This window comes from Gordonia alkanivorans (genome assembly GCF_004011905.1).
Taxonomy (GTDB): domain Bacteria; phylum Actinomycetota; class Actinomycetes; order Mycobacteriales; family Mycobacteriaceae; genus Gordonia; species Gordonia alkanivorans.
On sequence record NZ_CP027114.1, the window covers coordinates 171,654 to 228,752 of the forward strand.

Here is a 57,099-nt window from a genome sequence, read left to right on the forward strand (position 1 = left end):
GGGTCTGTTCCAGCACCCCCTTGCGGGCGTCGATGAGGATCATGGCCAGATCCGCGGTCGACGCCCCGGTCACCATGTTGCGGGTGTACTGCACGTGGCCAGGGGTGTCGGCGATGATGAATTTCCGCCTGGGAGTGGCGAAATAACGGTACGCCACGTCTATCGTGATGCCCTGTTCGCGCTCGGCCCGCAGACCGTCGGTCAGGAGCGCGAGGTTGGCGTACTCGTCGCCCCGCTCCGCGCTGGTCCGCTCGATCGACTCCAGCTGATCGGTGAAGATCGCCTTGGAGTCGTACAGCAACCGGCCGATCAGTGTCGACTTGCCGTCGTCGACGGAACCAGCGGTGGCGAGCCGCAACATCTCGGTGGCACCCCCGGCAGCATTGACCCCGCTCATCAGAAGTACCCCTCCTTCTTGCGATCCTCCATGCCCGACTCGGAGATCCGGTCGTCGGCGCGCGTGGCCCCGCGTTCGGTCACCCGGGTCACCTCGATCTCCTCGATCACCTTGCGGACGTCGTCGGCCGCCGACAGGACGCACCCGGTGCAGGTGGCGTCGCCCACGGTCCGGAAGCGCACCGTCTCCGTTCGGATCTCCTCCCCCGGGAGTTCCTGGAGGAAACGGGTTTTCGCGAGCAGCATGCCGTCGCGGGGGATCACCTCCCGCTGGTGCGCGTAGTAGATCGACGGCAGGTCGATGCTCTCCTCGGCGATGTATTGCCAGATGTCGAGTTCGGTCCAGTTCGACAGGGGGAAGACCCGGATGTGCTCCCCTTTCGCATGGCGCCCGTTGTAGAGCCGCCACAGTTCGGGCCGCTGGTCCCGCGGGTTCCACGCGCCGAACTCGTCCCGGAAGCTGAAGACGCGTTCCTTCGCGCGCGCCTTCTCCTCGTCGCGACGCGCACCGCCGAACACGGCGTCGAAGCGGTTCTCGGTGATACCCCGCAGCAGAGCCGTGGTCTGGAGGCGGTTGCGGCTCGCTCCGGGACCCGTCTGCTCGACGACGCGTCCGGCGTCGATGTCGTCCTGGACCGAGCTCACGATCAGTCGGACGCCGGTCTCGGCGACCACCCGGTCGCGGTAGGCGATCACCTCGTCGAAGTTGTGTCCGGTGTCGACGTGCATCAGCGGGAACGGGATCGGCGCGGGCCAGAACGCCTTGCGCGCCAGGTGGAACATGACGACCGAGTCCTTGCCGCCCGAGAACAGCAGCACCGGACGTTCGAAGGTCGCCGCGACCTCGCGGAAGATGTGCACGGACTCCGCTTCGAGAGCCGCGAGATGCGACAACTCGTACCCGTGCCGGCCCGGTCGGTGTGCCTGCCGGTCGCCGGCGCTGCCGCCGTTCGCTTCGGTCATGCTCGTCACCGTGCGCAACCCCCCTTGACATGTCGAATATTCGACACTAAGTGTTGACAATGTGACACCGACCGTAGGCGACCTCTCCGATGCGCGTCAACCGTCGCGCGCGGCGTCGCCACCCACCTCGCGGGTCGTCCACATCGTCCAACTGCTGGCCGGTGCCAATCAACCGGCACTGACCCTCGCCGAGATTGTCCGGCAGACCTCGCTCTCGCGTGCGACGGCACACGCTATCGTCGCCGAACTGACCGAACACGGCTGGTTGAGCCGCGATCCCGCCACCGGGAAATACGGGATCGGCCCGGAATTCCGAGCCCTCGCACGGGCAGCCGCGGACGCCGATCACCTCGACCGATGGGCGGCGGTAGCCGCGCACGACCTCTGTGGACGCTTCTCGATCCCCTTCTTCGTGGCCCGCCGATCCTCGACCGACGTCGTCACGCTCGCGGCGCACGCCTTCCCACCGCATCTCGCGGCCGACTCCGAACCGCATCCGTGGCTTCGCAACGGAAGCCGCATCCGGATCCGCCCGCCGATCTGCCGCGAATTCGTCGCCTGGGACCCGGCGGAGGCACGTGATGCCTGGATCGCTCAGGCCGCCGAGCCCACCCGCACCCGGTTGCGCATGATCCTCGACGTGATCGCCGAACGCGGCTACTCGATCGAGCGGATGACCGACGACCACGTAGCGATCATCGACGCCCTGAACTCCCTGGACACCATGTCGGAGAACCTGCGCAGCCGGGTCGGAGACCTGCTGACCGAACTGTCGGTGATCGACTACCTGCCGGACGAGCTCGACGCCGGCGCCCGCGAGGGCGTTACGGTGGTGACCATCGGTGCGCCGATCTTCGACCACACGGGGCGGGTCGTCGCCGCGATGGTCGCGTGCCCGAACTCCACACTGGACGTCGCGGATCTGCACTCGATCGCCGACGCCACCCGCGCAGCGGCCGAAGAGATCTCCGCACATCTTTGTTGACACCGGACGTTCAGTTTCACAAGCAGCCCACTAACTAGCACTCTCCCTTGAGCGAACAGCTCGTCCGTTGCACTCATCGAAATCACCACGGCTCTCACGCACCGATCAGCGCGGGATCGTTCCAGCTTGGGGGCTACGCGTTCCCATCCATCACGGGCCGCTGCACCAAGCAGAAGCACGATCTCGAGGTTCGGCAGCAGGCTCACCACCTCAAGTGTCCATCGCGTCGCGAGCGCGTTCGGCCGCAGTGGATCCGGGTGAGTTTGCCTGAAGGAAGCTTGGGTCTGCGTTGCGTCCGTTGTCCGCCATGGTCAGTCCTGCCCGCTGCGAACCCGGACTACGACGCAATCGCCGGGAAGACTATGACCGACCCGTCCTTCTCGTGGAGCATCTCGATCGTGACGTCTGACGGTCGAGCACTGAGCTGAACCGTTTGGCCGAGGTCGCGCAGTCGGCGGGTGGTGTCGAGGAGCCTGTCGACCTCGCTGGAGGCGAACACCACGTCGCGGATACCGTGAGAACGGTCCAGCTGCAACGTAGACAGGCGGAGTAACACCGAGTTCAGCTGCTGTTCGAGAGCGTCGATGTCACGCGTCTCGGACTGCAGGGTGGTCACGAACCGTTCGAACGAGTTGCCTTCGGACAGTTGTGCGTGTTCGACGGCTTGCAAGATCAACACTCGCTGCTTCATCGCGATGGCCAGTTGCGCGAGTTCGACGTGAACGAAGAATTCACTGTCTGCCCTCTCGACACCCGGGATGGCTTTCACGAGGTGGTTGAGTTCGACCTTGTCGCCGCTCAGGTTGCTGAGTTCCTTCTCCCACTTGGCGATCCGCGACTTTGCCCGAGACAATGCAGTCTCGATCGCGAAGACCGTCGAATCGAGTCCGAGGCCGGGGCCGATCCGACCCTTGTCCAGCAACACCGCGGTTGCCTTGACGATGGCGCCGCGGCAGGCCTCGAGGCTGTGCTGTTCCGATTCGAGTTTGTCTGCGACGAGCTTCTCGAGAAGTTCGGTGATCCGCTCCATCGTCTTCTGCCGTTGCTGGTCGGCGTACGCGCTGACGCCCACCGCGACCGCCATCAGCACCAGGGGGGCGGCAACAGTCAACGCACCCGCACCTACGGCGCCCCGGGTTGCGGCTGACTTGCCTGCGCTGACGGGCACGAACGACGCTTGGGCGGCGATCTTCGAGCCGTCCTTCAAGGCACTGTGAATGCCATTGGCAACCGACGATGACGCCATCGGTTTGACCATCCCGGCGGCGACCTGCGACGCGACTGACGGGGGTACGACCATCCGGAACAGGGTTTCGCTGCCATCGGTGACCACATTCGGTGTGTTCTTCACCAGCCGGGAGAGTTCCTTCGCCAGTGGGCTGACGCCGTGAAGGTGGATACCCTTCGATCGGTCGATCGACTTTGGAACGTTGTGTGCCTCGATAGTCGTGATCGGGACATCGCTCAGTGCGGCCAGCGCGCTTCGAAGTTTCTCGAGTCGCTCAGGAGTGAGCGCGTTCTCGCCGATCACCGCGGGTACGTCGGCCTCATCCGTGGCCAATGTCCACACCGGCACCGTTATAACGTTATTCGACAAGGCCCTACCTCCGAGTTCCGCACAGAATTAACAGAATGTAGCGGACACGACCGACACCCGCTCCGTTCATCCGAACGGAGGACACCCTTCTGGTTCGCAAATATTCAGGCCTGGATAGCTAACGCTCAGGGGTGCCGGCCGGGGTTCGGACAGGGTTCGCCTACGCGCAGGTCGGCGTTGCCTGTTACTCGTCCCGGACCGCAGGCGCGGGAGAAACGCGTTACCCGAGTGTGGGGTTATCGCGGATGTTGTCCAAGCGAGGTCTCGACGGCACGAATCGTGTTTGACGCCTGCGATACTCGCGATCGAATGACCGTCGTGTGAACAGTAGTTTGACCGACGTGGCGTCTACGCTGGTCGCAGCACCGCCACCAGGAACTCAGAATCCGACGTGAACTGCCGAACATTCCACGCCGACAACAGAACATCTGGCTCAAATGCTGCCGTTGCCGCATCGTCGAGGAACTCGTCGAACGGATAGTCCCGGCCGGCCCCGAATCCGATGACCGCCCGACCGTCGTCGCGCAAGTGCGCCCGCAACCTACTAAGCACGGTGACACGCGTGCTCGGAGCCAGGAAGGTCATGACGTTCCCCGCGGACACGACGATGTCGAACGGGTCGGGGATAGCGACCGCGGGAAGGTCCAGCTCCGCAAGGTCCTGGACCACCCAGCGCGGTCCGGGATGATCTTCTTCAGCTGCGGCGATGAGAACCGGATCGACATCCACGCCGACGACGCGGTGCCCGACGGTGTGTAGGTAGCCACCGGTTCGTCCAGGCCCGCATCCGGCATCGAGGATGTGCGACCCGCGTGCGGCCATTGCGTCGATGAGTCGAGCCTCGCCCACTACGTCGTTGCCTTCACGCTCCAGTTTGCGGAAGCGCTCGACGTACCAGTGGGAATGGTCAGGATCCTTGGCGACCTGCTGCATCCAGAGGCTTTGTTCGATCATGTTCGCATTGTTGCAAACCTGACTGTGCGCATCACGGGGCGTCAAAGCGTGGCACGAAGGCGTGCAGCAGTGGCCAACGAAGTCGGTCGTCGTTGAGCGTGTCGACGACGACCGACCTACACCTGAACAGCTACGACTTCTCTGCCAGTTCCTGCTGGTACTTGCGCGTCATGTGGTCTACAGCTTCGAGCTGCTTCGCGGCATGGGCCTCCCGCACGGCTCGAGCATGCTCAGCGGCGTCGAGCGTCGCCTGCGCCTGACCTTGGAAGTGTGGGAACACCTCCTGTGCGAAGAGTTCCGCGGAACGCATGGTGTCCTGCGGGTTTGCCCAGTCGTGACCCATCTGCAGCAAACATCCGAAGCCGCCCGACTGATCCCACAGCCGCTGGACCTGCGCTCGCGCTTGTTCAGCAGTGCCGATGACACCGATGCCGGCCTCGTTGATGAAGTCGATCATCTCCGTGAGCTTGCTTCCGGAGACGGCCATTTGGGGGAACGCCGCGACGTGCTGGAAGTAGTCGAACCACTGCTCGATGCCGTACTCGACCTGGCGATACGCCTCGGCTTCGGTCTCGGCGATGTGGAACGGCCCTGCGAGGGTCCACTTGCTGCGGTCGACGGTGACGTTGTTGGCCGCAGCCCGCTCCTCCATGACGTTCCAGTGGTGGCCGAGGGCGTCGAACCCGTCGGCGGAGAGTGTCGCGCCGATCGACAGCAGGCCGAGTCCGTGAGTGCCGGCGAGCCGTGGCCCGGTAGGCGACGCCACTGCCGCGACCACCACGTCGATGCCGTCGGCCGAGTACGGCGCCAGCTGGAGCTTGGCGTCGTACAGCTCGTGGGTGCGGGTCTTCGCGGACACCGTTTCGCCACGCAGCAGTCGCACGACGATGTCGAGGTTCTCCTGCAGCAGCTCCCGGGTGTCGGTGGGGTTCAGACCGATCATCGCGGAGTCGGTGGGGAGTGAGCCGGGTCCGACGCCGAAGATGGTGCGGCTGAGGGGGACCCATTCGATGGTCCAGTCGCTATGCGGCTTGGGGTTGGTGGGTCGTGGTCCACTGTAGGGCGAACTCGGCGGGGGTGAGTCCGTGGTGGGCCGAATGGGGTCGGTTGGCGTTGTAGTCGATCCTCCAGTCTTCGATGATGACCCGGGCTTCGCGCAGGGAGTCAAAGCGCCAGGAGTTGAGCAGCTCGTCGCGCAGGCGGCCGTTGAACGATTCGATCCAGGCGTTCTGCCACGGGGAGCCGGGGTCGATGAATAGTGATCCGGTGCCGTTGAATCGGCACCAGTCGTTGACGGCGTGAGCGACGAATTCCGGTCCGTTGTCGAACCGCACGTAGCACGGTGGACCATGTATCAGGGCCAGGCGGTCGAGAACGTCAACCACGCCATCGGCGTTGATGACGCGGTCGACGTGGATCGCCAGGGCTTCGCGGGTGAACTCGTCGATCACGTTGAGCATTTTGATGGTTCGGCCGTCGGCGGTGGTGTCGAATTGGAAGTCCATCGCCCAGATCACGTTCGGCCGGATTGGGCACATCGCCCCAACCGCGGTCCCGATTCCGGTGAGCCGTTTCTTCCTGCGGCGCTGGGGAACTCGCAGCCCCTCCTCGCGCCACAGGCGGCGGATGCGTTTGTTGTTGACCGTGAAGCCCGCTTTGCGCGCGGCGATCGCGGCGCGTCGCCAGCCCCAGCGGGGCCGGTCGGTGGAAAACCCACGTAGCCAGGACCGCAGCTCGGCTTCCTCCGCGGTGATCGGCGCTGGGTGCAGTCGCATCGTGGAGCGGTGGATGCCCACCACAGCACATGCTCGCCGCTCAGATACCCCGAACCGCTCACGCAGCATCGTCACGGCGCTGCGCTTGCGGTTCGGGGTCAGAAGTTTCCCGACGAAACCTCCTTGAGCATGTCGATATCGAGGGCCTGGTTGGCGACCAAGTAGTGCCCCATAGAGTGGTGTAACTCGGTGGCCGAGTTCGTTATCGACGTCGTGTCGTTAACGGATGCAGAGCGGCCACCGCGTGTCCTTCGAGTCAACCTTCCACAGAATCCTCGAGGAGTCATCGCGATGACCGCACCCCATATTGTCGACCCTGCAGGCCTTCTTGGCCAAGCCCTCGCAGACGCGTCACCAGATCTGATGCGTGAGCTGCTGCAAACCATGATCAACGCGCTGCTGTCGGCCGATGCCGACGCGGTCTGCGGAGCCGAATGGAACCAACGCACATCAGAGCGCACCAACCGCCGCAACGGCTACCGCCACCGGCCACTGGATACCCGCGTCGGCACCGTCGACGTCGCCATTCCGAAGCTACGTTCGGGCAGCTACTTTCCCGAGTGGCTCCTCGAACGCCGCAAGCGGGCCGAGTCAGCACTGATCACCGTCGTGGCCGACTGCTACCTGGCCGGAGTCTCGACCCGCCGGATGGACAAACTGGTCAAGACACTCGGCATCGACTCACTGTCGAAGTCACAGGTCTCACGCATGGCCACCGACCTCGACGAACAGGTCACAGCATTCCGCCATCGTCGCCTCGACGAGGTCGGGCCGTTCACCTTCGTCACCGCAGATGCCCTGACGATCAAAGTCCGCGAGAACAAGCAGGTCGTCAAAGCCGTTGTCCTGCTGGCCACCGGTGTCAACGGCGATGGCCACCGCGAGGTGTTGGGCATGCAAGTAGCGACCAGCGAAACCAAAGCCTCCTGGAACACCTTCTTCGCCGATCTGGTCGCCCGCGGGCTGGGCGGGGTGCGTCTGGTGACCTCTGATGCCCATGCCGGACTGGTCGAGGCGATCGCGGCGAACCTGCCCGGCGCCGTGTGGCAACGGTGCCGTACCCACTACGCGGCCAACCTGATGGCGGTGTGCCCCAAGTCCATGTGGCCGGCGGTCAAAGCGATGCTGCACAGCGTGTATGACCAGCCCACCGCCACCGCGGTGCACGAGCAGTTCGACCGACTCCTGGAATACACCGAAGGCAGACTCCCCAAGGTTGCTGACCATCTCGGTGACGCTCGAGAGGACCTGTTGGCCTTCACAGGGTTCCCCGATGACGTGTGGCGACAGATCTGGTCTAACAACCCCACCGAACGACTCAACCGCGAGATCCGCCGCCGCACTGACGTTGTGGGTATCTTCCCCAACCGTGACGCCATCATCCGACTCATCGGCGCGGTCCTGGCCGAGCAGACCGACGAGTGGGCCGAAGGCCGCCGATACCTCGGCCTCGAGGTCCTCACCCGATGTCGACTGACCCTGACCACCGACACCACCACAACACCGGAGGCCACTACCGACCCGCTGATCGAACTGCCTGCCTGAAAGCCCGACGAAGGATCAGAAACGAGTTACACCACTACCTGGGACTTGACCTGGCGACCAACTTCTTGAGCCGAGCGTTCTCAGCTTCGAGTTCTTTGAGGCGTTTGACGTCATTGGCCTTCATGCCCCCGTACTGGGCCACCCAGCGATGCCAGGTCGACTCTGTGACCTCCAGATGCCGGCACACCTCAGCCAACTCCTGCCCGGTCCCGAGGAGCTTGTTGCCCTCGGCCAGCTTGCGGATGATCTGATCCGGCGTATGCCGCCGGCGCTTGCTACCTGCCATGTCGTCGTCGATTCTTCCTGCCCAAACACTCGGGCAACAGAGTCGCACAACAACTGGACCACTACGAAGGGCCCACCTCACTCAAACGTAGGCAAGTTCGCGCGGATCTGTGCGAGCAGCCTTGCTCGCGACTCTCGAAGCAAGGGAGGAGCAGCGTTGATTAAGACTCTCTCGAAGCGCAAACGTAAGTGCTCGAACATATCCCAGCCCAGCCTGTGCTCCGCCTCGCTCATTGACACAGCCCCATACCGTTCCTCCACAAACTCTCGCAGCGGCACCGGCAGCGGCTGGCGGCCATTGCCCGCAAATGGATGGATGTTGCGCCAACGCTTTAAGAGCGTAAACACATCGACCCCGCGCGCGGCCAGCCCCTCGAGCACAAGTAGGTCGCGGAATGTTAGCACTGCAGGGACATGCACCCTATAGAAGTTCGGGTTGTCGTTGTAGCTCAACACCATTGGCAGACTCTCGTTGAACATGGCATTCTCCATCATTAATTCACTGGGGATGCCCGAGTCAGGAACAACAACGACAGGAACAAACCGTGTTCGACTAGATAACGGGACCTTGGCGTCATCCCATCCCAGCTCCATGAACTGATCGATTGTGCTTAACAACTGCTGAAACTTGGTCGTGGTGAATCGCTCTCGAATCTCCTTCTCCAAAGACTCCACAGTTGCAGACCCTTCCGCGAACGACTGCGGGAGGCTTCGCATATTCGCATCAACCAACACGCAGCCATGGTCGCGAAACACCGCAAAGTCGCAAACTTTGCGTGGATCAGACTTCCCCGCCTGCCAAGCCTTCTTCATCTCGGACTCTTCGACAACCACGGTCCCGCCGGAATCGTCATCCTAGAAATACGTCTAAGGACATCCCCGACCCGCTCTTCGAAGATGTCTCGCATTGCATCTTTGTAGTGCTCGGCCGACTTTGGACTCTTGGTGCCCAAGACGTACGCCGACTCCAAGAACAAGTGGTCACCGAAGATCCGCTGTATCACGAACTGGAACCGGATGGGGATCAGCGTCCCGTCATCGAGTCGGATGAATGGACGCTGCTGCATTTGGTAGCGAGTCCACAACGAATCGTTATTGTCCCGCTGCTTCTGGAGGGACGTCCGTAGTTCGGATAACGATATGCTGCAGTTCTTGATTAGGAAGTCGAGCGCTTTACCCTGCAATTCGTGTCGCACGAAGAAGTCCGGATCGAATCTTGACAGCCCGTCATGCTTCCACAGGTTGTAGAACAACCACCCTAAGGTTAGAAATTCGTCGAGTTCTACACCCATGGTCTCCCCCCACTGTTCGGAGGGTCCAGCTGCGAGATCACTCAGGCTCGTAGTCGACGTTATCCTCGACCATCCCCTGTGCCAGGTTGCATGGCAGATCCCCGCGACAAGCTCAAGCGGGTCGTCGTGAAGTAGTGATGCTTGCGTAACCCTACCAAGTGTCAGTTCTCCAATAGTTTGCTCAAACTGAGCTGGATCGCTTGGCATTGCCGCCTCGTTCCCTTCGGCCGAGAGGCTTAACAACGCCGCCAGGAGATCTTCGCTAGTCGGCACCGCCTCCCCAGCCATGTCGCCGTAGAGAACGACTTCTTTGATAGCAAGGAATAGCGGCAACCCGTGAATCACGGCATGCCCTTGAGTCAGCTTCTCAGCTACTTGCGAACGTACCGGCTCTGTGACGTCAGCTAGAAACTTGGAAACGACGTTGTCGTCTGTATTGGTAACTCGAGATAAGTCAAGATCAGCGAAGATGCGCGACAGCCATTCGAAAGTTGGAACTACCCCGACTTGCTTCCAAAGACGTCGGCGACGCCTCGCATCGAAGTAGGGCAAGGCAGGTATGTCGTCGGAGCCAACAACCCGTGGACTTCCGTTATCCATACGAAGCAGCTGAGCTAGGTTCATCCCAACATCATTGCGCGACGGACTGACAGGTCGACACGTTCACGATCCGACCCCTGCACTGTCGGACATCGCCAGCAACCAAGCCGAAGCTCTGGCGAGGATCACGCGACAGTCCGACACCTGAATGTGGGTCTTGCCGCAAGGTTGGCTCGTCGATAGCCACGAGCGATGGCGGCTGTCCGCGCTCCGGGCATCTGGAGCACGAACGTCCCCGTCCACGACCGGCCCGGTTTCACCCGCTCCGGCCTCGAACCCTAACGCGTAGCCCATTGAATCCCGGGTGGCTTCTACATCAACGCTGGGACACCTGGTGGACGGCGACGCAGGGCCGCAATATCGATGCACCCTCTTGACCTGTACCAAGTCCCCAGTAGCTACCAGTGATCGATAGCGAGTCAGCTCAAGGACAATCGAGCCCGCCGACCAAAGCTAGAGAGATTCGCTGGCCTGTCGACACAAGTGCGGCAACCCCCAGCAGGTCCCGAAACCAGCAACCTTCACCCTGCAGGATGATGCTTCCGGCAAGCCACCGATGAGTTCGGCACCCCTTTGCGGTCTGCACCTCTGACGGCCGGACCTGAACGGCCGCCAAACCCACCCGACGAGACCACCATGGCGGCGACGTACACCTTCGACGTCTTCACCAGCCTCGACGGTTGCGGCGCCTACGAGGAGCCGGGCGACTGGGGCGGATACTGGGGCAAACAGGGCCCGGAACTCCTGGAACACCGCGCCCGGCACTTCGCCGACGGACACCGAATGGTGTTCGGCGCGAGGACTTTCTGCGAGTTCGTCACAATTCCCACGAACGCCGCCGAGAACCCCGAGTTGATCGACCCGTAGGTGACGGCGATGCGGAACGTGCGGACGACGTGGTGTCGTCCAGGATCACCGACACCAGCGGATGGCCGGATGCGACGGTCGCGAGCGGTGACAGCGTCGAGACCGTCCGGCGGCTCAAGGAGGAGTCCGATGTCCCGCTCCGATCGCACGGCAGCCTGTCGCTGAACCGCGCCCTGCTGGCGGCCGGGCTCGTCGATCGCGTCGTGGTCTCGGTGTTCCCCGTGCTCACCGGCAGATACGGCAGCGCCCCGGTCTTAGGCGGCGTCGAGTAGATCGACCTCGACCTGCTGGACAGCACCGTGCTCGACGGCCGGACACCGGAGTTGGCCTACCACCCGGAGATCCACCATCTAACCGACACGAGTTCCTCTACTCGCTGACAAACACCCGCCGTGTTCGCGACAATCGCCGGAAGTCGGCCGCGGGCCGATCGTTCCCACGACACGAGGAGTTCGAGCATGGTCCGGACGAAGACGTTCACCAGGTTGGCCGCGGCGACCCTGTCGGTCGCAGCCGCAGCAGGACTCGGCCTCGCCGGCACGGGACAAGCCGAGGCGGCGCGCGAGTTCCCGGTCTCGAACTGCATCGGCCCGAGCCCGAACATCGTCGACCTCCCGTTCATGGTGAGACGCGCCATCGTCAGCACCTACGGTGGCGATGCCTACATCGCCGCGGACTTCCCCAGCTACTTCCCCGGCGGCTACCAGTCGTCGTTGCGGATGGACTGGCACAACCTGTCCACCGGCAAACGTGGCTTCAAGGTCAGCAACACCAAGGTGAACCCGCCTTACCAGGGTGTCCACTACTTCGTCATCCCGGTGAAGACGATCGGCAAGGGCCGGGTGGCTGTGACCTTCGGCGCGACGAACCGCAACGCGCTGTGGAGCGTGCCGTCGACGAGCTGCAGCGGGACGATCGTCGTTCCCTGACGCCGGGCTACCAACCAAGCACTTGCTAGGTTAGGCTCGTGGGCATGAGTGATGCCGCCATCCCGCCCGCACTCGGCCCCGACGATCTCGGCCCGGACACCTCTCCGGTCGCCTACGAGGTCGGCGGGCCCGAAGGTGCCGTCGCGTACGTGACACTGAACCGTCCCGAGTACCGCAATGCACAGAACTCGGTCATGACGTATTCGCTCGACGCCGCCTTCCGCAAGGCCGTCGAGGACACGACCGTGAAGGTCATCGTCCTGCGCGCGAACGGCAAGCACTTCTCGGCCGGACACGACATCGGCACCCCGGAGCGCGACTTCGACACCTACTACGAGAACGCCGCCGTCCTGCACTGGGATCACACCGACAAGACCGGTGCCGATCAGCGTCTCGCCCGCGAGATGGAGGTGTACATGGGGATGTGCCGCCGTTGGCGCGACATCCCCAAGCCGCTCATCGCCCAGGTCCACGGCGCCTGCATCGCCGGCGGCCTGATGCTGGCCTGGATCTGCGACTTCATCGTCGCCTCCGACGATGCGTTCTTCTCCGACCCGGTGGCACGCATGGGCATCCCGGGCGTCGAGTACTTCGCGCACGCATATGCCCTCGGCACCCGCCGCGCGAAGGAGATCCTGTTCACCGGCGAGCGTTTCACCGCCACGCAGGCAGCCGACTGGGGCATGGTCAACCACGTCGTGCCGCGCGACGGGCTCGAGACCAAGGTGAACGAGATCGTTGAGAAGGCGGTCTCGATGCCGATGCAGGGGTTGTTCCTCAGCAAGAAGGCCGTCAACATCTGCGAGGACCAGATGGGACTCCGCAACTCGATGGACTCGGTCTTCGGCTGGCACCACTTCGCCCACTCGGCCAATGCCGAGGCGTCGGGCGGCGATTCGCTCGGCGGCATGGACGCCAAGTCGATGAAGGCCTCGGCAGGATCGGGTAGCTGACATGGACCTGCTCTTCGACGACGCGGCCGAGCAGTTCCGGGCCGAGGTCCGCTCCTGGCTGGCCGAACACGTTCCGCGCGAACCCCTCCCGTCCATGGACACCGCGGAGGGCTTCGAGGCCCACCGCGAGTGGGAGCGCACGATGGCCGCCGACCGCATGTCGGTCGTCAGCTGGCCCGAGGAGTACGGCGGCCGCGACGCTCCCCTCCTCCACTGGGTGATCTTCGAGGAGGAGTACTACCGCTCGGGCGCACCGGGCCGGGTGAGCCAGAACGGCATCTTCCTGCTCGCCCCGACCCTCTTCGAGCACGCGAATCCCGCTCAGCTGGAACGCATCATGCCGCGGATGGCCCGGGCCGACGACATCTGGGGCCAGGCGTGGAGCGAGCCGGAGGCGGGCAGCGACCTCGCCTCGCTCCGTTCGACCGCGGTCCGCACCGACGGCGGCTGGCTGCTGAACGGGCAGAAGACGTGGAGTTCGCGGTCGAGTTTCGCCGACCGGGCCTTCGGCCTCTTCCGCACCGACAAGGAGGCCCAGCGACACAGGGGCCTCACCTACTTCATGTTCGACCTACGTGCCGAGGGCGTCACCGTCCGTCCCATCGCGCAGCTCGACGGCGAGGCGGGTTTCGCAGAGCTGTTCCTGGAGAACGTCTTCGTGCCCGACGACCCCGCGAACCCCGGCGAGTCCGGGGTCATCGGCGAGGTGGACAACGGCTGGCGGGTGGCGATGAGCACGGCCGCCAACGAGCGCGGACTCTCGCTGCGAGCACCGGGCCGCTTCCTCGCCACCACCGACCGCCTCGTCGACCTGTGGCGGTCGAAGCGCGACGAGGTGCCCTCGACGGCCAACGCCGATGCGCGGGTCGCCGACGCCTGGATCGGGGCGCGCGCCTACGAGTTGTCGACCTGGCACACCGTGAGCCGGCTCTCCGCAGGCGGACAGCTCGGCATGGAGTCCTCGATCAACAAGGTCTTCTGGTCGCAGTGGGACATCGCCGCCCACGAGACCGCCCTCGATCTACAGGGACCGGACGCCGAACTCGACGACGCCTGGATGGACGGCTACCTGTTCTCCCTGTCCGGCCCGATCTACGCCGGCACCAACGAGATCCAACGCAATGTCATCGCCGAGCGACTCCTCGGCCTTCCTCGCGGAGATCGCTGATACCACATGGACTTCCAACTCTCCGACATCCACACGGACCTCGCCGCCACCGTCGACGCCATGCTCGGCAAGGCCGACATGCCCGCCGCGGCGAGAGCATGGGCGGCCGGTGACCGGACCGCGGTCACCAAGGTCTACTCCCAGCTCGCCGACGCCGGGATCAGCGGCCTCCTCATCGACGAATCCCACGGCGGCAGCAGCGCCGGCGCCGTCGAGATGATCGTCGCCGTCGAACAGCTCGGACGCCACTGCGCTCCCGGACCGATCGTGGAAAGCGTTGCCGTCCTGCCGATCCTGTTGCGAGACGCGGACGTGAACGGCCCCCTCCAGGATCTCGCCGAGGGGCGGCTGGCGACCTGTGCCATCGCCCCGCTGCAGCCGCTCGCGCCCGATGTCGATTCCGCCGACGTGTACGTCGTGGAGGACGGCGTCCTGTCGACGGCCACCGTGCTCAGCACCGAACCCTCGGTGGACACCACCCGCACACTGTCACGGGTGGCTCCGGACAAGACGCTGGCCACCGGCATCGACCCGTCCGACGCCGTCGACGCCGGGGCACTCACCACCGCAGCCGAGCTCCTCGGACTCGGTCAGGCGATGCTCGCCCTCGCCAGCGAATATGCACAGACCCGCAAGCAGTTCGGCCGGCCCATCGGGTCCTTCCAGGCCGTGAAGCACCACCTCGCCGATGTGGCCATCGCACTCGAGATGGCCCGTCCCCTGGTCCATGCCGCAGCACTCGGCATCGACGGCCAGGTGCCCGAGGACACCAACGTGTCGCGCGACGTGTCGGCGGCCAAGGTCGCGGCGGCCGACGCCGCGCACCTTTCGGCCCGCCGCTCGCTGCAGGTGCTCGGGGCGATCGGTTACACCGCCGAACACGACATCTCGCTGTACATCACCAAGACCCGCGCGCTCCTGTCCGCCTGGGGCTCGCCCGCAGTCCATCGTCGACGCATCCTGGAGACACTGTGACCACCGAGACGCTCGCGATCTCCGCCGAGGAACGTGAGGCACTGGCCGAGGCGGTGCGTGATCTGCTGCGACGCCGGGGAGACACCGCCTCGGTGCGCACGGCCATGGCGTCGACCGGACGCGTCGACCGCGGCCTGTGGGAGACCCTGTGCACCGAGATCGGGGTGGCGGCACTTCCCATCCCGGAGGACGCCGGCGGTGCGGGGGCGTCGTGGGCCGAGTTGGCCGCTGTCCTCGAAGAACTCGGTGCGACCCTGAGTCCGGTGCCCGCCTTCGGGTCTTCGGTGCTGGCGACCGGCGCGATCCTGCTGGCGCAGGACGACGACACCGCGTCGCAGCTGCTTCCCGCGCTGGCCGCCGGTGAGCAGACGGCCGCCCTGTGCTGGGCCGGCGAACGCGGCTGGGACACCCCCGGCGTGCACGCCGACGCCGGATTGCTCTCCGGCACCGCACACTTCGTCGTCGATGCCGAGTCCGCGGACACCTTCCTGGTATTGGCATCGGGGCCCGGTGAGCACGTGACGATGCACTCGGTCGCCGCTGATGCGGCCGGTGTGACGGTGTCGCCGTTGCCTCTTCTCGATCCGACGCGTGCGTTGTCCTCGGTGCGGTTCGACGAGGTCGTGTCCACCGCGATCCCCGCACCGGCCGACCTCGCCGCACGCCTGCGGACGCTCGGGTGGGCGATGCTCTCCGCCGAGCAGGTCGGCGGCGCCCAGCGCGCCCTCGACCTCACCGTCGAGTACACCAAGTCGCGCAAGCAGTTCGGCCGCACCATCGGCTCGTTCCAGGCGCTGAAGCACCGCATGGCCGACATGTACGTTCTCGTCGAGACCGCTCGTTCGATCTCGCGTGCGGCGGTCGCCGCGGTCGCCGGCGACGACCCCGAAGCGTCCGAACTGGCCCTCGCCGCCCACGTGTACTGCTCGGATGCCTTCCGGCGAATCACCGGCGAGGCCATCCAGTTGCACGGCGGCATCGGCATCACCTGGGAACACGACATCCAGCTGTACTTCAAGCGCGCACAGGCGTCGTCGCAGTTGCTGGGCGCCCCGCATCTCGCGGTCGCCGAAGCTGCTGCGCGCCTGCGATAGTCGGCTCTCAGTCGCGGTTGCGGAGGCGGTCCAGCGTCCGCTCGATCGGATCGGTGAAGAGCAGCAGCAGAAGCGGCCAGTTCCCGCTTTTCGGGTAGACCAGCGCGATGACCAGCGCCACCGCCAGGGCCAGGAGGGTGCCCCACCCACCCGACGACCTGGCCCAGCGGTCGGTGGCCTCGTCGTCGACGAGCAGCTCCCGGTGCCGATGCCCCCACTGAGCGATCCCGACGAGCGACGCCACCGAGATGGCGAGCACGCCGATGTAGAGCACGTTCGCCCACTCAACCCGGCTGTCGTCGACCATCGCGGTCGCGAACGGCAGCACCACGATGGTCAGCAGCCACACGAAGGTGAGATTGATCAAAACCGAGTCGTAGGAACGGAAGTACTCCATCGCCCGATGGTGTTGCCGCCAGAGCACCCAGATCACCACGAAGCTGACGAAGAAGCTGGTCAGCTCGAGCGCATGGTCGGACACCACCTCGGCGACCGAGGTCTCCTCACGCAGGTCGTTGGCGATGTCGACCAGCGGGAGCACCAGCAGCGTGAGCGCGATCGCCACCACCGCGTCCGCGAACGCGATCAGCCGACTCAGACCCTCTTCCGACTTCCGATTCTCCGGTGCGGCCATTGGTTGAATGTAGAACCGTGGCGGTCGGCGCGCGCGACAATCGACCCGATGGTCCCGGATCGCGCGCCCGTTCCCGGCTACTCCCCGAACGCCGCCTCGACCATCGCCTCGTCGAGTCCGTAGTCGGCGAGCTGGTAGCGGTGCTGCGGCTTCCGCGCACCGGACCTGCTCTCCTCGTCGAGCGTGGTCACCGCCGCGCGGGCCGCCTCGGACATGGGGGTGTCGAGCGCCGCGTAGACGCGTTCGACGGTGCCCATCGGGTCCGAGCGGAGGTCGGCGAAGTCGATGTCGAGGAACTGGGCGGGGTCGTACTTCTCGCGGGCGCGAGAGAACTCACGCAATCCACGCGACCACAGTTCCAGCTGGTCCTGTCCGATCTGATCACCGGTGAAGGTCGTCGACCAGCCGGGAGTGGCGTGCTCGGCGAGGCTGCACATCGACGCGATGATGGTCGACGGCGCGCGATGGGTCTGGATGACCAGCGCGTCCGGGTAGGCGGCCATCAGCGCGTCGAGTGCGAACAGATGGCTCGGGTTCTTGAGCACCCACCGCTTGCCCGGATCGTTGAGGCCTATCAGCTGCAGGTTCTTGCGATGCCGCAGGTATGCCGGCGTCCAGTCCTGCTCGGCGAGCCAGCGCGAGTAGGTCGGGATATGGGCGAGCGACTCGTAGGAGATCGAGGTGACGCTCTGCCGCAACAACTGCCAGCATTCCTCGACCTCGCCCGCATCCATGTAGTGCAGCCCCATGAACTCCGGGTTCTCGACGTGGTGCTGCTCGAAGCCGGCCTGGATCTGCTGGTACACCGGGTTGTCGGCCCAGGTGTCGCGGGGCGGCCGCGGCTGCGGGAACTCGGCGAGCCACATCTCCAACCCCTGGTGCGCCGGGTCGGCGGCCAGGAGCCGGTGCAGCGCAGTGGTTCCCGTGCGCGGCAGACCGGTCACGAAGATGGGCCGGGTGATCTCGACCTCGGCGTGTTCCGGGTTCGCCTTCCACGACGCCTCACTCAGCAGTCGGGCGACGAGTGCTCCCTTGAGGAAGAACCGGAACATCTTGCTGCCGAGTTCGGTGAGTCCGGCCTCGGAGCGGTAGGAGTCGAGCAGGATGCCCAACGGCTCCAGGTAGTCGGTGTCACCGAAGTCCTCGAGGCCCGTCGCCCGGGTGGCCGAGGCGTGCAGGTCCGCGATGGTCCCGACGTCGGTCCGCGCCGTACTAGTCATGGTATTCACCGCAATTCACGTCCAGGGTGTGCCCGGAGATCGCCCGCGCCATCGGCGAGGCGAGGAACATCACGGCGTCGGCGATCTCGTCCGGCTCGGGCAGGCGTTTGAGATCGGACTTCGACGCGGTCTGTTCGTACACCTGCTCGGGAGTGATGCCGTACTTCTCGGCGACCTCGCCGAAGTACCACTTCAGCTGATCGTCCCAGATGTAACCCGGCGCCACCGAGTTGATGCGGATACCGCGATCCCCCAGCTCCGACGCCAGCGTCTGCGACATCGCGAGCAGCGCCGACTTGGCGATCTTGTAACTGCCGTATCGCGGTTCGGAGTGCCGGATGACCATCGAGTTGATGTTGACGATCGACCCGTTCGCCTCGGCGAGCGCATCGGTGAACGACTTGATCACCCGCAGGGTCCCGACGACGGTGACCTCGATGCTGCTGGTGATCTGCTCGAAGTCGGTGCGGCCCAGCGGTTTCATCGACGGCAGGGCAAAGGCGTTGTTGACCAGGACATCTGCCCGGCCGAACTCGGCGAGCGTGGTGGCGACCAGATTGTCGACGGCGGCGTCGTCGGTGATGTCGGTCGGCACGACGAGACTCGTCCCTCCGGCCGAATCGACCTCCGCGGCCACCTCTTTGAGACGCGACTCGGTGCGCGCAGCGAGGACGACACGAGCTCCCTCGGCGGCGGCGCGCAGGCAGATCGAGCGACCCAGCCCGGGTCCCACGCCGGATACGACGACCACCTTGTCGTCGAGGAGACCCGCTCCAGAACTCATCCCAGCATCCTCTCGGCGAACGCGCGTTGCCGTGCCGCGATCCGGTCGGACCAGCCGGCGGCGTCGATCTTGTTGTGTTCGAAGTGCGGCAGGTGCGCGGCCACGTCGTCGAGGCCCACGACCGTCGCCGTCGGCCCGAGCTCGGGACCGATCGGCGAATCGCTGCGCTGCCAGCGGAACTGCAGGATGCCCTTCTCCCGGCCGGTCGTCTCGATCCAGTTGGCGACGCCGGAGTCGCGGTGCGAGACGACCATGCGGATCATGCCGTCCGGGTCGACCTGCGCCTGAGCCGAATTGAGGCTGGTCTGGTGGTTCACGTAGTCGAGCGAGATGTACCACATGCTCCCGAGCTGGAATCCCTGATAAGGCGCATCGGACTTCGGGATCGTGATGACCATCGCCTCGTCGGGACCCAGACGGTAGTGGCCCACCGAGGAGAACTGGGTGCTCAGCCCGCCTGGTGTCTGCCGGGGCGGGGTGAAGGTGTTGACCGGTTCGTCGAGGTAGAACCACTTGGGGAAATTGAACCAGGTGTTGATGCGTGCCGTGAGCATCTTGCCCGCCGTCGCGTACCGACGTGCGACGCGGGCGAGATCGGCTTCCTCCGGCGCGGTTCCGACGGTGTCGACGCGTTCGACGGTGATCGAACCCTTGCGCTCGGTCCAGTCGGAGTACACCTCGCGGACCGCGAGCATCGACGCCCCCTCGCCGAGGGCGAAGTAGTTGTCGGGCGGGTCGGCGATCCCCGGTCCGAAGGTCAGCTCGAACGTGCCGTCGTCGGCGATGGTCAGGCGACGGTCGTCGAAGGCGTCCTCGCCGCCGGGCACCGCGGACGGCGTGTAGTCGCCGCGCAGCACCTGGAAGCTGAGATCGGTTGTGGTGCCACGGCGTCCGCGGACCACGTAGGTCCCGGTCGGTTCGACGTCGGCGTGGTAGTACAGCGTGTCCGGGTTGTCGAGGCCCATCTTGGTCGACGGCCCGGTCGAGGTGACGAAGTTCGGGTGCGACAACGACCGGCCGCGGACCAGCTGGATGATCGCGGCGATGCTGCCCGCGAGATAGTCGTACCCCTCGGCGAGATCCTGCTCGGTCTCGGCGAACTCCGCCGACGCGACCAGCTTCTCCGCCTCGGCGATCGCATCGGTCAGGGGCTTGGTCAGGTCCTGCGGTACAGCGATCTCGCGCGAGCTCATAGCCAGGTGTCTCCGCCCGTCCAGGTCAGGAAGTTCTCGAGTTCGGCCTGTGCCGGCGTCACCCGCGGATGTTCTGTCGACAGATAGCCGCCACGGTAGAAGAGCAGCGGCTTGTCCTGCAGCACTTCGCCCAGCGTGAGCGCCCGGCCGATGACGATGTGGTGATCGCCCCCGTCGGTGACCCGTTCGACGTCGCACTCGACCCAGGTCAGCGCGTGCCTGATCACCGGCAGGCCCGCCGGCGACGGGTCCCAGGTGATGTTGGCGAACTTGTCGTCACCCGGGGCGCCGAAAGCCGCACTCACGTCCTGCTGCCGGTTGGAGAGGACGTTGACGCAGAACTTCCCGGCCTTCTCGATGACCTTCCAGCTCCGGGACGTCTTCATCGGGCAGAACAGCACCAGCGGCGGATCGAGGGACAGCGCCGCGAAGGACTGGCAGGCGAAGCCGACGGGTTTGCCGTCGTCGTCGACGGTCGTGATGACCGTGACGCCGGTGCAGAACTGACCCATCGCGGTACGGAACTGCCGGGAGTCGAACTCCGCGGACCCGAAAGGCGTCTGGGCCATGTCAGTTCTTGAACCCGACGCTGAAGTCATGCCCCCACAGACTGACCGCGGTGCTCTCCCGGGCGATCCACTCCTCGTCCTTGACCGTCCGTCCCTCGCAACCGAACTCGACGTCGAAGCCGCCCGGCGTCTTCATGTAGAACGAGAGCATCAGGTCGTTGACGTGCCGACCCAGGGTCGCCGACATGGGGACCTTCTTGCGCAGGGCGCGGTCGAGGCACAGTCCGACGTCGTCGGAGTTCTCGACCTCCACCATCAGGTGGACGATGCCGGTGCTGTTGGGGATCGGCAGGAACGCCAGCGAGTGGTGTCGCGGGTTGCAGCCGAGGAATCGCAGCCACGGGACCTCGTCGCCCTCCTCGCGTCCGACGACCTGCGGGGGCAGGCGCATCGAGTCACGGAGCTTGAATCCCAGTACGTCCCGGTAGAACTCGAGCGCGGCCTTGTCGTCCTCACAGGTGAGCACGACGTGGCCGAGACCCTGTTCCTCGGTGACGAAGCGGTGACCGTACGGGCTGACGATGCGACGATGCTCGAGCGCGGCCCCGTGGAACACCTCGAGGGTGTTGCCGGCGGGATCGTCGAACACGATCATCTCGGCGACGCGACGGTCGGCGATCTCCTCGTCCTTGCCCTCACGGAAGACGACGTGCGCGCCCGCCAGGCGGTCGCGGACCTCCTGCAGCGCAGCGGCATTGGCGACCTCCCAGCCCGCGCAGGCCAGGCGGTCGCGCTCGGAGGGCACGATGACCAGGCGGGCGGGGAAGTCGTCCATCCGCAGATAGAGCGCGCCCTCGGTGAGTCCCGAGCCCTCGATCATGCCGAGGACCTTGAGGCCGTAGGTGCGCCACGCCTCGATGTCGGTCGCCTCGATCCTCATGTATCCCAATGAACGGATCGGACAGTCACTCATCTCCACGATCTCCTGTTTCCTGCTCCCTGAGGAGCGTGTGAAAGTGTCCCCGGCCCCCTGAGGAGCTAGCCTGCGAGCGTCTCGAAGGGTCAGACCATCGTGTCGCCGATGGGAATCCCGAATTCGCCGTTGCCGAATGCGACGTAGGCTCGTTCCGGATCGTTGGCGGCATGCACGCGTCCGGCGTGGGCGTCGCGCCAGAACCGCTGGATCGGGGTGCCGTTCTCGAGCGCGTGGGCACCCGAGTTCTCGAAGAGACGGTCGATGGCGGAGATCGCGCGGCCGGTGGCGCGCACCTGGTCGCGACGGGCCGCCAGACGCAGCTCCATGGGGACCTCTTCACCGGCGAGGATCAGGTCGTACTCGGCCTGCAGGTTGCCTGACAGCTGACGCCATGCGGCGTCGATGTCGCTGGCGGCCTCGGCGATACGGACCTTGGCGAAGGGGTCGTCCTTGGCCTTCTCCCCGGCGTAAGCGGCGCGGACGCGCTTGCCCTGGTGCTCGACGTGAGCGTGGTAGGCACCGAAGGCCATGCCGACGATCGGGGTCGCAATGGTGCTGGGATGAATTGTGCCCCAGGGCATCTTGTAGACCGGTGCGGTGTTCTGCTCGAGTCCCGGGCTCTGGCCCATCGACATGGTGCGCATGCTCAGCATGCGGTGGCGGGGAACGAAGACGTCCTTGACCTCGATGGTGTTGGACCCGGTTCCGCGCAGACCGACGACGTTCCACACGTCCTTGATCGTGTAGTCCTCGCGCGGGATCAGGAAGCTGACGAAGTCGACCGGCTTGCCGTTCTTGATGACCGGTCCACCGACGAACACCCAGTCGGCGGTGTCGCAGCCCGACGACCAGGCCCACGATCCGTTGACCTTGTAGCCGCCGTCGACGACCTCACCCATACCCATCGGCGCGTACGACGACGAGATGCGGACGTTGGGGTCCTTGCCCCAGACGTCCTCCTGCGCCTGCTGGTCGAAGAGCGCGAGGTGCCAGTTGTGGATGCCGATGATGCCCGACACCCAACCCGTCGACCCGCAGGCCGAGGCGATCCGCCGCACGGCCTCGTAGAAGGTCACCGGGTCGACCTGGTATCCGCCCCACTGCTCGGGCTGCATCAGCTTGAAGAAGCCGGCCGTCTCGAGGCTGGACACGGTCTCTTCGGGGATTCGACGCAGATCCTCGGTGGACTGCGCCCGCTGCTCGATCTCCGGGAGCAGTGCGTTGATCTTCTCCAAAACCTGCTCGGCGGCTTCGCTCCGTTGTGCTGGCATCTCGCCTGCTCCTACCTGTCTCTCCCTCGGCCGGACGGCGCCGGCCGCTTACTCATCGAGTTCGAGATTAGAACACGTTCTCATTTCTGTCGAGCACTGGGACTTTATGCCCATGTACAGCACTGATCGGCGATCTGGGCGGCGATCCACCCAAAGGATTTGAAACGTGTTCTAGTATTGGCGGCAGAGGTTCGACGCGACACCAGCCACAGACAGGAGAGGGCACATGTCACCAGCACCCGACACGATGACCCCGAACACCCCCGGTTCGTCCAACGACGCCGAGGTGGGTATCCGGGAGATCGACACCGGCGCGCCGCCCACCCGGTTCGCCCGCGGGTGGCACTGCCTGGGCCTGTTCGGCGAGTTCGACGACGGCCAACCGCACTCCGTGCAGATCTTCGGCACCAAGCTCGTCGTCTGGGTCGACACCAAGGGCGAGCTGAACATCCTCGACGCCTACTGCCGCCACATGGGCGGTGACCTGTCGCAGGGCAAGCTGTCCGGCGACAACGTCGCCTGCCCGTTCCACGGCTGGCTGTGGAAGGGCAACGGTCGCTGCGCCGGCGTCCCGTACGCCAAGCGCAACCCCAAGCTCGCCAAGACCCGCTCGTGGCCGTCGATGGTCCGCAACGGCCAGGTCTTCGTCTACAACGACCCCGAGGGCAACCCGCCGCCGGAAGAGGTCATCATCCCGGAGCTGGCCGAGGTCGGGTCCGAGGAGTGGACCGACTGGACCTGGAACCGCATCGTGATCGAGGGCTCGAACTGCCGCGAGATCATCGACAACGTCGTCGACATGGCGCATTTCTTCTATGTGCATTTCGCGCTGCCGGATTACTTCAAGAATGTCTTCGAGGGCGAGATCGCCGCGCAGTACATGAATTCGCACGGGCGCCCCGACGTCACGCTGGGCACCAACTACGGCGACAGCCGGCTCGAATCGATCGCCGCTTACTACGGTCCGTCTTACATGCTGAACCCGATGGTCCAGTACTACGGCGGCTTCGCGGTCGAGACCATCCTGACCAACTGCCACTACCCGATCGACGAGAATTCGTTCGTCCTGATGTACGGCGTCATGGCGAAGGTTCCCGAGGGCCTCACCGCCGAGCAGGCCTCGAAGATGGCCACCAAGATCAGCGCGGGTGTCGAGGTCGGCTTCCTGCAGGACGTCGAGATCTGGAAGAACAAGACCCGCATCGACAATCCGCTCCTCGTCGAGGAGGACGGCCCGGTGTACCAGCTCCGTCGCTGGTACGAGCAGTTCTATGTCGACAAGGCCGACGTCACCGACGAGATGACCGGCCGGTTCGAGTACGAGATCGACACCTCCAAGGCAGTCGAGAGCTGGAACGCCGAGATCCAGGAGAACCTCCGACGCCAAGAGGCCGAGAAGGCAGCGGCCGAGCAGTCGCCGGACGGCGCGGCGGATTCCTCGGAGAAGGCGCAGGTCTGACGATGACCCGGGCCGCGTCACGAGCACACTGGGCCAAGGCGCCCGACTTCGGCGACGATCCCGACCGGGCGGCCCGGGTCCACGCGGCGACCCAGCGCGACCGCGAGCACTACCTGCAGGGCGGCATGCGAGAGATCGAATGCCGCGCCTGCCACGCGTGCGTGCTGGTGAAGAAGACCAGCACGCACCACACGAGCGTGCAGTGGAACGCCGACGCCCGGAGCCGATGCCACGGCCTCGAGCAGATGCGCGCCGGCGGCGACGACGGGAACGGGCCACTGCTCCCGGGTGCGATGATGCCGACCTGTGTCCGCTTGTCGGCGAGTATCGACCACGGTGTGGCCGAGGGAATCATTCCTCCGGAATCACCCGCCACCGATCCCGACGGCTATTGGTGAGTGTCGAATTTGAGCACTGTCTGCAACATTAATCAACACTAGCCTCACGCATCACAACGGTCACACCTTCATCACACGTCTAGGAATAGCGGCGACAAGCGGGTATGCGGTCGGCCAATCTGGTCGTCATGTCCGTTTTGCGAACCCGCTGTACGCGGGTCACCTGTGCTGTCGCCATGTCCGCCGCACTCACCGTCGCGGCGCGTTCCTGGGCTCACCTTTTGCCGATGCCGGACGCGCCGCCGCGGCCGGCTCGAGTTCGGGCTCCAGTGATTCCACCGGTTCGGTACCGATCTACCTGCCCATCCCCACTCCCACCGGCCTGGCGGCGCTCGGCGCGTCGATGACCCAGATCGGCAAGCCATACCGATGGGGCGGCACCGGCCCGCACTCGTGGGACTGCTCCGGTCTCGTCCAGTGGGCGTTCCACACCGCAGGCGTGAAACTGCCCCGGACCAGCCAGCAGCAGGCGAGGGTCGGCAACGCGATCCCGTTCAGCACCCTCGCCCCCGGCGACATCATCATCTTCGGCCGCGACGCCGGGCACGTCGGCATCTACGCCGGCGGCGGCCGGCTGTTCAACGCCTACACCACGGGCAAGCCCATCGGCTTCACCAAGGTCAAGGACATGGGGCCCATCAAGACGATTCGTCGTTTCGGCTGACCTCCACCGGGTCCACCGACCGTCCGGGCCACACCGAGGTCGCCACCGCGAACCCCACGACGACGAGCAGCAGCACCGCGACCACCACGGTGCCGAGCAGCCCGTAACCCGGTTGCATCGTCGGGAGTTCGAGGTCGAGGGCCTCGGTGACCCGGTCGGAGAACAGGTGCGCGGCCGGATCACTCAGCGTTCGGATCCCGACGACCGACGCGACCACCGCGGCCAGGCCGATCACCCCGATCGCCGCCGGACGGAGACGCTCGCGCCACCACGCCAACGCGGCGACCACCGCGATGACCGCACCGAGGATCACCACACTCAGACCGGGCCGGTCGGTGTTGTCCTCGAAGAAGAAGGCCACGTCCTCATCGCTCGCCCCCGGGACGGTCACCCGTCCGAGACCGGTGATGGACGGTTGTACGCCCTCGTCGGTGCTTCCCCACTCCACCTGTGCGAACAGCACCAGGAGGAGTCCACCGACGAGGGCGGCAGGCCACACGAAGGTGCGCAGTCTGTCGACGATGCCCGGTTCTGCGGTCATGCCGACAAGACTGCCATTCACCCGGTGCCGAAATCACGCGCCGGTATCGATCCCACCCAAGCGCCCCAACACGCTGTCGGACCGATGAGTTTGCGCGACGCTGAGAGTCTCCACCTCAGTCGTTCAGCAATATTCCGCATGGCAACGAAGGGATCCGAGCATGGCCGAGTACGCAGCCCCGTCCGGGGCGCCGATCTGGTTCGACCTGATGAGCAGCGACACCGGGAGGGCCGAGCAGTTCTACGGCGAGATCTTCGGGTGGGAGACCGAGGAACCCAGTGAAGAGTTCGGCGGATACCGGAACTTCACCAAGAACGGCAAACCGGTCGCGGGGCTCAGCCCGGCCATGGAAGAGGCCGGGCCACCGAACATCTGGTCGGTGTACCTGCACTCCGAGGACGCGAACGCCACCGTCAACGCGGTCGAATCCGCCGGCGGCAGCATCATGGTCCCGCCGATGCCGGTCGGTGACGAGGGCACGATGATGGTCGCCACCGATCCCGCCGGGGCGGTCATCGGTTTCTGGCAGCCCAAGCAGCACAAGGGTTATTCCGAGTTCGGCGAACACGGCACCCCGTACTGGTTCGAATGCCAGTCCAAGGACTACGCCAAGTCAGTCGACTTCTATCGCACCGTGCTCGGCGCGCGGATCGAGGAGGTCGGCACCGGCGGTGACCCCGACGCCGTGGGTCCCGACCATTACGGTCAGATCTTCTACGGCGACGAGTCCTACGCCGGGATCATGGACGCCTCCACGCTGTTTCCCGAGGAGGTGCCGTCGTTCTGGCAGATCTACATCACCGTCGACGACGTGGCGGCGACGGTCAAGCAGGTCGAGTCCCTCGGCGGCGAGATCCTGATGCCCGGTGAGGACACCCCGTACGGGACGCTCGCAGCGATCAAGGACCCGATGGGCGCGCTGATCTGTCTCGGACATCCGCCGGCCGGGATGTGACACCGCGCGATCGGTAGAAGCAATGCGCGCTATGGGCGTGTGTTCTCTACCGATCGCCGGGCGGGTATTCGTCGGGGTCGTCGGACCCGACGTCGGTGGCCTGTTCGACGACGTCCGCGTCGTTGGCTTCCAGAGCGATGACCGGCCCCTCGGACTCGGCGGGAGCCTCGTCGTCGACGGGATCCGCCGGCATCGTCTGCTCGACGACGTCGGCGTCGTCCGCTTCCCCTCCGCTCCACGCTTGGGCGTCTGCCATGGCGACTCCTTCCGGTAGCTGGGCGCTCGGCACGGGCGTGCCTGGGCTCGATCTTCCGGTGGTGCGCTTCCGATCATCCTGACGTACCCCGCGAGCGTCAACATCCTCAGACCGGCAGTCGGAGGAGATCGCCGGAGACGATGCCGCGGGCGGTGCGGGCGGCGACCACGGCCCAGGCGGCCACCAGTACAGCAAAGCCGGTCACCGCCGCGACCTCGAAGACCGGCCGGCCCAGGGTGAGCGCCAACGCAGAGGAGCCGGTCACGTAGGTACCGACCGGGAACGTGAACGACCACCAGGTCATCGCGAACGGCATCCCGGCCCGCGCGGTGCGGAGGGTGAGCAGTGCGGCGACACCGATCCAGGCCGTGGCGATCACCCACACGACCAGCCCATAGGCGATTGCGAACTCGTGGATGGCACCCGCGACCGGTGCGGGCACCACGTGGAGTGCCGCATGGGCGAGCATGCACATCGCCGTGACCGACTGCCCGAGTGGGCCGAGCACGATCCACCAGGTCGGCACCATGTTCGTGGCACCGTGATCGCCCGTCCGGAAGCGCCGGACGAGAGCGACCAGGATGGGCGTCGCGGCGACCACCGCCAGACCGAACATCGCGCACCCGACCCCGAGAACCAGGTCCCGCGCCCACCCGGCACCGAGTTGCCCCGACAGGATCGCCGCGGCCGACGCCGACACCATCGGCGGCACTACCGGCATCAACCAGCCGCCGAACGCATCCTCGACGCGAGCGCGCCCGACGATCAGGTGCCGGTACGGGATGACCAGCGCGGTGACCACGCCGCCGAGTGTGCCGACGATCCAGCACACAACGTCGACGCCGAGGGCAACGTCTCGGCCGACGAGCCCGCCGCCGACCAGGAGAGTGCTGGTCCCCACGGTCATGATCGCCATCGGCACCGCACCGTAGAAGTGCGCGACGACGCGATGACCGTGGTGGCTGCGAGCGACGGCGGGGTCCGCCACCCAGTGGCCGATCGTGGTGACGGCCACGGCCACGAACACGAGGCAGGCCAGCAACCAGAACCCGACGGCGACGACGCTCAGGCCGGCCGGCTGCCAGGGCAGGCCGTGCGCGGCGATCGCGATGATCCCCGTGCCCATCACCGCCGCGAACCAGTTCGGCGGAAAGTAGGTGACACGGACGCGCACTCCGGGCCCGGTCCCGGGCAGGGAACCGGTCCGGGACGGGGTCGGGCGAACGGTCATCGTGGTCATGTCCACCACGATCGCGTGGATGCCGCGCCCCCGGTAGAGCCCGAATCGTTGGCAGGTCACAAACTGCGCTTGTAGCCGGGGTACCAACGCTGGTTGTACCCTCGGGCGATGGTCCTCAGTCCGCGGATGCCCGACCTCGCATCGTTGGAAACCCTGCAGTCGGTCGTCAGCACGGGCAGTCTCAATGCTGCGGCCGCCGAACTCGGTGTCACCCAGCAGGCGGTGTCGGCGCGTATCCGCGCGATGGAGACGCAGCTCGGCGTCGGACTGCTGACGCGAACGCCGCGCGGATCGGTACCGACCCAGTCCGGCCGGCTCGTCGCCGAGTGGGCCGACCGATTACTTACGCTGGCAGGCGAATTCGACGCCGGACTCTCCGCCCTACGGCTGGAACGACGAGATCGGCTGCGGCTGGCCGCGAGCCTCACCGTCGCGGAGCATCTCCTCCCCCGCTGGCTCGTCTCCTTCGCGGCCCAGCACGACCCCGCGCCGAAGGTGTCGTTCACCGCCGCCAACTCCGACCACGTCTGCACGCTGGTGCGCGACGGCGAGGTCGAACTCGGGTTCGTCGAGGGGCCTCGGGTGGCACCCGGGCTCCGGAGCCGGACGATCGCGCGTGACGAGCTGGTCGTCGTCGTGCCACCCGATCATCCGTGGACGCGCAGCCGCCGTCGGATCGGGGCCGCCGACCTCGCCGGTACCGCACTCGTGACCCGCGAAGAGGGCTCGGGCACTCGCGAGTTCTTCGAACGCGCCCTGACCCGGGCGCTCGGACCGTCCCGCGAGGTCACCGCACCGGTGCTGGAACTGTCGACCACGGCATCGGTGCGCGCCGCGGTCATCGCGGGGGCCGGACCCGCGGTGCTCAGCAACCTGTCGGTCGCCGACGATCTCGACCGACGGCTGGTCCGCATCCCGATCGACGACCTCGACCTCGGACGTCAGTTGCGGGCGGTGTGGCCGTCCGGTCCCCAGCCCAGTGCCGGTGCAGCGCGGGACTTTCTGGCCCACATCGGCCGCTCCTGAGCTCTGCTCAGACGCCGGCGTTCGCGTCCTGCTTCTTCTTCAACTCCAGCGCGATGTCGATGAGCTGGTCCTCCTGACCGCCGACCAGTTTGCGCGCGCCGGCCTCGAGCAGGATCTCGGCGGCCGACACGCCGTAGCGCTCGGCGTGGCCCTCTGCGTGCTTGAGGAACGAGCTGTAACAACCGGCGTAACCCATCATCATCGCCGGGCGGTCCACCAGGCACTCCGTCGGCATGGCCGGTCGGACGACGTCCTGTGCGACGTCGGCGATCTTCATGAAGTCGACCCCGGTGGTGATCCCGAGCTTGTCGCACACACCGACGAAGGCCTCGGTGGGCGTGTTGCCCGCGCCGGCGCCGAAGCGTCGGATGGAGCCGTCGATCTGCTGGGCGCCCGCACGGATGGCGTTGACCGAGTTGGCGATCGCGATGTCGAGGTTCTCGTGTCCGTGGAACCCGACCTGGGCGTCGTTGCCGAGTTCGGCGACGAGCGCCTCGACGCGGACGGTGACGTCCTCGAGGACGAGCGCACCCGCGGAGTCGACGACGTATACGCACTGACATCCGGCGTCGGCCATGATGCGGGCCTGCTTGGCGATGACCTCCGGCGGCTGGCTGTGGCTCATCATCAGGAAGCCGACGGTTTCGAGTCCGAGATCCCGTGCGAGACCGAAGTGCTGGATGGAGACGTCGGCCTCGGTGCAGTGGGTGGCGATGCGGCAGATCTGGCCGCCGTTGTCCTGCGCGGCGCGGATGTCGTCCTTGGTGCCCAGACCGGGCAGCATGAGGAAGGCGATCTTGGCCCGCTTGGCGGTCTCGGCCGCAGCTTTGATCAGCTGCTGCTCAGGGGTTTTGGAGAACCCGTAGTTGAACGACGAGCCGCCGAGGCCGTCGCCGTGGGTCACCTCGATGACCGGCACACCGGCCTCGTCGAGGCCACCGACGATCGCGCACACCTCCTCTTCGGTGAACTGGTGCCGCTTGTGATGGCTGCCGTCCCGCAGAGACGAATCGGTGATGCGGATGTCGAGGGTGTCGGAGTACTTGCGCGCGTTCGCCATCAGCTTCGGGTCGCGCGGGGTGGTGACCACGTTGGTGCTCATGCGGGGACTCCCAGCTTATTCTTTGCGAGTTCTTCGCCGACCTTGGTCGCGGCGGCGGTCATGATGTCCAGGTTGCCGGCGTAGGGCGGCAGGAAGTCGCCCGCACCCTCGACCTCCACGAAGATCGACACCCGCGCATAGCCGCCGTTCAGGACGCTCGGCGGGTCGAACTGCGGGTCCTGCAGCAGACGGTAGCCCGGCACGTACTGCTGGATCTCCTTCTCTCGCCGGTGGATCGATTCCGCGATGGCGTCGGTGTCGGCGTCTTCGGGGATGGCGCAGAAGATGGTGTCGCGCATGATCATCGGCGGGTCCGCCGGGTTGAGGATGATGATCGCCTTACCGCGCTGCGCGCCACCGATCGACTCGACGCCGGCGGAGGTGGTGCGGGTGAACTCGTCGATGTTGGCGCGCGTGCCCGGACCGGCCGAGACCGAGGCGACCGACGCGACGATCTCCGCGTACGGGACCGGCACGACCGACGAGACCGCGTGCACCATCGGGATGGTCGCCTGCCCGCCGCAGGTGATCATGTTGGTGTTCGGGGCGTCGAGGTGTTCACGCAGGTTGGCGGGCGGGACCACGGCGGGCCCGACCGCCGCCGGGGTGAGGTCCACCGCGGTGATACCGGCGGCCTCGTACTTCGGGGCGTACTCACGGTGCACGTAGGCCGAGGTGGCCTCGAAGATGAGATCGGGCTTGTCCTGCGACCCGAGGAGTTCGTCCGCACCACCGCTCATCGTGATGAGTCCGCGGTCGGCGGCGCGCTTCATGCCCTCCGAGTCCGGGTCGATGCCGACCATCCATCGGGGTTCGATGACCTCCGAACGCTCCAGCTTGTACATCAGATCGGTGCCGATGTTGCCCGATCCGATGATCGCCGCGGTCAGTTTTGCCGCCACGTGGACCCTCCTCTTGCTAGTGAAGTCTGTTGCATGTCAGGTGAAGTCGTGTCAGGTGAAATCCAGGGTGACCGAACCGAGGCCGGCGAATTCGGCCACGAAGTGGTCACCCGAGGAGATGTCGATCGCCCGCGTCGCCGTGCCGGGCAGGATCACGTCCCCCTTGCGGAGACGGACCCCGAAGCTGTCGACCTTGCGTGCCAGCCACGACACCGCATTGAGCGGATGGCCCAGCACCGCAGACGAATTGCCCTTCGCCACGATCTCCCCGTTACGATGCAGGACCGCGTCGATGTCCCCGGTGTCGATCTCGCCGATCGGGACACGTTGCTGTCCGAGAATCCAGCCGCACGACGACGCGTTGTCGGCGATGGTGTCGCACAGCGTGATCTTCCAGTCCTTGATGCGGGAGTCGATGAGCTCGATCGAGGGCACCACCCATTCGACCGCGGCGATGACGTCTTCGTTGGTGCATCCCTCGCCGGGCAGGTCCTCGCCGAGGATGAAGCCGACCTCCACCTCGACCCGGGGGAAGCACAGCTTCTTCGCGTCGATGGGGGTCTCCTCGAAGTGCTGCATCTCGTCGAGGAGGTGTCCGTAGTCGGGCTCGTCGACGCCCATCATCTTCTGCATCGCCTCGGAAGCGAGGCCGACCTTGTGCCCGGCGACCCTGGCCCCGGCCTCGAGTCGCTTGCGGATGTTGATCAGCTGGATCTCGTAGGCGTCGACCACGTCGAGGTCGGGATGGGTGTCCGTGGGACGGTCGATGGCCGTCGCCGAGACCTCCGCCTGCCAGAGCTCGGCCGCGATCTGTTCGCGTACCTGCTGGTCAACCGCCATTGTGCCCTCACCTTCCCAATGTGAACGTGTTCTAGTTTAGAACATGTTCCACTCTGGCAGGAGCCCCGTGCGCAATTTGCGTGGCACCGCCGAGAGCGCTCCGCAGACGACTACCGTTCTCTCCATGAGCTCCGACTCCCCAACCTCCACCCCTTCAGACGCCGAGGCAACCGGCGATCCCATTCTCACGTCCTTCGAGAACGGCGTCGGGAGGCTGACACTCAACAACCCGCGCCGCAAGAACGCGATCACCCTGGAGATGGCCGCGTCGATCGAGCGGTTCTGCGACCAGGTGGCCGCCGACGAGACCATCGGCGCGGTGGTCGTCGACGCCGCCGGCTCCTACTTCTGCAGCGGTGCCGACACCCGCATCCTCGCCGGCGCGTCGGCCGATCCGGCGGCGCCGGAGTCGGTGAGGCAGCTGTCGGCGGTGTACGCGGCGTTCGTCCGTGTCGGTTCCCTTCCGGTTCCCACCATCGGCGTCGTAGTGGGCGGTGCGGTCGGTGCCGGCCTCAACCTCGCCCTGGCCGTCGACCTGCTCGTCACCACTCCCGACGCGGTTCTGGACAGCGGCTTCCTCGCCCGCGGTATTCATCCCGGCGGCGGTCACCTGACCCTGCTGAACCGCGCGGTCGGACGCGCCAACACGATCGCACTCGCGGCCTGCGGCCAGTCACTCACCGGCGACGAGGCGGTCGCGCAGGGGCTCGCGTACGCCGCAGCCCCGGTTGACGAGCTCCCTGCGATCGTCGACGGCCTCACCGGTCCCGCCGCCCGCGACCCCGAGCTGACCCGCAAGGTCATGTCGAGCGTGCGCCTGGAGCTCGGTCCGCCGACGGTGACGTGGGATTCGGCGATCGAGATCGAACGCGGCACCCAGATGTGGTCGATGGCCCGTAAGGGCCAGAACTGGTCGTCACGGGGACCTGCCCGGTCGTGACCGACGATCAGCTCGCGACGCTGCGCGTCGAATCCCTGGCGGCGCTGCGCGCCGAGATCCGCGAGTTCCTGCGGACCGAAATCGATTCGGGTGCCTTCACTCCCGACGTCGACAGCTGGATGAGGGGTTTCGACCTCGACTTCAGCCGTCGGCTCGGCGAGCGCGGGTGGCTCGGCATGACGATGCCCACCGAGTACGGCGGACGGGGACGCACACCGGTCGAACGATTCGTCATCACCGAGGAGATGCTGGCGCACGGCGCGCCCGTCGCCGCGCACTGGATCGCCGACCGGCAGATGGCACCGGGCATCCTGGCCAACGGGACCGAGGAACAGCGACGCCGCTACATCCCCGGGATCTCCGCCGGCACCGTCTACTTCGCGATCGGCATGAGTGAGCCCGACGCGGGTTCCGACCTCGCCGGCGTGCGGACGCGCGCGACGGACAACGGCGATTCGTGGACGATCAGCGGAACGAAGGTGTGGACCACCGGCGCCCACATCGCCCACGCGATGGTTCTGCTTGCACGTACCGACGGTACGGCCGACGATCGGCAGCAGGGACTCTCGCAGTTCGTCATCGACCTCCCGCACCCGGACATCGAGATCCGGCCGATCCGGAGCATCGACGGCCAGTCGCACTTCAACGAGGTCATCTTCCACGACGCGGTGGTGGACTCGTCGGCGCTACTCGGCCGCCGCGGACACGGCTGGCAACAGGTGATGAGCGAGTTGGCATTCGAGCGTTCCGGACCAGAGCGCTACCTCAGCACGCTGCCACTCCTACGCGCATGGACCGATCATCTCCGCGAGCAGGGAGCCACCCCGCAACAGCGGGCGGCGCTGGGAAAGCTCACCGCACAGGCGTGGGCGCTGCGTCAGATGTCGCTGCAGGTTGCCCGCGAACTGGCGGCCGGCGGCAAACCCGATGTGCTCGCCGCGATGGTCAAGGATCTCGGTTCGACGTTCGAGGGCGATCTGGTGACGGCCGTCCGCGATGCCTCCGGCATCGTGCCGCGCCGTTTGGGCGGCACGCATCTCGAACGGCTCCTGGCCCAATCCGTTCTGCACACACCTGCTTTCACGCTTCGCGGCGGAACCAACGAGATCCTGCGCGGAATCGTCGCGCGCGGAATGGGGATACGATGAGCGACCTCGCAACCGAACTCCGGGCGGCCCTCACCGCGATGCTCGCCCGCATCCCGGTCGACATGCAGACCCCGATCACCGCACCCGACGCGGCCGTGTGGGGCGCCGTCGTCGAAGCCGGGTTCACCGGCGTCGATGTCCCCGAGGAGGCCGGTGGACACGGTGGCGAACTCGGTGATGCACTCGCCGTTCTGGATTCGCTCGCCGAAGCCGGGGCCGTGACCCCGTACCTCGAACACGCACTCCTCGCGTCGTGGCTGGCGGGCAGCGTCGGACTTCCACTCGAAGGCACCACTGCGACGGTTGCCGTGATCGACGACGGGACCATCCGCACCGACGGAGATCGAATCCTGCTGTCGGGCAGCGTGACCGGCGTGGCGCATGTCGACGATGTGGATACCGTGGTGGTCCTGATGACCGGGCCCGACGGCCCGGTCATCACCGTCGTCGGACGCGAAGCTCCCGGCGTCGAGATCACGAACGGGGCCGACCTTCGGGGAGTCTCGTACGGCGACATCGTCTTCCGCGATGCCGAGGCGACGTTCTCGGCGCACTCCCCCGTCGACATCGAGGACCTGCGTCGACGCGGAGCTCTCGCGTACGCCGTCGCCCTGGCCGCGGCCGCGCGCGCGGTACGCGAACGCACGGTCCGTTACGCGTCCGAACGCACCCAGTTCGGGCGGCCCCTGGCGAAGTTCCAGGCCATCCAGCAGCGACTGGCCGAGATGGCCGCCCAGACAACGCTCATGGAGACGGCCGCACGAGCCGCCACCGAAGCCGCTTCTAATGACCCGGTCGCGGCCCACGCCGCCATCGCGGCGGCAAAGGTCGTGACCTCGCACTACGCCACCGAGGTCGCCTCCGCCGGACACCAGATCCACGGCGCGATTGGCTTCACCTCGGAGCACAGCCTGGGCCGATTCACCTCCGCCTTGTGGACCTGGACGGATCGGTATGGCACCGAGCAGGATTGGGCCACATCGCTGGCCGGAGAGATCCTCGAAGCCGGTACTGATCCGTGGGACCTGATCGTCGGCCTGGGCTCACCGGACCCGTCCTAGAGCTTGTCTCGCCCGACCGGGTGGACGAACTGAAGGGCGATCCCGACGCCGACCGCCCAGACGGCCGTCGGCAGAAGATCCAACAGCGGTGATTCCGAGAAGAAGGTCTCGAGCGCCCACTGGGTGATTCCCGCGATCACGGCAAGTCCCACGGCGCATCCGGCGATGTCGCCCCATCGGGCCCACCCCCACAGCGACAGCAAGGTCAGCAGAAGCACCGTCGCCGCGGCGATTCCAGCCGCTTCGCCTGCGGTCGGCTGGGTGAACAGCTGGGCAAGATCTGACGACTTCTTTCCGGATGCCATGTCCTCGATGGACATCCAGGTGACGCCGAAGATCGGCAGGTAGATGACCACCACGGCAGTGATCAGACCGATGCGGACCTCTTTCCGCCGTCTCGGCCTGGCGCGCACCGTCTGAGCGCCCAGGTTGCACCAGCCGACGAGGCCCGCGAACAGCAGGACCGTCATGACCAGAGATTCAGCACCGAGGGCGGGCACTGCGTTGCTGCGCCACCAGATCCACAGGGCGGCAACGACCAATGCGAAAGCTCCGGCGACAAAGGCTCCGATGGCGAACCTCTTCGCGTACTTCTCACTTCCGTTCAGCGTCGTCGTCCACAACTCGTCGGTTTCCGGTTTCCGTTCCGGGGCCCGTGCGGTGAAGAACTCACGGACCATCCCCCACCGACGGCGCGCCTCGATCGCACGCCAGATCAACAGGCCACCAAGCACTGCGGTGATGCCCACGAAAGTCGCCTGGACTCCCGGCGCCGTGGTCCCCGTGCCGAGGAGCGCAGCGGCTGCGACGGCCACCACGACGGCGGAGACCAGCCGCACACGGTCGAGGGCGAGAGAGATGATCGGCAGCAGCGGACGGGCGGCGACGAGCCCCACGCGGACGGCGACGCCCTTCGCGGTGCCGCCGGATCTCTCCGCCGGCCACAGGGCCCGCAACACCAGCGGCAGGATCCGGGAGACCAGTCCGAACACGTAGCGCACGTCCAGATGCGACAGGGTCTGCCCGCCCGTCGCAGCGATGTGTGCTCCCGCGGACACGCCGCTCGGCGTGGTCTCCCTCGTCACCTCTTCCTGCAGCTCGGTGATGAGTTGTTCGTCGTCCTCCCGGGAGACGACGGTCGTCGACTCCGACGTCGTGGACAGCAGATCCACCACTCCTGCGGCAGCATCCAGTCGTCCCCAGTGCCAATCGTTCTCGCGCCACTCAGGACTGAGGAAGCCGGCGAACCGCGCCAGCCCGGTGCCGGCCAGGCGGGTGTCCGCCCGCGCGAGATTCGCCGTGGCATCGATCTGCGTCGCGACGGCGTCGGCGTTCAGCGATCCGGGATCGACGTCGCCGCGAATCCACTTCTGCAGTTGTGCGGCGATGGCTGCTTTCCGAACCTCCGCGAGCGATACGTCGCCCGCCGGCGGAGTCCCGTCCTCATGGCCGTCGAACTTCAGTCTGGGTTTCGTGTCCCCGGTGATCCGATGAAAGCCGATCGTGGCCGCGGTACCGGGGATCGCCGCCTCGCCGACCAGGCGGACGATGTCGAAGACGACGTTCTCCGGGGCGGCGTCCCCCTCGTCTTCACCGAGCCCGTCGTGCAGCAGGTGGAAGATCGAGTTGTTCCAGCGTTCGAGCGCCGGCCCCGGTGATTCGGCGGGGTTCACCGTCCACTCGAGGATGCGGGTTCGGTACTGCGACAGCGTCGCCCACACCGAGTGCAGCGCGTCGCCCTTCGCCTCGCCGAGCTGCACTCCCGGCGCACCCTCAACCGGAGCAAGCACCTGGTAGAACGTTGCCTCCGCGATCTCCGTGACCCCGGCGGGTGTCATCGCGACGTCCACGATCGAATTGATCTCCAGGCGTCCTTGCGACTCGATCCCCCCGATGATCCGGGACACGACCTCGTCGCAGTCGACACGGGTCGAATCCTTCAGGAGGAGAGCCATATCGACGGTGAGACGCCGCGCCTCGATCATCACCGTGAGGCACCGGTACAACCCCTTCTTCAGTCGACGGAGCGGAACCGGTTCGGCGACAGTCGATCCGGTACTCATCGCCTGCAGCTGCTGCACCCACGCGATGAACAGGCGGATACCGGCGACGGCGGCTCCCACGTCACCGGCGTCGAACACCGCCGAGGCGTCCGGATGCGCTCCCCCGGCGATCTCCCCGTACGCTTCACGCACCGCTCGCTCGACGCACAGGGCGTCGAGGCGGTTCACCGTCGGGAAGATCCGCGACCGGTGGGGCGGCCGGCACAGGTATGCGGTCGGATCGACGACGAGATTGCTGAGCCGTTGGACGTCGATTCCGGACCGGGAGCGGATGTACGTCGCGACATCCACCCTCTCGACCTTGCGGCCGTTCCCGAGCGCCGCCGACAGGGTCGCAGCGAGTTCCCGCTGCCGGGAAGCGGCCTCGAGCGCGGCGTCGTTGTGCTCCCGGATCTGATCGATCTCGTCGTCGGCGCTCTCGACACGTTTCTGAAGTCCCTTGGCGCCCATGATCACCGACAGCCAGCCCGCGCCGGAATCGCGGTTCCCGGCGACCACCGCCTTCCTCGGGACCGGCGGCTGCGGAGGCTGAGGATCGAGGTAGACCAGCACGCGCCGCGAGGGACTCGACGCCGAGGCCCGCTGCACTGCGCGGAGCGCGCGATCGATCGGGATGTTGTCGACGACACCCCCGTCGACGACCCGGAATTCGTCGCCGGGTCGCACCGCGGGCGAACTCGCCGCTCCCGCCCGGGCAAAGGGGAAGACCGCGACCATATTCGGAACACAGTCGCGCGGTGACTCTTTGCCTTTCCGCGACAACTGCTTCCAGCCACAGGTGGACCCGTCGGTCGCCGAATAGATGTCGGCGGGCTCGAAGGCGCCGGGAAAGGACGACGTGGCGCGGGCGGCCAGAGCCATCCGACGCAGTTCCATCCTGACCTCGACCGTCTCCGGTCCCGGAACGGTCGAGTACCTCGAGGTGAGACCACCGGGGCGTCGTGTGAACGAGAACGACGCACGGTTCCCCAGCTCCGGTTGCTTTCCATCGGTCAGCAGCGTCGCGGCCAGTTCGACGGTCACCGAATCGATGGCGGCGATCTCGGAGTCGGCATACTTCGGCGTACCCGAATTCCGCCCGAGGCCGGCGATCCCGAGCACCGCCTGCTCGGCGACGTCGAGCAGGCGTTCGTTCCCCTTCAGCACCGACGGCACCGGCCCCCAGCCCGGCTCGCGGACGAGTTCCCAGAGGTCTCCTTGCTCGCTCCACAGCCTGCTGACGAGATCGTCCGTGGGCACACCATAGGTCTGCGTCAGCGCGAACAGCATCGCATTGAGGCCGCCCGCGCTCGCGCCGGCGAGGATATCGAACTCGACGTCGGTATAGCCCGCCTCGGCGAGCCTGCGCCGATACAGGTGCGCACGACGCTGCCGGGGCGTCGCTGAGTCGACGCACTGTGGAGACCGCGGAGGCCACTGGGCACACGCGCACCGCTCCGCGCCCCGGCTGACGCGGCGCAACAGGTCCAGTTCGGCGACCGCACCCCCGATCCACACCGCCATACTGACCCCACCGCGCATCGCCAGGGCCACACGCAGGGTTTTTCGGGTCGGGGTCGGGATTCTCCTCGGCTCTTCGACCGCGGGAACCGGCGCGGGCGATTCGTCGAACGTTGTCCCGTCGTCGATGGTCACGGCAGCCTCGCCTCTCCTGGAGGAAGTGGTCTGTGAACCTCAGGATCCGCCGGACCGACCCGGTCGACACGAGTACCGGACTACTCGTTTCCGCACCGTTTGCGCGCGGTGACCATCGGTTGCCCCCGCCCACCCCTGGCGTCGCATTTCTGTAACGTGTTCTAATTCAGGTAGAACACGTTCCAGCTGCGCGCACGAAGGGGACCCCATGGCCGGCTCGTCCGATCAACCACAGACCAGCACCGAACCCGAGACCTATGACGTCATCGTCGTCGGCGCCGGTGGTGCCGGTCTGGCCGCCGCGATCACCGCGGCCCGCAAGGGCCTCAAGACCGTCCTGATCGAGAAGTCGCCCTACTGGGGAGGTTCGACCTCCCGGTCCGGCGGCGGCGTGTGGATCCCCAACAACTCGGTGCTGAAGCGCGACGGCGTCAGCGATACGCCGGAGAAGGCCCGCGAGTACGTGCACGCGATCATCGGCGAGCACGCCCCGGCCGACCGCATCGACGCCTACATCGATCGCGGACCCGAGGCCCTCGACTTCCTGCTGGAGCACGCACCCCTCGACCTCGAGTGGGTGAAGAACTACTCGGACTACTACCCCGAGGCGCCGGGCGGTCGTCTCGGCGGCCGGTCGATCGAGCCGCGGCCGTTCGACGCGCGCCGCCTCGGGGACGACCTCAAGACGCTGCACCCGCAGTACACCAAGGCCCCGCTCAACATGGTCGTGCTGCAGTCCGACTACCGCTGGCTCAACACCGGTCTCCGCCACTGGCGTGGGCCGCTGCGCATGGCGAAGGTCGGCAGCCGGTTCTTCTGGGCCCGCAGCCGCGGCAAGAAGCTGATCGCGATGGGCGCGGCACTGGCCGCCGAGCTGCTCATCGGCGTGCGCGAGGCCGGGGTCCCGGTCCGCCTCAACACCGGCCTCGTCGACCTCATCACCGCCGACGACCGGGTCGTCGGCGTGATCGCGGAGTCCGAGGGCAAGCAGTTCGAGATCCACGCGCGCCAGGGCGTGATCCTCGCCTGCGGCGGCTTCGAGCACAACGAGGAGATGCGCAAGAAGTACCAGCGCGAACCGATCGGTTCCGACTGGACCACCGGTGCACCCAGCAACACCGGCGACGGCATCAACGCCGGGCTCAAGATCGGCGCCGCGGTCTCCCTCATGGACGACGCCTGGTGGGGTCCGACGATCCCGCTGCCGCGCGGACCGTGGTTCGCGCTGTCCGAGCGGTCGGTCCCCGGCACCTTCATCGTGAACTTGCGCGGCAAGCGCTACATGAACGAGTCACTCCCGTATGTCGAAGCGGTGCACCAGATGTACGGCGGCGAGTTCGGTCACGGCGAGGGTCCGGGCGAGAACGTGCCGTCGTGGCTGATCTTCGATCAGCGCTGCCGTAACCGCTACCTCTTCGCCGGAATCAATGCGCGACAGCCGCTCCCGAAGAAGTGGTATGAGTCGGGCGTGGTCGTGAAGGCGGACAGCATCTCTGCACTCGCGGAGAAGATCGGCGTTCCCGCCGAGTCGCTCGTCGCCACCACCGAGCGATTCAACGGCTTCGCCCGCGCCGGCGTCGACGAGGATTTCGGCCGTGGCGCAAGCGGTTACGACCACTACTACGGTGACATCACCAACAAGCCCAACCCGAGCCTCGGCGAGGTCAGCAAGGGCCCGTTCTACGCGGTCAAGATGGTCCCCGGCGACCTCGGCACCAAGGGCGGCATCAACGCCGACGCCGCGGGTCGCGCGCTTCGCGCCGACGGATCGGTCATCGAGGGCCTGTACGCCGCGGGCAACACCAGTGCACCGGTGATGGGCCACACCTACGCCGGTCCCGGCGCCACCATCGGCCCGGCGATCGTCTTCGGCTACCTCGCTGCCGCCGACATCGCCGCCAAGGCGTCGGCCACCACCCCGACGTCCCAGACAGGAGCCTGAACCATGCCGATCGATCCCACCGTCGCCGTCGGAGCGGAACTGCCCGAGGTCTCGTTCGAGTGGTCGGCATCGGATGTCGCGCTCTATCACCTCGCGGTGGGCGCCGCGGCCGACCCGATGGACACCGAGTCGCTGAGCTACGTTCATGATTCGGCGCCCAAGGTCCTACCGACCTTCGCGACCGTCGCCGCGGGTTTCCACACCACCGAGCCGCCGAAGGTCTCCTTCCCCGGCGTCGACATCGACCTCGCCAAGGTCGTCCACGGAAGCCAGAAGATCGCCGCCCATCGTCCGCTGCCGGCGGCCGGCAAGGCGACCACCCGGACCCGCATCGCCGAGGTCCAGGACAAGGGATCGGCCGCCGTCATCGTCCAGGAGTCGGTGACCACCGACGACGCCGGTCAGACGCTGTGGACCGCGCGGTCGTCGATCTTCGCCAAGGGCGAGGGCGGCTTCGGCGGTGAGCGCGGCACGTCGGAGAAGGTCGAGTACCCCGACCGCGAACCCGATCACCGGCTCCGCATCCCGACGCTGCCCAACCAGGCGCTGCTCTACCGGCTGTGCGGCGACCGCAACCCGCTGCACTCCGATCCCAACTTCGCCTCGCGCGCAGGCTTTCCGCGCCCGATTCTGCACGGGCTGTGCACCTACGGCACGGTCGCTCGCGCCATCACCGACGAACTGCTCGACGGAGACGTCGCCGCCGTCGCGGAGTTCTCGGCATCGTTCGCCGGCGTGGTCTTCCCCGGCGAGACCCTCGAGGTCGCGGTCTGGGACGACGGCGCCCGTTTCCTGGCCACCGCGAGCGTCGTCGAACGGGAGGGCGCGAAGGCCCTCGCCAATGTGGTGTGCGCGCGTAACTGAGTCGCCGGCCCGTCAGCGGTGGCCAGTACGCTCTACACGCGGACCGGGAACGACCGGTCCGCGTGAACCACGTCGCATATTCACAAGGAGACCGCATGAGCGATTCGCTGACGCCCCTACTTGCCGACAACCGCAGCGCACTGGTGACCGACCTGGTCGGTGTCATCGATGCCGAGGTGGCCGACCAGTCGGGTCTGAGCGGCGCCGCTGTGAAGACCGCCTACTCGGCGGTCCAGAAGGTGAAGCCCGGCGTGGTGCGCAGCGCCACGGATCAGCTGGCGGAGGACTTCCTGACGGCCCTCGCGCCGTTGTGGGATTCGAAGCCTGCGGGTGTCGCCTTCGGCGATCACCTCTCGGCCAACGGCGACGCCGCTGCCGAGGCCCTGCTGGCGGTCACCGACGCACAGGCCGATTCGGCCAAGCCCGGTTTGGCGAAGGCCTACAACTCGCTGCGCGGGAAGGCCAAGAACCATGTGGTCGCGGCACTGCCGCGACTCGGCACAGCGATCGAGAAGCACGCCGGGTAGTCACCCGGTCACGCGTCGTCGGCGGTCACACCGCCGACGACGCGATGACCACGAGGGTCACGATGACGCCGATGAGCGCCGCGAGCATCGACAGCACACGCCAGATGTGGAGGCGTGCAGGCGAAACGTCGCTACTGTTCGGAGAAGCGATCGGGGCCGCGCCGGTACTGGGACCTGCAGTGGCGGACGCGACGGGGTTTGACGCGATGTGGGGTGAGGCCATGACCTTTCACCACTTTCGATTGTCCGGGGCCAACTTCGACCGTTACGGCCTCTGGTACTGCAGTGATAAATGTGTCACAAGTTACCCACGTTGCGGTGGTAGCCCCCACGCGTGTCGCGATAACGAAACCGCAACGCGACGGACGGCAACCCCGCGATCCTACGAGTCACACACCGAAATCGGGGACGGAAGATGAAATTGCCGAACGGCTTCCGGATGGATGCGCGCTCCGCGTGGCTCGTCCTCGTCGCCTGCTTGTCCGTGAGCATGGTCGTCGCCGCCATGGCGGCACTCAACACGGCACTGCCCGACATCGCCGTCGACACCGGCGCCGACGCCGGCCAGATGACGTGGATCGTCGACGGTTACACGCTCGCTCTCGCCGCGCTCTTGCTGCCGGCCGGCGCGATCGGTGACCGGTTCGGACGACGCGAGGTCCTCATCGTCGGGCTGGTGTTCTTCGGTATCGCATCGCTCGCCGCGATCTGGGTGAACGGCCCGGAGCAGCTGATCCTCACGCGCTGCCTCGCGGGCGCCGCCGCCGCGCTGATCATGCCGACGACGTTGTCGCTCATCACCTCCGGGATGCCCGACGGCCAGCGGGCGGTCGGGATCAGCATCTGGTCGGCCATCGCCGGAGGCGGTGCGATCGCCGGTTTCCTCGTCACCGGCCTCCTGCTCGAGTTCTTCTCCTGGCATTCGATCTTCATCACCTTCGCCGCGTCGTCGGCCGTGTCGGCGCTGCTCTGCTTCACCATCGGGACGTCGAAGGACACCGACCCGGGCCGCTTCGACATCCCGGGCACGCTGTGCTCGGTGCTGGCGATCGCGGGTGTGGTCTTCGGGCTCCTGGAGGCGCCGCACCGCGGGTGGGACGATCTGCTCGTCCTGGGCTGTCTGATCGGCGGCATCCTGCTCGCCGTGTTGTTCGTGGTCGTCGAACTGCGTTCGGCCTCACCGCTCTTCGACGTACGACTGCTCCGCAACCGGGCGTTCGGATCGGGTTCGCTGTCGGTGGCGGTGCAGTTCCTCGCCTCGTTCGGCATGTTCTACCTCGTCCTGCAGCTGTTGCAGCTGGTCTTCGGCTACTCGCCACTGCAGTCCGCCGTCGCGCTGATGCCGTTCGTCGCCGGCGTGGGCGTCTTCTCGCTGCTGTCGAATTGGCTCGCGGTGCGGTTGGATTCACTCAAATTCGTGATCGCCGGCGGTGCGCTGCTGTCGGGGATCGGCCTGACACTGCTGGGCCTGATCCGGGTGGACGACTACTGGACCCTGGCCTGGATTCTGGCGGTCATCGCCATCGGCATCGGCCTCGCCTCCGCCCCGGCCACCACCGCGATCATGTCCAACACCCCGCTCGACAACCAGGGCGTCGGTTCGGCGATCAACGACACCGCCCGCGAGATCGGGGCGGCCATCGGCATCGCGATCGCCGGCTCCATGGTGGCCGCCGGCTACAAGGCACGGATCGGAGAGACCGCAGACCTCGCCCGGGAGCAGCTCACCGCCGCCGGACAACAGCAGATGGCCGCGGGTGACCCGACCGGCGGTCAGGCCACCATCGCCCAGGCCGAACAGGCCGGCACGCTCATCGAGCGGTCCCTCGCCGAGGCGAGGGTCGTGGTCGACAATCTGTCCGCGCAGTCCGGCGAGCTCGCCGACAAGATCGCCCAGGGCAGCCAGGCCGCCTTCGACGTGCCGTTCGAGCAGGCGTCGCTGATCCTGGGCGGCATCATGCTCGCCAGCACCGTCGTCTTGTTGTGGATCACTCCCCGCCGCGTCGTCGAAGGTCCGGTCATCACGAGCCGAACCGGTGACTTCGAGGCCGATCCCGACCTCGACGACACCTACGCGCACGACTGACGCGTAACCTGTCTGCGGTGCTCACCGTGGACAGCATCGCCGGCTGCATCGTCAGCATCGCCGGCCTCGTCGTGGTGATCATCGCAACCCTTGCCGCGCAGCGTGTTCCGGTGGTCGTGGTGGCAGCACCGGTGGCCGGACTGCTCATCGCGCTCGGTCTGACGGACCTCGAGGCCGCGGCCGACGAGGTCATGACCATGGCCCCGACCATCGGCTTCCTCGCCGCGATGCTGGTGGTCGCGGACGTGTGCGCCCGCGAAGGCGTCTTCACCTGGGTCGGGACAGTGCTCGCCGGTTGGAGCCGGTCCTCGCCGCATCGCCTGTTGCGTATCGTGTTCGTCGCTGCTGCGGTGACCACGGCCATCCTGAGCCTCGACACGACGATCGTGCTGCTGACTCCGGTCGCCGCCGCCACCGCGCGGCACATCGGCGCGCGCGTGACCCCGATCGCCTTCTCCAGCGCCCATCTGGCGAACACCGCGTCGACGCTGCTGCCGGTCTCCAACCTCACCAACCTGCTGGCGTTCTCGGCCACCGGCTTCGGCTTTCTCGGTTTCACCGGCGTGATGCTGGCGCCGTGGATCGCGGCGATCCTCGTCGAATACCTGATCTTCCGGTGGTACTTCGCCGGCGAGTTGCGCAGTCCCACACCCGAAGCAGCTGACCGTGAACCTCAACCGCACGCTCGGCGCCCGACCCTGCTGCTGGTAGGGCTGGCGTTGCTGCTGGTGGCCTTCGTGATCGCCGAACCGTTCGGCGTGCCGCTCGCCGCGGTCGCCGGGATGGGCGCCGTGGGATTCACCATGCCGGAGCTACTCCGCTCTCCGATCGCCACCCTGCGCTCCACGATCACCGCGCTGAACCTGCCGTTCCTGGCCTTCGTCGCCACGCTCGGCGTCGTCATCCTGCCGGTGCGCGACGGCCCCCTCGGCGACTGGATCGGCGGGCTCATCCCGTCGTCGTCGACGCTGCTCGGCATCCTGGCGGTCGCCGTGCTCGCCGCGGTTCTGGCGAACCTCGTCAACAACCTCCCGGCGACGCTTCTACTGATCCCGCTGGTGGCCCACGACCCGGGACTGGTCATGGCGATGCTGCTCGGCGTCAACATCGGCCCCAACCTGGCCTACTTCGGGTCGCTGGCCAACCTGCTGTGGCGGGAGATCATGCACCGCGACGTCGCCGCCCCGACCTCGCGGGAGTACCTGCGGCTCGGCGCGCTCACCGTCCCCGCGACGCTCGGCGTCGCCGCGCTCGCGCTGTGGGCGAGCCTGCAGCTCACCTGAGCGCCGGGTCAGACCGGTGCGCTCTCCTTGGCCGCGGCCGCCTTGGCCCAGCGGTAGTCGGCCTTGCCGGCCGGCGTGCGCTTGACCTCGTCGACGAACACGACGGTGCGCGGGACCTTGTAGCGGGCCAGGGTCTCGCGGCAGTGCTCCTGGATCTCCTCGAGCGACGGCTCCTCGGCGCCCTCGGCGAGCGAGATCACCGCGGCGACCCGCTGGCCGTACTTCTCGTCGGGAACCGGGACGACCAGCGCGTCGGCGACAGCCGGATGCGCGTGCAGGGTGGCCTCGACCTCTTCGGCGTACACCTTCTCGCCACCGGTGTTGATGCACTGCGATCCGCGGCCGAGGAAGACGATCGAACCGTCGGCCTCGACGGTGCCCATGTCACCCAAGATCGAGATCCGGGTGCCGTCCGGCAGCGTGGGAAAGGTCTTGGCGGTCTTCTCCTCGTCCTTGTAGTAGCCGAGGGGGACGTTGCCGATGCGTGCGATGTACCCGACGTTGCCCGAGCCCGGCTCGATCTTGTTGAGACTCTCGTCGACGACCATCATGCGGTCGGTCGGCGGCACCTTCAGGTTGCCGTTGTCGTCCATCATGATCTCGCCGTCGTTGCCCGACTCCGACGCACCGAAGTTGTCGCGCAGCACCAGATCCGGCTTCACCGCGAGCATGCGGTCACGCACGTGCTGCGACCAGATCGCGCCACCGGAGGTGATGGAGAACATCGACGACAGGTCGACGGAGTCCTTCCGCTTCTCCAACTCCTCCACCAGCGGCATGCCCATGGCGTCGCCGACGATGAGGACGATGTTGACCTTCTCCTTCTCGACCTCGGTGACGATGGCCTCAGGGTCGAAGTCGCGCTGGATCACCAGGCGACCGCCGAGGGTGAAGAAGGTGAACAGCGAGTACGATGCCGCGCCGTGCATGAGCGGAGCCGCCAGCAGGAAGGCGATGGACGGGAAATCCTTGACCGCCGTACCGATCTCCTCGAGATCTTTGCGGGGATCACCGTAGGGGTTGCCACCCGAGAGCGGCTTGCGGAAGAAGTCGTCGTGCTGCCACATGACGCCTTTGGGGTAACCCGTGGTGCCACCGGTGTAGAGCAGGTAGAGCTCTTCGCCGTTGCGTGGCTCGAAGTCGCGGTTGTCCGGCTTGGAGTCGGCCTCGGCGAAGGACACGATCTCGACGGTGCGTCCATCGGGCAGGTCTGCGACGGCCGCGGTGAGTTCCTCGGCGACGTCACCGATGACGAACACCGTTCGGACGGTAGGCGTCTCGGCGAGCAGCGCGGCGACGCTGCGCTGGTGCTCGGGGAGTTCGACGATGATCGCGCGCGAATCGGAGTTGTCGAAGATGTACTGCAGCTCGGCGTTGGTGTACCGGTAATTGATGTTGACCGGCACCGCGCGGACCTTCAGCAGGCCGAGGAGGCTGGTGACGTGTTCGACGCTGTTCTTGAGGAACAGTGCAACGTTGTCGAAGGCGCCGATACCCGAACCCGAGAGCAGGTGTGCCACCTGGTTGGACAGCTTGTCGAGTTCGGCGTAGCTGATCTGGCGGCCCTGATAGCTGAGCGCGATCCGCTCGGGCACCGAATCGGCGACCGTCTCGAAGACATCGGCGAGGTTGAACTTCATTCTGCGCGCTCCTCGTTCTCAAGAGAGTTGTTGCACTGGACTGGCTGGTCGGGACTGATGTGGGTGGTGGCTGCGGTTCCGGTCATGCGGTGAGCACCAACCCGCTTGTGGGGACGCCCGTTCCGGCGGTGACGACGACCTTCTCGGCGTCGTCGACCTGGTTGACGGAGGTACCCCGGATCTGACGGACGGCTTCGGCGATGCCGTTCATGCCGTGGATGTAGGCCTCACCGAGCTGGCCACCGTGGGTGTTGAGCGGCAGGCGGCCGCCCACCTCCAGGGCACCGGGTTCACGGACGAAGTCCTTGGCCTCACCGCGTCCGCAGAAACCCAGCTCCTCGAGCTGGAGGAGCGTGTACGGGGTGAAGTGGTCGTACAGGACGGCCATGTCCATGTCCTCGGGACCGAGGCCGGACTGCGACCACAGCTGCCGTCCGACGAGACCCATCTCGGGCAGCGATGCCAGCTCGTCGCGGTAGTAGCTGGTCATGATGAACTGGTCGGCCGCGGAACCGGCTGCGGCCGCAGCGATCACGGCCGGTGTGTTCGGCAGGTCCTTGGCACGCTCGGCCGACACGATGACCAGCGCGACACCGCCGTCGGACTCCTGACAGCAGTCGAGCAGGTGCAACGGCTCGGCGATGTACCGGGAGTTCTGGTGGTCCTCCAGGGTGATCGGCTTCTCGTAGAAGAAGGCGTCTGGATTGACCGCGGCATGCTTGCGGTCGACGACCGCGATTCGGCCGAAATCCTCACTGGTGGCGCCGTAGTCGTGCATGTACCGCTGGGCGATCATCGCGACGAACGCCGCCGGCGTCGACAACCCGTGCGGGTAGCTGAAGGCGTTCTCCGTGCCCGAGGAGTTCTCCTGGTTGGCGACCGCCGAATTCACCTGTCCGAACCGCAGTCCCGACCGTTCGTTGAACGCACGGTAGGCGACGACGACGTCGGCGACCCCGGTCGCCACCGCCATCGCGGCCTGCTGCACGGTCGCGCACGCTGCGCCGCCGCCGTAGTGAATCCGCGAGAAGTAGGTCAGCTCGGGGATTCCGACGGCCCGGGCGACCGAGATCTCGCTGTTGGTGTCCATGGTGAACGTGACGAGTCCGTCGACGTCGGCCGGGGTCAGACCCGCATCGGCGATCGCCGCCGACACCGCCTCCGCCGCGAGCCGCAGCTCGCTCCGCCCGGAGTCCTTGGAGAACTCGGTGGCCCCGATGCCGGCGATAGCCGCCTGTCCGGACAACCCGCCCATCAGTGCCCCTCCCCTTGCGACGAAGTCGAGGCACCCTCGCCGATGGTGAGGGTCACCGTCGAGATGACGTGCTTGCCCAGCGAATTGGTTCCGGTGACGGCGACCGTCAGCAGGCCGTCGTCGGCGACCTCGGTGACCTCACCGGTGAAGGTGACCGAGTCGTAGGCGTACCACGGCACGCCCAGTTTCAGTGCGATCGAACGCATTCGGGCGGTGGGTCCCGCCCAGTCGGTGACGAAGCGCTCGACCAGACCGGTGTCGGTCAGGATGTTGACGAAGATGTCCTTGGACCCCTTGGCCTGCGCGAGGTCGCGGTCGTGGTGCACGTCCTGGAAGTCGCGGGTGGCGAGTGCCGTCGCGACGACGAAGGTCGGGGTCGCGTCGACGACCAAAGGCGGCAGTGTGGTTCCGACGCTCACCGCCGGAGTGGCGACACCGGTCATGCTTCTCCCCCTTCACTCGCCGGTTCCCAGGCGTACAGCGTCCACGCCGGTGTTCCCGCATCGTCGCGGGCCGGGAAGTCCAGGAAGGTCGCCCGGACCGGCATGCCGATCTCGACGTCCTCCGGTTCGACGCCGCGCAGTTCACCCAGCATCCGCACGCCTTCGTCGAGCTCGACGAGGGCGACGACGAACGGCAGCTGCCGGCCGGGGACCTTGGGGGCACGATGGACCACGTAGCTGTAGACGGTTCCGGTTCCCGAGGCGACGACGTAGTCGGTCGCCGGCACCGAACCGTCGGCCTCGCGGGGCTTCCAGGTCGCCGGGACCGGCGGATGACGCAGGGCGCCGTCGCCGTCGCGCTGGATGCGCAGTTCGTGTGCGGCGACACCCTCCCAGAAGAAGGCGGTGTCGCGCGAGACGCTCGGCTTGAGCAACCGGGCCGGGTCGAGATCGTCGGGTACCGACGAAACCGGCTCGGGTGCAGCGTCCTTCGCGGCCGGGCGGAACTTGAGGATGCGGAACCGCATCTCCGCGACGACCTCGGCTGCACCGTTCTCGTCAGGCACCGACCACACGTTGCGGGTGGTGAAGAACCAGCCCTCACCGAGCGCGGTGTTCTTGGGGCCGACGATCTCGATGAGTTCGGCCGACAACGACACCTGTTCGCCCGGCCGGATGTAGCGGTGGTACACGGTGTCGCAGTTGGTCGCGACCACCGAGGTGAAGCCCGCGTCGTCGAAGAGCTGTGTCGCGCGTCCGAGCGGATCGTCGGCCGTGCGTACGCCGTTGAGGCCGCGCATGGTCCACACCTGGGCCATCGCCGGCGGCGCCACCACGCCGGGGTGTCCGGCAGCGCGTGCCGCGGCATCGTCGACGTAGATGGGGTTCTCGTCGCCCATCGCCTCGACCCAGTTGTTGATCATCGGCTGGTTGATCGGATCGCGCCCACGCACCGGTGCACTCGCACCGTCGTCCATGATTGTCTGCGCGGCAGCGCGGATCGCCTCGTCTTCGGTCAATTCGGTACCGGTCAGCTCGGGGGTGCTCAACGCTTGGCCCTCGGGAGTCCGAGTCCGGCGGTGGCGATCATGTCGCGCATGACCTCGTTGACCCCGCCGCCGAAGGTGATGACGACGTGGCGCTTCTGCTGGACGTCGAGCCAGTCCACCAGGGCGGCGGTCTCCGGATCGGTGAAATCGCCGTAGCGGCCGATGATTTCGTTCGCCATCCGGCACACCGACTGGATGCGTTCGGTGGAGAACACCTTCGTCGCGGCGGCATCGGCCATGGAGATCGCCTCACCGGTGGAGGCGACCTGCCAGTTGAGCAGTTCGTTGATCCGGCCGTAGGCGTCGATGGTGGCCAGCGCCCGGCGCACGTCGGGATGCTTCGCGATCACGGTGCCGTCGGGACCCGGACGCTGCGTCCAGGCACGCAGTCGGGCCGCCAGACCGTCGATGCGTCCGGCCGGTCCGAGCATGACGCGCTCGTGGTTGAGCTGCGTGGTGATCAGCTTCCAACCGTCGCCCTCCTCGCCCACGCGCATCGTCACCGGGACCTTCACGTCCTGGTAGTAGGTGGCGTTCACGTGGTGGGCACCGTCGGCGGTGATGATCGGCGTCCAGCTGAACCCGGGATCCCTCGTGTCCACGATGAGGATCGAGATGCCCTTGTGTTTGGGCGCGTCCTTGTCGGTGCGCACGGCCAGCCAGATGTAATCGGCGTCATGCCCACCGGTGGTGAAGATCTTCTGGCCGTTGACCACGTAGTGGTCGCCGTCGAGCACTGCGGTGGTACTCAGCGACGCCAGGTCGGTACCGGCCTCGGGTTCGGTGTAACCGATGGCGAAGTGCACATCGCCGGCGAGGATCGCGGGCAGGAAGATGCGCTTCTGCTCCTCGGTCCCGTGGACCTGGAGGGTCGGACCGACGGTCTGCAGGGTGACCGACGGCAGCGGGACATCGGCCCGGACGGCCTCGTTGGTGAAGATCTGCTGTTCGATCTCCCCGAATCCCTTGCCGCCGAACTCCTTCGGCCAGCCCACGCCGAGCCAGCCGTCGTCGCCCATGCGCTTGATGACCTTGCGGTAGGTGGGCCCGTGCCGCTCGGTCAGCATGACCTTCGCTTCTTCCGGGGTCACCAGGTCGGCGAAGTACTCCCGGAGTTCCTCACGCAGCGCGCGCTGCTCGGGCGTCAGATCGATGAACATGCTCACCCCTGTACTCGGTCGGCCGGGGCAGTGCCCTCGGTGATGTCGGCGAGTTCGTCGAGCCGCACGGCGGCCCCACCCACCAGGCGGGCGAGGTCCTTGGCGACGGAGAAGTACCGGTGCAGCGGGTAGGTGATGTCTACGCCGATTCCGCCGTGCAGGTGGGTCATCGCCCGCAGGGTCGGCGGGATCTCCTCGGCGAGCCAGTACGCGGCGACGCCGAGATCGGTTGCAGCGTCGAGGCCTTCGGACAGTCGCCACGCGGCAGCGGTGGTGGACAGGTCCATCGAGCGACCGACGACGTAGATGTCGGCGAGCTGCTGACCGACGGCCTGGAACAGTGCGATCGGCTTGCCGAACTGTTCGCGCGTCGAGACGTGGTCGGCGGTGAGCCGGGTGGCCCCGGCGACGAGACCGTCGGCGTAGGCACACAGCGCGAGCCGGTACCGGTCGCGCAGGACCGACAGCTCACGACTGACGACATCGGCATCGTCGACGGCGACGTCGTCGAAGGTGACCGTGTACTCGCCCCAACCGCTCGACGACGGGGTGCGCGTGAGCGTGACACCGTCGGCCGTCGGGGAGATGGCCACGACGCCGGCGTCGGACGTGACGAGCAGGACCGAGGCACCCTCGGCGTGCAGGACCCCGACCTTCGTGCCGTTGAGGCGACCGCCACGGACACTGGTCTGCGGAGTCGGCGTCAGCGGGTCGCCGTGTTCACCGATCGCGATGGCGGCCCAGCGCCCGGCGGTCAGGGACTCGGCCCAGCGCGACCACACGTCCCCACCGTCGCCGGCAGCCCGGGCGAGGACGAGCGCGGCGGTCAGGGTGCCGAGCGCCGGGGTCACCGCGGCGGCGCGCCCCATCCGGCGGAACAGCGGCAGCAGTCCCGCCTCGTCGACCTCGTCACCGTCGTGGTCGGCCGGTAACGGCAACGCGAGCAACCCGGCGTCGACGAGCGCCTGCCAGGTCTCGGCATCGAAGCCGCCGACCTGATCACCTGCTCCCGACTCACCTGCTCCCGACTCGCCGGAATCCCGCCTGCCGAAGGTCGACTCCCAGTCGGGTTGTCGTCGTGCGAACACGTCCTCCGCGACGTCGCGAACCGCGATCGCCGTGCCGTCCAGGGCAAAGTCCACCCTGCGTCTCCTCACCGTGCGCGAACTACAGAACTAGAACTTGTTCTAGTTGTATCAGAGTCGGCGCATCCGGGGGTAGAGATCCGGCTTTATCTGCGGTTTCGCGCAGCCTGGACCGGTCAGCCGCGCGGCAAACCGAGAATGCGTTCCGCCGCCGCGGTCTTGAGAATCTGGGTCGTTCCACCGGCGATCGACAGACAGCGGTTCTGCAGCACCGCGTCGGACGCATCGGTGGCCGCCAGGCCCTGCACGCCGAGGAGCCGCAGGGCGAGATCGGGCACCGACTGGCGGTGCTGCACACCGATCAATTTGCGGACGCTGGACAGCGCACCCGGGTCGAGTCCGGCGAGCTGCTGGGTGGCGGCACGGGCGTCGAGGACCCGACCGACATGTGCGTCGGCGAACTGGCTGCCGAGTGCCACCCGTTCGGCGTCGGAGAGGTCGCGCGTCATGCCCTGCACCTGACGCAGCAGCGACTCCATCTCCTTGCCGAGCCCGGACCCGCCCATCGCCACGCGTTCGTTCGCGAGGGTCGTGCGGGCCAACCGCCAGCCGTTGTTCACCTCGCCGACCATGCAGTCGTCGGGCACGACGACGTCGTCGAGGAAGACCTCGTTGAAGTTGGCGCGACCGGTCAGCTCGCGGAGCGGCCGGATGTCGATGCCCGGCGAGGACATGTCGACGAGGAAGTAGGTGATCCCCTTGTTCTTGGGGGCCTCGGCGTCGGTGCGCGCCAGACAGATGGCCCACTGCGCGTTGTGCGCCTGCGAGGTCCAGATCTTCTGACCGGACAGCTTCCAGCCGCCGTCGACGCGCTCCGCCTTGGTACGCAGCGCGGCGAGGTCGGAACCGGCCTCCGGTTCGCTGAACAGCTGGCACCAGACGATCTCGCCGGCGAGGGTCGGGGCGACGAAGCGTTCGCGCTGCGCGTCGGTGCCGTGGGACAGGATCGTCGGAATCGCCCAGGCGCCGATGACGAGGTCGGGCCGGACGACGCCGGCCGCGTCGAGTTCGGTGTCGATGAGCAACTGCAGGGCCGCATCGGCACCGAGTCCGTACGGCGCCGGCCAGTGCGGGGTGAGGTAACCGGTCTCGGCGAGGACGCGCCGCTGGTCGTCGGCGTCGGCCGCCGCGATGCGTGCGACCGTCTCGCGGACCTCGTTCCGCTTGTCCTCGACCTGCGACAGGTCGAGGGCGAAGCGCCGGCGTGCACCGGCGAGCCCGCGGTCGGCGAGCGCGGTGGCGGCATCGTGCGCATGGTCCAGAGCCGCCTGCGCGGCGAGTGCGGACCGCAGGTAGAGATGCGCGTCGTGTTCGAAGGTGAACCCGATCCCGCCGAGCACCTGGATGCAGTCCTTGGCCGTGGCAGCGGGCGCCTGGGCCACCACGACGTCGGCGGCGAGCCGGCTGATCTCGAGTTGTTCTCGCGCAGAGGCGAGTTCGTCGGAGGAGGCGTTGAGCACCTCGTCGACCGCACCGGCCACGTCCCATGCGACGGCCGTGACCTCTTCGCTGCGGCAGAGCATCTCGGCACAGATGTGCTTGATCGCCTGGAACGATCCGATCGGCGCACCGAACTGTGTGCGGACCTTGGCGTAGTCGACCGCGGTGTCGAGGGTCCAGCGGGTGACGCCGCTCTGATACGCAGCAAGCGTCGCCGACAGCAGCCCCTCGACGAGCGGCGCATCGGGTAGTTCGACGAGGTCGTCGGCGGTGACACCGGTCAGGCGCACGCGGGCCACTGAGGTGGTGCCGTCGAGCGGGGTCTCCGGCGCGATGTCGGCGCTGCCGACGTTCGGCGGGAGGATCCACCAGCGACCCTCGCGACCGGGGACGTCGAGCGCCGCGAGGACCGCGACACCCTCGGAGTAGCCGCCGACGAGCCCGAGGTCGATGGCGTCGGACAGCGGTGCGGCCGCCCCGCCGGCGTGGCTCGCGACCGGCGTCACGATGGGTAGCGCACCTTCGAGAACCTGGTCGAGGAGCGCCTGCGCCCGGGCATCGGCGCTGGTGGACAGCGCGATAGCAGCGGTCACCGTCGGGACGACGGGCCCCGGGACCAATTCGATGCCGCACTGCTCGACCATCGCCGCCACGTCGACGAATCCCGCCCCGAGACCACCGGACGCCTCCGGCACCGCGGCCGCGAACACACCGAAGTCCGCGAGCTGACCGAACAGCTGTGTCCACTGGTCGCGCGGCTTGTCGAGGTCGGAACGGACGAGTTCGGTCACCTTCGCGGCGCGCGCCCAGGACTCGATACTGTGGCATACGGCTTGTTGTTCGGGAGACGTGGCGATAGTCACGAGTGATCCTCTGTATGTCGAGTTGTGAGGAATAATTAGAACCTGTTCTAATATGCCATGGGTGGAGGTGATCGGGTAGCCACCCGTGAATCCCCCGCCTCCCCGGTCGCCGATCACGTGAGGATGTCCGTACACACATGGCCCGCTCTGCACCAGGCAACGCCGCGGTCGACGCCCCAGCGGGGGCCGCAACCCCTGCCGCGTCGCCCGAAGCCGGTTCCACCGCGCAGCGCGAACGCCGCCGCCGCATCCTCGACGCGACGCTCGCTCTGGCCTCCAAGGGCGGTTACGACGCCGTCCAGATGCGCACCGTCGCCGACAAGGCCGACGTCGCGGTCGGCACGCTCTACCGCTACTTCCCGTCCAAGGTCCACCTGCTGGTGACCGCACTGGCGCGTGAGTTCGAACGCGTCGAGTCGAAGGTCGACCGCTCACAACTGCGGGGCGACACCGCGATCGACCGCCTGCGCCACGTACTGGACATGATCACCTTCGCGATGCAGCGCGACCCGCTGCTCACCGAGGCGATGACCCGCGCCTTCATGTTCGCCGACGCGTCGGCGACCGCCGAGGTCGATCAGGTCGCCGGCATCATCGACCGGCTCCTCGCCGGTGCCATCGTGGGCGTGGGCGAACCCACCGAAGAGGATCTCGCGATCGCCCGCGTGCTCTCCGACGTGTGGATGTCGAACCTCGTGCAGTGGCTGACCCGACGCGCGTCGGCCACCGACGTCACCAATCGCCTCGAGCTCACGGTCCGGCTGCTGCTGAAGGACCGCGCCAACTGAGCTGAATTCAGTCGTCCCGGTCGGCCGGCAGAGGGGTGCCGGCCGGCCGAGCGTGTACGTACGCCTCTACGACGGTGCGCATCACCGGCTTCCCGGCGTCGTTCACCACTTCCGACGTCGACCTGACGAGCGCACGATTGCGGTCGTCGAAGTCGACGGCGTCGATGGTCAGCGAACCGGTCAACGTGTCACCGGGACGCACCGGCCGGAGGAACACGACATCGGCAAGTCGCTTGCCCGCGATGACCTTCCAGCGATACAGGACCCCGGTCACCGCGAGCTTCTGATAGATCGACATCGTGTGCAGACCACTGGCGATCAGCCCGCCGTAGACGCCGGCCTCGGCCGCGGCCTTGTCGGTGTGGAAGTCCTGCGGGTCCCAGGTGCGGGCGAAGTCGAGCAGTTCGTCCTCGGTCACGTGGTGAGTGCCGAAACGGAACACCTGTCCGGCCTCGAGATCGTCAGCCCACAGTCGGTCGGCTTCGCTCACTTCAGATCTTTGGCGATCATCGGCCAGGTGGTCTTGAGATCGCGTTCCCAGTAACCCCAGGAATGGGTGCCGTCGGGCCGGAACAGGACCTTGTGCGGAACCTTCAGCGCGCGCATACGCTGCGCCATCTGCTTGGTGCACTCGTTGACGGCGGCTTCGATGACTCCGCCGAGGATCACCTGGTTGGCCAGCGTCGCCGGATCACCGGCGACCAGCGGGGCCTCGAGGCGGTCGTACCAGCCGGGGAGGCCGGTGCCGCTGGTCATGTAGACCTTGGTGCCCCGCAGCTTCGCGGCGTTGACGTACGGGTCGTTCTTGCGCCATCCCGACGAGTTGATCGGACCCCACATGTTGTCGACGTTGCCCATGCCGCGGTCGGCGACGACCATCCGGATGTAGGTCTGCCCCAACGGATCACTGGTTCGGGCGCAACCGCTGTAAGCGGCCACCGACTTGTAGAGCCGCGGTGCGGAGATGGCGAGGTTCAGCACGGAGGTGCCGGCCATCGAGATGCCCGCGATCGCGTTCTTGCGAGTGGTGTTGAACTCCCTGTCCACCAACGGCGGGAGTTCCTTGGTCAGGAACGTCGTCCACTTGTTGCGGCCGAGCACCGGGTCGTCACGCTGCCAGTCGGTGTAGTACGAGAACGCACCGCCGATGGGCGTCACGACGTTGACCTGCTTGTCGCGGAAGAACTTCGAGTACTGCGTCTTCGCCGCCCAGGTCGCCGAGTCCTCGCCGCCGCCGGCACCGTTGAGGAGGTACAGGGTCGGGCGTGGCTTGGTGAGGTCCTTGGGACGCAGGACGTTGACCGGGACCAGCCGGCGCATCGCGGCCGAGTAGACGATCAGCGTCGTCTGCTGGGCCGAGTCGTGGATGACGGTGTCGATTCGTGCGCGATTGGGGTCGGGTGCCGGCGCAGCAAGAGC

General features: G+C 66.8%; 50 protein-coding genes and 6 pseudogenes (2 of these 56 running past the window's edge). 22 read left to right on the forward strand and 34 right to left on the reverse strand.

The features are described 5' to 3' along the window. Positions 1-397: the 5' end (the start) of an adenylyl-sulfate kinase gene (gene cysC / locus C5O27_RS00745; protein ID WP_006358463.1), read on the reverse strand. The gene continues 1,466 nt to the left of window position 1, outside the view; only the first 397 of its 1,863 coding nucleotides appear in the window; its start codon is at positions 395-397; the stop codon falls past the left edge of the window. Next, positions 397-1,359 carry a sulfate adenylyltransferase subunit CysD gene (gene cysD, locus C5O27_RS00750; protein WP_006358462.1) on the reverse strand — a complete coding sequence of 321 codons (963 nt, stop codon included), beginning with the start codon at positions 1,357-1,359 and terminating at the stop codon, positions 397-399. Before cysD ends, cysC begins: the two co-directional genes overlap by 1 nt. A gap of 61 nt (positions 1,360-1,420) precedes the next feature. Here cysD and C5O27_RS00755 point away from each other — a divergent pair, with 61 nt between their 5' ends. Beyond that, on the forward strand, positions 1,421-2,344 hold the full coding sequence (locus C5O27_RS00755; protein WP_127961643.1) for an IclR family transcriptional regulator: 924 nt from the start codon (positions 1,421-1,423) through the stop codon (positions 2,342-2,344). A gap of 137 nt (positions 2,345-2,481) precedes the next feature. Here the strand turns inward: C5O27_RS00755 and C5O27_RS22875 are convergent. The 5 genes and pseudogenes from C5O27_RS22875 to C5O27_RS00780 form a co-directional block, all read right to left on the reverse strand. Then, positions 2,482-2,599, reverse strand: a pseudogene (locus C5O27_RS22875) (uracil-DNA glycosylase); the annotation flags it as partial. Positions 2,600-2,681: 82 nt separating this feature from the next. Next, the gene (locus tag C5O27_RS00765; RefSeq protein WP_127961644.1) at positions 2,682-3,941 is read right to left on the reverse strand and encodes a hypothetical protein; all 1,260 of its coding nucleotides are present in this window, start codon (positions 3,939-3,941) and stop codon (positions 2,682-2,684) included. A 348-nt stretch (positions 3,942-4,289) separates the two neighbouring features. Continuing rightward, a complete protein-coding gene (locus C5O27_RS00770; RefSeq protein ID WP_127961645.1) occupies positions 4,290-4,895 on the reverse strand; it encodes a class I SAM-dependent methyltransferase in 606 nt (201 codons plus the stop codon). Positions 4,896-5,025: 130 nt separating this feature from the next. Continuing rightward, a pseudogene (locus tag C5O27_RS00775) lies at positions 5,026-5,886 on the reverse strand (LLM class flavin-dependent oxidoreductase); the annotation flags it as partial. Between the two features lie 31 nt (positions 5,887-5,917). After that, positions 5,918-6,831, reverse strand: a pseudogene (locus tag C5O27_RS00780) (IS3 family transposase); the annotation flags it as partial. 130 nt (positions 6,832-6,961) lie between these two features. Between C5O27_RS00780 and C5O27_RS00785 the strand changes: the two are divergent. Then, complete coding sequence (locus tag C5O27_RS00785; protein ID WP_127963728.1) at positions 6,962-8,215, forward strand: IS256 family transposase; 1,254 nt, start codon at positions 6,962-6,964, stop codon at positions 8,213-8,215. A 43-nt stretch (positions 8,216-8,258) separates the two neighbouring features. Here C5O27_RS00785 and C5O27_RS00790 read toward each other — a convergent pair. From C5O27_RS00790 to C5O27_RS00800, 3 genes and pseudogenes are all read right to left on the reverse strand, one after another. Beyond that, positions 8,259-8,501: pseudogene (locus tag C5O27_RS00790) on the reverse strand (transposase); the annotation flags it as partial. Positions 8,502-8,578: 77 nt separating this feature from the next. Next, positions 8,579-9,313, reverse strand: a complete 735-nt coding sequence (locus tag C5O27_RS22670; protein ID WP_164905295.1) for a hypothetical protein — start codon at positions 9,311-9,313, stop codon at positions 8,579-8,581. After that, positions 9,310-10,392, reverse strand: coding sequence for a hypothetical protein (locus C5O27_RS00800; RefSeq protein ID WP_127961647.1), 1,083 nt, complete (start codon positions 10,390-10,392; stop codon positions 9,310-9,312). The genes C5O27_RS22670 and C5O27_RS00800 overlap by 4 nt, the downstream gene beginning before the upstream one ends. A 636-nt stretch (positions 10,393-11,028) precedes the next feature. Between C5O27_RS00800 and C5O27_RS00805 the strand changes: the two are divergent. The 6 genes and pseudogenes from C5O27_RS00805 to C5O27_RS00830 all read left to right on the forward strand — a co-directional run bounded on the left by C5O27_RS00805 (position 11,029) and on the right by C5O27_RS00830 (position 16,378). Then, positions 11,029-11,639 (forward strand): annotated as a pseudogene (locus tag C5O27_RS00805) (dihydrofolate reductase family protein). A 78-nt stretch (positions 11,640-11,717) separates the two neighbouring features. Then, positions 11,718-12,188, forward strand: coding sequence for a hypothetical protein (locus C5O27_RS00810; RefSeq protein ID WP_127961648.1), 471 nt, complete (start codon positions 11,718-11,720; stop codon positions 12,186-12,188). 44 nt (positions 12,189-12,232) lie between these two features. Next, positions 12,233-13,141 (forward strand): enoyl-CoA hydratase, encoded by a 909-nt coding sequence (locus tag C5O27_RS00815; RefSeq protein ID WP_040004078.1) that lies wholly within the window; start codon positions 12,233-12,235, stop codon positions 13,139-13,141. A 1-nt stretch (position 13,142) separates the two neighbouring features. Further along, complete coding sequence (locus C5O27_RS00820; protein WP_006358458.1) at positions 13,143-14,309, forward strand: acyl-CoA dehydrogenase family protein; 1,167 nt, start codon at positions 13,143-13,145, stop codon at positions 14,307-14,309. A gap of 6 nt (positions 14,310-14,315) precedes the next feature. Further along, positions 14,316-15,284, forward strand: coding sequence for an acyl-CoA dehydrogenase family protein (locus tag C5O27_RS00825; RefSeq protein ID WP_127961649.1), 969 nt, complete (start codon positions 14,316-14,318; stop codon positions 15,282-15,284). After that, positions 15,281-16,378 carry an acyl-CoA dehydrogenase family protein gene (locus C5O27_RS00830; RefSeq protein WP_006358456.1) on the forward strand — a complete coding sequence of 366 codons (1,098 nt, stop codon included), beginning with the start codon at positions 15,281-15,283 and terminating at the stop codon, positions 16,376-16,378. The genes C5O27_RS00825 and C5O27_RS00830 overlap by 4 nt, the downstream gene beginning before the upstream one ends. 7 nt (positions 16,379-16,385) lie before the next feature. Here the strand turns inward: C5O27_RS00830 and C5O27_RS00835 are convergent, their stop codons facing one another. From C5O27_RS00835 to hsaA, 7 genes are all read right to left on the reverse strand, one after another. Beyond that, on the reverse strand, positions 16,386-17,012 hold the full coding sequence (locus C5O27_RS00835) for a TMEM175 family protein (RefSeq protein WP_127961650.1): 627 nt from the start codon (positions 17,010-17,012) through the stop codon (positions 16,386-16,388). Positions 17,013-17,089: 77 nt separating this feature from the next. Then, the gene (locus C5O27_RS00840) at positions 17,090-18,232 is read right to left on the reverse strand and encodes a sulfotransferase family protein (protein WP_127961651.1); all 1,143 of its coding nucleotides are present in this window, start codon (positions 18,230-18,232) and stop codon (positions 17,090-17,092) included. Then, positions 18,225-19,016, reverse strand: a complete 792-nt coding sequence (locus C5O27_RS00845; protein ID WP_006358453.1) for an SDR family oxidoreductase — start codon at positions 19,014-19,016, stop codon at positions 18,225-18,227. The genes C5O27_RS00840 and C5O27_RS00845 overlap by 8 nt, the downstream gene beginning before the upstream one ends. Beyond that, the gene (locus tag C5O27_RS00850) at positions 19,013-20,209 is read right to left on the reverse strand and encodes a hypothetical protein (protein ID WP_127961652.1); all 1,197 of its coding nucleotides are present in this window, start codon (positions 20,207-20,209) and stop codon (positions 19,013-19,015) included. The genes C5O27_RS00845 and C5O27_RS00850 overlap by 4 nt, the downstream gene beginning before the upstream one ends. Then, positions 20,206-20,778 (reverse strand): 3-hydroxy-9,10-secoandrosta-1,3,5(10)-triene-9,17-dione monooxygenase reductase subunit, encoded by a 573-nt coding sequence (gene hsaB, locus C5O27_RS00855; RefSeq protein WP_127961653.1) that lies wholly within the window; start codon positions 20,776-20,778, stop codon positions 20,206-20,208. Before hsaB ends, C5O27_RS00850 begins: the two co-directional genes overlap by 4 nt. Position 20,779: 1 nt before the next feature. Beyond that, positions 20,780-21,691: an iron-dependent extradiol dioxygenase HsaC gene (gene hsaC, locus C5O27_RS00860; RefSeq protein WP_127961654.1), complete on the reverse strand. Its 912-nt coding sequence runs from the start codon at positions 21,689-21,691 to the stop codon at positions 20,780-20,782. An 89-nt stretch (positions 21,692-21,780) separates the two neighbouring features. Continuing rightward, the gene (gene hsaA, locus C5O27_RS00865) at positions 21,781-22,965 is read right to left on the reverse strand and encodes a 3-hydroxy-9,10-secoandrosta-1,3,5(10)-triene-9,17-dione monooxygenase oxygenase subunit (protein WP_006358449.1); all 1,185 of its coding nucleotides are present in this window, start codon (positions 22,963-22,965) and stop codon (positions 21,781-21,783) included. A gap of 226 nt (positions 22,966-23,191) precedes the next feature. On the opposite strand from hsaA, the gene C5O27_RS00870 reads away from it, so the two are divergent. The 3 genes and pseudogenes from C5O27_RS00870 to C5O27_RS23095 all read left to right on the forward strand — a co-directional run bounded on the left by C5O27_RS00870 (position 23,192) and on the right by C5O27_RS23095 (position 25,486). Then, the gene (locus C5O27_RS00870; protein WP_042376212.1) at positions 23,192-24,424 is read left to right on the forward strand and encodes a 3-ketosteroid-9-alpha-monooxygenase, oxygenase component; all 1,233 of its coding nucleotides are present in this window, start codon (positions 23,192-23,194) and stop codon (positions 24,422-24,424) included. 2 nt (positions 24,425-24,426) lie between these two features. After that, entirely contained in the window at positions 24,427-24,822 is a 396-nt protein-coding gene (locus C5O27_RS00875) for a hypothetical protein (protein WP_006358447.1), read from the forward strand. Between the two features lie 128 nt (positions 24,823-24,950). Beyond that, a pseudogene (locus C5O27_RS23095) lies at positions 24,951-25,486 on the forward strand (C40 family peptidase). Here the strand turns inward: C5O27_RS23095 and C5O27_RS00885 are convergent. Further along, positions 25,461-26,027: a hypothetical protein gene (locus C5O27_RS00885; protein WP_127961655.1), complete on the reverse strand. Its 567-nt coding sequence runs from the start codon at positions 26,025-26,027 to the stop codon at positions 25,461-25,463. The pseudogene C5O27_RS23095 and the gene C5O27_RS00885 sit on opposite strands and share 26 nt — an antisense overlap. A 160-nt stretch (positions 26,028-26,187) precedes the next feature. Here C5O27_RS00885 and C5O27_RS00890 point away from each other — a divergent pair, with 160 nt between their 5' ends. Next, the gene (locus C5O27_RS00890) at positions 26,188-26,982 is read left to right on the forward strand and encodes a VOC family protein (RefSeq protein ID WP_006358443.1); all 795 of its coding nucleotides are present in this window, start codon (positions 26,188-26,190) and stop codon (positions 26,980-26,982) included. Between the two features lie 46 nt (positions 26,983-27,028). Here C5O27_RS00890 and C5O27_RS00895 read toward each other — a convergent pair whose 3' ends face one another. Together C5O27_RS00895 and C5O27_RS00900 are read right to left on the reverse strand one after the other, a co-directional pair. Beyond that, positions 27,029-27,238 (reverse strand): hypothetical protein, encoded by a 210-nt coding sequence (locus C5O27_RS00895; RefSeq protein WP_006358442.1) that lies wholly within the window; start codon positions 27,236-27,238, stop codon positions 27,029-27,031. Between the two features lie 106 nt (positions 27,239-27,344). After that, on the reverse strand, positions 27,345-28,538 hold the full coding sequence (locus C5O27_RS00900) for a TDT family transporter (RefSeq protein WP_006358441.1): 1,194 nt from the start codon (positions 28,536-28,538) through the stop codon (positions 27,345-27,347). Positions 28,539-28,586: 48 nt separating this feature from the next. On the opposite strand from C5O27_RS00900, the gene C5O27_RS00905 reads away from it, so the two are divergent. After that, a complete protein-coding gene (locus tag C5O27_RS00905) occupies positions 28,587-29,504 on the forward strand; it encodes a LysR family transcriptional regulator (RefSeq protein WP_127961656.1) in 918 nt (305 codons plus the stop codon). Positions 29,505-29,511: 7 nt separating this feature from the next. On the opposite strand, the gene dmpG is transcribed toward C5O27_RS00905, so the two are convergent. The 3 genes from dmpG to C5O27_RS00920 are packed head-to-tail and all read right to left on the reverse strand — an operon-like array spanning position 29,512 to position 32,348. Beyond that, complete coding sequence (gene dmpG / locus C5O27_RS00910; RefSeq protein WP_127961657.1) at positions 29,512-30,606, reverse strand: 4-hydroxy-2-oxovalerate aldolase; 1,095 nt, start codon at positions 30,604-30,606, stop codon at positions 29,512-29,514. Beyond that, on the reverse strand, positions 30,603-31,508 hold the full coding sequence (locus C5O27_RS00915; RefSeq protein WP_127961658.1) for an acetaldehyde dehydrogenase (acetylating): 906 nt from the start codon (positions 31,506-31,508) through the stop codon (positions 30,603-30,605). The genes dmpG and C5O27_RS00915 overlap by 4 nt, the downstream gene beginning before the upstream one ends. A 51-nt stretch (positions 31,509-31,559) precedes the next feature. Next, positions 31,560-32,348, reverse strand: a complete 789-nt coding sequence (locus tag C5O27_RS00920) for a 2-keto-4-pentenoate hydratase (protein WP_127961659.1) — start codon at positions 32,346-32,348, stop codon at positions 31,560-31,562. A gap of 124 nt (positions 32,349-32,472) precedes the next feature. Between C5O27_RS00920 and C5O27_RS00925 the strand changes: the two genes are divergently transcribed. Genes C5O27_RS00925 through C5O27_RS00935 form a run of 3 tightly spaced genes read left to right on the forward strand, consistent with a single transcriptional unit; the run spans position 32,473 to position 35,497 of the window. After that, positions 32,473-33,288, forward strand: coding sequence for an enoyl-CoA hydratase-related protein (locus C5O27_RS00925; protein ID WP_127961660.1), 816 nt, complete (start codon positions 32,473-32,475; stop codon positions 33,286-33,288). Continuing rightward, complete coding sequence (locus tag C5O27_RS00930) at positions 33,285-34,436, forward strand: acyl-CoA dehydrogenase family protein (RefSeq protein WP_006358435.1); 1,152 nt, start codon at positions 33,285-33,287, stop codon at positions 34,434-34,436. The genes C5O27_RS00925 and C5O27_RS00930 overlap by 4 nt, the downstream gene beginning before the upstream one ends. Beyond that, on the forward strand, positions 34,433-35,497 hold the full coding sequence (locus C5O27_RS00935; RefSeq protein ID WP_006358434.1) for an acyl-CoA dehydrogenase family protein: 1,065 nt from the start codon (positions 34,433-34,435) through the stop codon (positions 35,495-35,497). Before C5O27_RS00930 ends, C5O27_RS00935 begins: the two co-directional genes overlap by 4 nt. Here the strand turns inward: C5O27_RS00935 and C5O27_RS00940 are convergent. After that, on the reverse strand, positions 35,494-39,195 hold the full coding sequence (locus C5O27_RS00940; RefSeq protein WP_127961661.1) for a DUF3376 domain-containing protein: 3,702 nt from the start codon (positions 39,193-39,195) through the stop codon (positions 35,494-35,496). The genes C5O27_RS00935 and C5O27_RS00940 overlap by 4 nt on opposite strands. Before the next feature lie 208 nt (positions 39,196-39,403). Here C5O27_RS00940 and kstD point away from each other — a divergent pair, with 208 nt between their 5' ends. The 3 genes from kstD (at position 39,404) to C5O27_RS00955 (ending at position 42,528) form a co-directional block, all read left to right on the forward strand. Continuing rightward, positions 39,404-41,137, forward strand: a complete 1,734-nt coding sequence (gene kstD / locus C5O27_RS00945) for a 3-oxosteroid 1-dehydrogenase (protein ID WP_035751903.1) — start codon at positions 39,404-39,406, stop codon at positions 41,135-41,137. 3 nt (positions 41,138-41,140) lie between these two features. Then, positions 41,141-42,001, forward strand: a complete 861-nt coding sequence (locus tag C5O27_RS00950; RefSeq protein ID WP_127961662.1) for a MaoC/PaaZ C-terminal domain-containing protein — start codon at positions 41,141-41,143, stop codon at positions 41,999-42,001. Positions 42,002-42,096: 95 nt separating this feature from the next. Further along, a complete protein-coding gene (locus C5O27_RS00955) occupies positions 42,097-42,528 on the forward strand; it encodes a DUF6918 family protein (protein WP_035751907.1) in 432 nt (143 codons plus the stop codon). 25 nt (positions 42,529-42,553) lie between these two features. Here the strand turns inward: C5O27_RS00955 and C5O27_RS00960 are convergent, their stop codons facing one another. Then, on the reverse strand, positions 42,554-42,751 hold the full coding sequence (locus C5O27_RS00960) for a hypothetical protein (protein ID WP_035751909.1): 198 nt from the start codon (positions 42,749-42,751) through the stop codon (positions 42,554-42,556). A 192-nt stretch (positions 42,752-42,943) separates the two neighbouring features. Here C5O27_RS00960 and C5O27_RS00965 point away from each other — a divergent pair, with 192 nt between their 5' ends. Together C5O27_RS00965 and C5O27_RS00970 are read left to right on the forward strand one after the other, a co-directional pair. Next, positions 42,944-44,614 carry an MFS transporter gene (locus C5O27_RS00965; protein ID WP_006358429.1) on the forward strand — a complete coding sequence of 557 codons (1,671 nt, stop codon included), beginning with the start codon at positions 42,944-42,946 and terminating at the stop codon, positions 44,612-44,614. A gap of 17 nt (positions 44,615-44,631) precedes the next feature. Beyond that, positions 44,632-45,897 carry an ArsB/NhaD family transporter gene (locus C5O27_RS00970; protein WP_127961663.1) on the forward strand — a complete coding sequence of 422 codons (1,266 nt, stop codon included), beginning with the start codon at positions 44,632-44,634 and terminating at the stop codon, positions 45,895-45,897. An 8-nt stretch (positions 45,898-45,905) separates the two neighbouring features. Here C5O27_RS00970 and C5O27_RS00975 read toward each other — a convergent pair whose 3' ends face one another. The 7 genes from C5O27_RS00975 to C5O27_RS01005 all read right to left on the reverse strand — a co-directional run bounded on the left by C5O27_RS00975 (position 45,906) and on the right by C5O27_RS01005 (position 54,892). Continuing rightward, positions 45,906-47,537, reverse strand: coding sequence for an acyl-CoA synthetase (locus C5O27_RS00975; RefSeq protein ID WP_127961664.1), 1,632 nt, complete (start codon positions 47,535-47,537; stop codon positions 45,906-45,908). A gap of 82 nt (positions 47,538-47,619) precedes the next feature. Beyond that, positions 47,620-48,792: a lipid-transfer protein gene (locus tag C5O27_RS00980; protein ID WP_127961665.1), complete on the reverse strand. Its 1,173-nt coding sequence runs from the start codon at positions 48,790-48,792 to the stop codon at positions 47,620-47,622. Next, on the reverse strand, positions 48,792-49,235 hold the full coding sequence (locus C5O27_RS00985) for a MaoC family dehydratase (RefSeq protein ID WP_127961666.1): 444 nt from the start codon (positions 49,233-49,235) through the stop codon (positions 48,792-48,794). The genes C5O27_RS00980 and C5O27_RS00985 overlap by 1 nt, the downstream gene beginning before the upstream one ends. Continuing rightward, on the reverse strand, positions 49,232-50,284 hold the full coding sequence (locus C5O27_RS00990) for a bifunctional MaoC family dehydratase N-terminal/OB-fold nucleic acid binding domain-containing protein (RefSeq protein WP_127961667.1): 1,053 nt from the start codon (positions 50,282-50,284) through the stop codon (positions 49,232-49,234). Before C5O27_RS00990 ends, C5O27_RS00985 begins: the two co-directional genes overlap by 4 nt. Beyond that, positions 50,281-51,444, reverse strand: coding sequence for an acyl-CoA dehydrogenase family protein (locus C5O27_RS00995; protein ID WP_006358423.1), 1,164 nt, complete (start codon positions 51,442-51,444; stop codon positions 50,281-50,283). Before C5O27_RS00995 ends, C5O27_RS00990 begins: the two co-directional genes overlap by 4 nt. 2 nt (positions 51,445-51,446) lie before the next feature. Continuing rightward, positions 51,447-52,586, reverse strand: a complete 1,140-nt coding sequence (locus C5O27_RS01000; RefSeq protein WP_127961668.1) for an acyl-CoA dehydrogenase family protein — start codon at positions 52,584-52,586, stop codon at positions 51,447-51,449. A 119-nt stretch (positions 52,587-52,705) separates the two neighbouring features. Continuing rightward, positions 52,706-54,892 carry an acyl-CoA dehydrogenase family protein gene (locus C5O27_RS01005; protein ID WP_127961669.1) on the reverse strand — a complete coding sequence of 729 codons (2,187 nt, stop codon included), beginning with the start codon at positions 54,890-54,892 and terminating at the stop codon, positions 52,706-52,708. A gap of 137 nt (positions 54,893-55,029) precedes the next feature. Here C5O27_RS01005 and kstR point away from each other — a divergent pair, with 137 nt between their 5' ends. Further along, positions 55,030-55,680 carry a cholesterol catabolism transcriptional regulator KstR gene (kstR, locus tag C5O27_RS01010; RefSeq protein WP_005194416.1) on the forward strand — a complete coding sequence of 217 codons (651 nt, stop codon included), beginning with the start codon at positions 55,030-55,032 and terminating at the stop codon, positions 55,678-55,680. A 7-nt stretch (positions 55,681-55,687) separates the two neighbouring features. Here kstR and C5O27_RS01015 read toward each other — a convergent pair whose 3' ends face one another. Next, a complete protein-coding gene (locus C5O27_RS01015) occupies positions 55,688-56,170 on the reverse strand; it encodes a MaoC/PaaZ C-terminal domain-containing protein (protein WP_006358420.1) in 483 nt (160 codons plus the stop codon). Next, positions 56,167-57,099, reverse strand: partial view of an alpha/beta hydrolase gene (locus C5O27_RS01020; protein WP_035751933.1) — the 3' portion only. It continues 78 nt past the right edge of the window; only the last 933 of its 1,011 coding nucleotides appear in the window; its start codon lies beyond the right edge, outside the window — the gene reads right to left on this strand; it ends in the stop codon at positions 56,167-56,169. Before C5O27_RS01020 ends, C5O27_RS01015 begins: the two co-directional genes overlap by 4 nt.

Bases quoted from the DNA above. Each gene is read 5' to 3' on its own strand.
- C5O27_RS00905 (WP_127961656.1), top strand. From the start codon at position 28,587: ATGGTCCTCAGTCCGCGGATGCCCGACCTCGCATCGTTGGAAACCCTG.
- C5O27_RS00965 (WP_006358429.1), top strand. From the start codon at position 42,944: ATGAAATTGCCGAACGGCTTCCGGATGGATGCGCGCTCCGCGTGGCTC.
- C5O27_RS00820 (WP_006358458.1), top strand. From the start codon at position 13,143: ATGGACCTGCTCTTCGACGACGCGGCCGAGCAGTTCCGGGCCGAGGTC.
- C5O27_RS00980 (WP_127961665.1), bottom strand. From the start codon at position 48,792: ATGGGCGGGTTGTCCGGACAGGCGGCTATCGCCGGCATCGGGGCCACC.
- C5O27_RS00785 (WP_127963728.1), top strand. From the start codon at position 6,962: ATGACCGCACCCCATATTGTCGACCCTGCAGGCCTTCTTGGCCAAGCC.
- C5O27_RS00925 (WP_127961660.1), top strand. From the start codon at position 32,473: ATGAGCTCCGACTCCCCAACCTCCACCCCTTCAGACGCCGAGGCAACC.
- kstD (WP_035751903.1), top strand. From the start codon at position 39,404: ATGGCCGGCTCGTCCGATCAACCACAGACCAGCACCGAACCCGAGACC.
- C5O27_RS00995 (WP_006358423.1), bottom strand. From the start codon at position 51,444: ATGTTCATCGATCTGACGCCCGAGCAGCGCGCGCTGCGTGAGGAACTC.
- C5O27_RS00825 (WP_127961649.1), top strand. From the start codon at position 14,316: ATGGACTTCCAACTCTCCGACATCCACACGGACCTCGCCGCCACCGTC.
- C5O27_RS00935 (WP_006358434.1), top strand. From the start codon at position 34,433: ATGAGCGACCTCGCAACCGAACTCCGGGCGGCCCTCACCGCGATGCTC.
- C5O27_RS00950 (WP_127961662.1), top strand. From the start codon at position 41,141: ATGCCGATCGATCCCACCGTCGCCGTCGGAGCGGAACTGCCCGAGGTC.
- C5O27_RS00870 (WP_042376212.1), top strand. From the start codon at position 23,192: ATGTCACCAGCACCCGACACGATGACCCCGAACACCCCCGGTTCGTCC.
- C5O27_RS00895 (WP_006358442.1), bottom strand. From the start codon at position 27,238: ATGGCAGACGCCCAAGCGTGGAGCGGAGGGGAAGCGGACGACGCCGAC.
- C5O27_RS00845 (WP_006358453.1), bottom strand. From the start codon at position 19,016: ATGAGTTCTGGAGCGGGTCTCCTCGACGACAAGGTGGTCGTCGTATCC.
- C5O27_RS00960 (WP_035751909.1), bottom strand. From the start codon at position 42,751: ATGGCCTCACCCCACATCGCGTCAAACCCCGTCGCGTCCGCCACTGCA.
- C5O27_RS00875 (WP_006358447.1), top strand. From the start codon at position 24,427: ATGACCCGGGCCGCGTCACGAGCACACTGGGCCAAGGCGCCCGACTTC.
- C5O27_RS00920 (WP_127961659.1), bottom strand. From the start codon at position 32,348: ATGGCGGTTGACCAGCAGGTACGCGAACAGATCGCGGCCGAGCTCTGG.
- C5O27_RS00770 (WP_127961645.1), bottom strand. From the start codon at position 4,895: ATGATCGAACAAAGCCTCTGGATGCAGCAGGTCGCCAAGGATCCTGAC.
- C5O27_RS00985 (WP_127961666.1), bottom strand. From the start codon at position 49,235: ATGACCGGTGTCGCCACTCCGGCGGTGAGCGTCGGAACCACACTGCCG.
- C5O27_RS00975 (WP_127961664.1), bottom strand. From the start codon at position 47,537: ATGAAGTTCAACCTCGCCGATGTCTTCGAGACGGTCGCCGATTCGGTG.
- C5O27_RS00890 (WP_006358443.1), top strand. From the start codon at position 26,188: ATGGCCGAGTACGCAGCCCCGTCCGGGGCGCCGATCTGGTTCGACCTG.
- C5O27_RS00840 (WP_127961651.1), bottom strand. From the start codon at position 18,232: ATGACTAGTACGGCGCGGACCGACGTCGGGACCATCGCGGACCTGCAC.
- C5O27_RS00815 (WP_040004078.1), top strand. From the start codon at position 12,233: ATGAGTGATGCCGCCATCCCGCCCGCACTCGGCCCCGACGATCTCGGC.
- C5O27_RS00800 (WP_127961647.1), bottom strand. From the start codon at position 10,392: ATGGATAACGGAAGTCCACGGGTTGTTGGCTCCGACGACATACCTGCC.
- kstR (WP_005194416.1), top strand. From the start codon at position 55,030: ATGGCCCGCTCTGCACCAGGCAACGCCGCGGTCGACGCCCCAGCGGGG.
- C5O27_RS00955 (WP_035751907.1), top strand. From the start codon at position 42,097: ATGAGCGATTCGCTGACGCCCCTACTTGCCGACAACCGCAGCGCACTG.
- C5O27_RS00885 (WP_127961655.1), bottom strand. From the start codon at position 26,027: ATGACCGCAGAACCGGGCATCGTCGACAGACTGCGCACCTTCGTGTGG.
- dmpG (WP_127961657.1), bottom strand. From the start codon at position 30,606: ATGAGCACCAACGTGGTCACCACCCCGCGCGACCCGAAGCTGATGGCG.
- C5O27_RS22670 (WP_164905295.1), bottom strand. From the start codon at position 9,313: ATGAAGAAGGCTTGGCAGGCGGGGAAGTCTGATCCACGCAAAGTTTGC.
- C5O27_RS00810 (WP_127961648.1), top strand. From the start codon at position 11,718: ATGGTCCGGACGAAGACGTTCACCAGGTTGGCCGCGGCGACCCTGTCG.
- hsaA (WP_006358449.1), bottom strand. From the start codon at position 22,965: ATGCCAGCACAACGGAGCGAAGCCGCCGAGCAGGTTTTGGAGAAGATC.
- C5O27_RS00850 (WP_127961652.1), bottom strand. From the start codon at position 20,209: ATGAGCTCGCGCGAGATCGCTGTACCGCAGGACCTGACCAAGCCCCTG.
- hsaB (WP_127961653.1), bottom strand. From the start codon at position 20,778: ATGGCCCAGACGCCTTTCGGGTCCGCGGAGTTCGACTCCCGGCAGTTC.
- cysD (WP_006358462.1), bottom strand. From the start codon at position 1,359: ATGACCGAAGCGAACGGCGGCAGCGCCGGCGACCGGCAGGCACACCGA.
- hsaC (WP_127961654.1), bottom strand. From the start codon at position 21,691: ATGAGTGACTGTCCGATCCGTTCATTGGGATACATGAGGATCGAGGCG.
- C5O27_RS00835 (WP_127961650.1), bottom strand. From the start codon at position 17,012: ATGGCCGCACCGGAGAATCGGAAGTCGGAAGAGGGTCTGAGTCGGCTG.